At 69.0% G+C, this 55,951-nt stretch carries 52 protein-coding genes (2 of these 52 running past the window's edge); 18 read left to right on the top strand and 34 right to left on the bottom strand.

The genetic code is table 11. From position 1 onward, the window contains the following. The 4 genes from KCI33_RS08415 to KCI33_RS08400 form a co-directional block, all read left to right on the top strand. Window positions 1–426, top strand: the 3' end of a protein-coding gene (locus KCI33_RS08415) for a TRAP transporter substrate-binding protein (protein ID WP_212524335.1). It extends 657 nt beyond the left edge of the window; only the last 426 of its 1,083 coding nucleotides appear in the window; its start codon lies off the left edge, out of view; its stop codon occupies window positions 424–426. Between the two features lie 86 nt (window positions 427–512). Next, window positions 513–1,028, top strand: a complete 516-nt coding sequence (locus KCI33_RS08410; RefSeq protein ID WP_212524334.1) for a TRAP transporter small permease subunit — start codon at window positions 513–515, stop codon at window positions 1,026–1,028. A 3-nt stretch (window positions 1,029–1,031) separates the two neighbouring features. Continuing rightward, entirely contained in the window at window positions 1,032–2,351 is a 1,320-nt protein-coding gene (locus KCI33_RS08405; RefSeq protein WP_212524333.1) for a TRAP transporter large permease subunit, read from the top strand. 4 nt (window positions 2,352–2,355) lie between these two features. Then, the gene (locus KCI33_RS08400) at window positions 2,356–3,177 is read left to right on the top strand and encodes a sulfite exporter TauE/SafE family protein (RefSeq protein WP_212524332.1); all 822 of its coding nucleotides are present in this window, start codon (window positions 2,356–2,358) and stop codon (window positions 3,175–3,177) included. A 3-nt stretch (window positions 3,178–3,180) separates the two neighbouring features. Here KCI33_RS08400 and KCI33_RS08395 read toward each other — a convergent pair whose 3' ends face one another. The 10 genes from KCI33_RS08395 to KCI33_RS08350 form a co-directional block, all read right to left on the bottom strand. Next, window positions 3,181–3,816: a GntR family transcriptional regulator gene (locus KCI33_RS08395; protein ID WP_349252193.1), complete on the bottom strand. Its 636-nt coding sequence runs from the start codon at window positions 3,814–3,816 to the stop codon at window positions 3,181–3,183. Between the two features lie 140 nt (window positions 3,817–3,956). Then, window positions 3,957–4,679, bottom strand: a complete 723-nt coding sequence (locus KCI33_RS08390; RefSeq protein WP_212524331.1) for a DUF1028 domain-containing protein — start codon at window positions 4,677–4,679, stop codon at window positions 3,957–3,959. Window positions 4,680–4,689: 10 nt separating this feature from the next. Then, the gene (locus KCI33_RS08385; RefSeq protein WP_212524330.1) at window positions 4,690–6,480 is read right to left on the bottom strand and encodes a gamma-glutamyltransferase family protein; all 1,791 of its coding nucleotides are present in this window, start codon (window positions 6,478–6,480) and stop codon (window positions 4,690–4,692) included. A 59-nt stretch (window positions 6,481–6,539) separates the two neighbouring features. Next, window positions 6,540–7,409 (bottom strand): ABC transporter permease, encoded by an 870-nt coding sequence (locus tag KCI33_RS08380; RefSeq protein WP_212524329.1) that lies wholly within the window; start codon window positions 7,407–7,409, stop codon window positions 6,540–6,542. Next, a complete protein-coding gene (locus KCI33_RS08375) occupies window positions 7,409–8,353 on the bottom strand; it encodes an ABC transporter permease (RefSeq protein WP_212524328.1) in 945 nt (314 codons plus the stop codon). Before KCI33_RS08375 ends, KCI33_RS08380 begins: the two co-directional genes overlap by 1 nt. 64 nt (window positions 8,354–8,417) lie before the next feature. After that, on the bottom strand, window positions 8,418–9,926 hold the full coding sequence (locus KCI33_RS08370) for an ABC transporter substrate-binding protein (RefSeq protein ID WP_212524327.1): 1,509 nt from the start codon (window positions 9,924–9,926) through the stop codon (window positions 8,418–8,420). A gap of 7 nt (window positions 9,927–9,933) precedes the next feature. After that, entirely contained in the window at window positions 9,934–11,055 is a 1,122-nt protein-coding gene (locus KCI33_RS08365) for an oligopeptide/dipeptide ABC transporter ATP-binding protein (protein ID WP_212524326.1), read from the bottom strand. Continuing rightward, window positions 11,052–12,065 carry an ABC transporter ATP-binding protein gene (locus KCI33_RS08360; RefSeq protein ID WP_249138981.1) on the bottom strand — a complete coding sequence of 338 codons (1,014 nt, stop codon included), beginning with the start codon at window positions 12,063–12,065 and terminating at the stop codon, window positions 11,052–11,054. Before KCI33_RS08360 ends, KCI33_RS08365 begins: the two co-directional genes overlap by 4 nt. Next, on the bottom strand, window positions 12,058–12,780 hold the full coding sequence (locus tag KCI33_RS08355; protein ID WP_212524324.1) for an FCD domain-containing protein: 723 nt from the start codon (window positions 12,778–12,780) through the stop codon (window positions 12,058–12,060). The genes KCI33_RS08360 and KCI33_RS08355 overlap by 8 nt, the downstream gene beginning before the upstream one ends. Before the next feature lie 291 nt (window positions 12,781–13,071). Then, entirely contained in the window at window positions 13,072–15,078 is a 2,007-nt protein-coding gene (locus KCI33_RS08350) for an erythromycin esterase family protein (RefSeq protein ID WP_249138980.1), read from the bottom strand. Window positions 15,079–15,248: 170 nt separating this feature from the next. Here KCI33_RS08350 and ftsH point away from each other — a divergent pair, with 170 nt between their 5' ends. After that, complete coding sequence (ftsH, locus tag KCI33_RS08345; RefSeq protein WP_212524323.1) at window positions 15,249–17,162, top strand: ATP-dependent zinc metalloprotease FtsH; 1,914 nt, start codon at window positions 15,249–15,251, stop codon at window positions 17,160–17,162. A 20-nt stretch (window positions 17,163–17,182) separates the two neighbouring features. Here ftsH and KCI33_RS08340 read toward each other — a convergent pair whose 3' ends face one another. Continuing rightward, window positions 17,183–17,977, bottom strand: a complete 795-nt coding sequence (locus tag KCI33_RS08340) for an Fpg/Nei family DNA glycosylase (RefSeq protein ID WP_212524322.1) — start codon at window positions 17,975–17,977, stop codon at window positions 17,183–17,185. A gap of 146 nt (window positions 17,978–18,123) precedes the next feature. On the opposite strand from KCI33_RS08340, the gene KCI33_RS08335 reads away from it, so the two are divergent. Beyond that, entirely contained in the window at window positions 18,124–18,780 is a 657-nt protein-coding gene (locus tag KCI33_RS08335; RefSeq protein WP_212524321.1) for an alpha/beta family hydrolase, read from the top strand. Between the two features lie 6 nt (window positions 18,781–18,786). Here KCI33_RS08335 and KCI33_RS08330 read toward each other — a convergent pair whose 3' ends face one another. Further along, window positions 18,787–19,920 (bottom strand): CapA family protein, encoded by a 1,134-nt coding sequence (locus KCI33_RS08330; RefSeq protein ID WP_212524320.1) that lies wholly within the window; start codon window positions 19,918–19,920, stop codon window positions 18,787–18,789. A gap of 139 nt (window positions 19,921–20,059) precedes the next feature. Between KCI33_RS08330 and KCI33_RS08325 the strand changes: the two genes are divergently transcribed. Beyond that, entirely contained in the window at window positions 20,060–21,043 is a 984-nt protein-coding gene (locus KCI33_RS08325) for an efflux RND transporter periplasmic adaptor subunit (RefSeq protein ID WP_212524319.1), read from the top strand. After that, window positions 21,036–24,269 (top strand): efflux RND transporter permease subunit, encoded by a 3,234-nt coding sequence (locus tag KCI33_RS08320; protein ID WP_212524318.1) that lies wholly within the window; start codon window positions 21,036–21,038, stop codon window positions 24,267–24,269. Before KCI33_RS08325 ends, KCI33_RS08320 begins: the two co-directional genes overlap by 8 nt. A 110-nt stretch (window positions 24,270–24,379) precedes the next feature. Here the strand turns inward: KCI33_RS08320 and KCI33_RS08315 are convergent, their stop codons facing one another. The 12 genes from KCI33_RS08315 to KCI33_RS08260 form a co-directional block, all read right to left on the bottom strand. After that, on the bottom strand, window positions 24,380–25,057 hold the full coding sequence (locus tag KCI33_RS08315; protein WP_212524317.1) for a hypothetical protein: 678 nt from the start codon (window positions 25,055–25,057) through the stop codon (window positions 24,380–24,382). After that, on the bottom strand, window positions 25,054–27,492 hold the full coding sequence (locus KCI33_RS08310) for an ATP-binding protein (protein WP_212524316.1): 2,439 nt from the start codon (window positions 27,490–27,492) through the stop codon (window positions 25,054–25,056). Before KCI33_RS08310 ends, KCI33_RS08315 begins: the two co-directional genes overlap by 4 nt. 71 nt (window positions 27,493–27,563) lie before the next feature. After that, window positions 27,564–28,451 carry a FoF1 ATP synthase subunit gamma gene (locus tag KCI33_RS08305; protein ID WP_212524315.1) on the bottom strand — a complete coding sequence of 296 codons (888 nt, stop codon included), beginning with the start codon at window positions 28,449–28,451 and terminating at the stop codon, window positions 27,564–27,566. Further along, window positions 28,438–30,006: a F0F1 ATP synthase subunit alpha gene (locus KCI33_RS08300; protein WP_212524314.1), complete on the bottom strand. Its 1,569-nt coding sequence runs from the start codon at window positions 30,004–30,006 to the stop codon at window positions 28,438–28,440. The genes KCI33_RS08305 and KCI33_RS08300 overlap by 14 nt, the downstream gene beginning before the upstream one ends. A gap of 3 nt (window positions 30,007–30,009) precedes the next feature. Further along, on the bottom strand, window positions 30,010–30,798 hold the full coding sequence (locus KCI33_RS08295; RefSeq protein ID WP_212524313.1) for a F0F1 ATP synthase subunit delta: 789 nt from the start codon (window positions 30,796–30,798) through the stop codon (window positions 30,010–30,012). Window positions 30,799–30,801: 3 nt separating this feature from the next. Then, entirely contained in the window at window positions 30,802–31,086 is a 285-nt protein-coding gene (locus tag KCI33_RS08290; protein ID WP_212524312.1) for a F0F1 ATP synthase subunit C, read from the bottom strand. Next, window positions 31,079–31,780, bottom strand: a complete 702-nt coding sequence (locus KCI33_RS08285) for a F0F1 ATP synthase subunit A (protein ID WP_212524311.1) — start codon at window positions 31,778–31,780, stop codon at window positions 31,079–31,081. Before KCI33_RS08285 ends, KCI33_RS08290 begins: the two co-directional genes overlap by 8 nt. Then, entirely contained in the window at window positions 31,764–32,075 is a 312-nt protein-coding gene (locus tag KCI33_RS08280; RefSeq protein WP_212524310.1) for an ATP synthase subunit I, read from the bottom strand. Before KCI33_RS08280 ends, KCI33_RS08285 begins: the two co-directional genes overlap by 17 nt. Continuing rightward, window positions 32,068–32,361 (bottom strand): AtpZ/AtpI family protein, encoded by a 294-nt coding sequence (locus KCI33_RS08275; RefSeq protein WP_212524309.1) that lies wholly within the window; start codon window positions 32,359–32,361, stop codon window positions 32,068–32,070. Before KCI33_RS08275 ends, KCI33_RS08280 begins: the two co-directional genes overlap by 8 nt. After that, window positions 32,358–32,747 (bottom strand): F0F1 ATP synthase subunit epsilon, encoded by a 390-nt coding sequence (locus KCI33_RS08270; RefSeq protein ID WP_212524308.1) that lies wholly within the window; start codon window positions 32,745–32,747, stop codon window positions 32,358–32,360. The genes KCI33_RS08275 and KCI33_RS08270 overlap by 4 nt, the downstream gene beginning before the upstream one ends. Further along, a complete protein-coding gene (atpD, locus tag KCI33_RS08265; protein ID WP_212524307.1) occupies window positions 32,744–34,171 on the bottom strand; it encodes a F0F1 ATP synthase subunit beta in 1,428 nt (475 codons plus the stop codon). Before atpD ends, KCI33_RS08270 begins: the two co-directional genes overlap by 4 nt. Before the next feature lie 65 nt (window positions 34,172–34,236). After that, on the bottom strand, window positions 34,237–35,532 hold the full coding sequence (locus KCI33_RS08260) for a hemolysin family protein (RefSeq protein WP_212524306.1): 1,296 nt from the start codon (window positions 35,530–35,532) through the stop codon (window positions 34,237–34,239). A gap of 374 nt (window positions 35,533–35,906) precedes the next feature. Between KCI33_RS08260 and KCI33_RS08255 the strand changes: the two genes are divergently transcribed. Beyond that, entirely contained in the window at window positions 35,907–36,068 is a 162-nt protein-coding gene (locus tag KCI33_RS08255) for a hemin uptake protein HemP (RefSeq protein WP_249138988.1), read from the top strand. A gap of 54 nt (window positions 36,069–36,122) precedes the next feature. Here the strand turns inward: KCI33_RS08255 and KCI33_RS08250 are convergent, their stop codons facing one another. The 4 genes from KCI33_RS08250 to ectA are packed head-to-tail and all read right to left on the bottom strand — an operon-like array spanning window position 36,123 to window position 39,840. Further along, entirely contained in the window at window positions 36,123–37,559 is a 1,437-nt protein-coding gene (locus KCI33_RS08250) for an aspartate kinase (RefSeq protein WP_212524304.1), read from the bottom strand. A 35-nt stretch (window positions 37,560–37,594) separates the two neighbouring features. Next, window positions 37,595–37,981: an ectoine synthase gene (locus KCI33_RS08245; RefSeq protein ID WP_212524303.1), complete on the bottom strand. Its 387-nt coding sequence runs from the start codon at window positions 37,979–37,981 to the stop codon at window positions 37,595–37,597. 6 nt (window positions 37,982–37,987) lie between these two features. After that, window positions 37,988–39,277, bottom strand: coding sequence for a diaminobutyrate--2-oxoglutarate transaminase (gene ectB / locus KCI33_RS08240; protein WP_212524302.1), 1,290 nt, complete (start codon window positions 39,275–39,277; stop codon window positions 37,988–37,990). Between the two features lie 50 nt (window positions 39,278–39,327). Further along, on the bottom strand, window positions 39,328–39,840 hold the full coding sequence (ectA, locus tag KCI33_RS08235; protein WP_212524301.1) for a diaminobutyrate acetyltransferase: 513 nt from the start codon (window positions 39,838–39,840) through the stop codon (window positions 39,328–39,330). 281 nt (window positions 39,841–40,121) lie between these two features. On the opposite strand from ectA, the gene KCI33_RS08230 reads away from it, so the two are divergent. Continuing rightward, window positions 40,122–40,598: a MarR family transcriptional regulator gene (locus tag KCI33_RS08230; protein ID WP_212524300.1), complete on the top strand. Its 477-nt coding sequence runs from the start codon at window positions 40,122–40,124 to the stop codon at window positions 40,596–40,598. Between the two features lie 4 nt (window positions 40,599–40,602). On the opposite strand, the gene KCI33_RS08225 is transcribed toward KCI33_RS08230, so the two are convergent. The 4 genes from KCI33_RS08225 to KCI33_RS08210 form a co-directional block, all read right to left on the bottom strand. Continuing rightward, window positions 40,603–41,904, bottom strand: a complete 1,302-nt coding sequence (locus KCI33_RS08225; protein ID WP_212524299.1) for an FAD-binding oxidoreductase — start codon at window positions 41,902–41,904, stop codon at window positions 40,603–40,605. 9 nt (window positions 41,905–41,913) lie between these two features. Further along, window positions 41,914–43,311 (bottom strand): aspartate aminotransferase family protein, encoded by a 1,398-nt coding sequence (locus tag KCI33_RS08220; protein WP_212524298.1) that lies wholly within the window; start codon window positions 43,309–43,311, stop codon window positions 41,914–41,916. Between the two features lie 24 nt (window positions 43,312–43,335). Beyond that, window positions 43,336–44,724 carry a glutamine synthetase family protein gene (locus tag KCI33_RS08215; RefSeq protein ID WP_212524297.1) on the bottom strand — a complete coding sequence of 463 codons (1,389 nt, stop codon included), beginning with the start codon at window positions 44,722–44,724 and terminating at the stop codon, window positions 43,336–43,338. Between the two features lie 132 nt (window positions 44,725–44,856). Further along, complete coding sequence (locus tag KCI33_RS08210) at window positions 44,857–45,510, bottom strand: GntR family transcriptional regulator (RefSeq protein WP_212524296.1); 654 nt, start codon at window positions 45,508–45,510, stop codon at window positions 44,857–44,859. 165 nt (window positions 45,511–45,675) lie between these two features. Between KCI33_RS08210 and KCI33_RS08205 the strand changes: the two genes are divergently transcribed. From KCI33_RS08205 to KCI33_RS08180, 6 genes are all read left to right on the top strand, one after another. Further along, entirely contained in the window at window positions 45,676–46,761 is a 1,086-nt protein-coding gene (locus KCI33_RS08205) for a polyamine ABC transporter substrate-binding protein (RefSeq protein WP_212524295.1), read from the top strand. Window positions 46,762–46,826: 65 nt separating this feature from the next. Beyond that, entirely contained in the window at window positions 46,827–47,954 is a 1,128-nt protein-coding gene (locus KCI33_RS08200; RefSeq protein WP_212524294.1) for an ABC transporter ATP-binding protein, read from the top strand. 17 nt (window positions 47,955–47,971) lie between these two features. Then, window positions 47,972–48,862, top strand: a complete 891-nt coding sequence (locus tag KCI33_RS08195; RefSeq protein WP_212524396.1) for an ABC transporter permease subunit — start codon at window positions 47,972–47,974, stop codon at window positions 48,860–48,862. Next, window positions 48,859–49,674 carry an ABC transporter permease subunit gene (locus KCI33_RS08190; RefSeq protein WP_212524293.1) on the top strand — a complete coding sequence of 272 codons (816 nt, stop codon included), beginning with the start codon at window positions 48,859–48,861 and terminating at the stop codon, window positions 49,672–49,674. The genes KCI33_RS08195 and KCI33_RS08190 overlap by 4 nt, the downstream gene beginning before the upstream one ends. Continuing rightward, window positions 49,671–51,011 (top strand): glutamine synthetase family protein, encoded by a 1,341-nt coding sequence (locus tag KCI33_RS08185; protein WP_212524292.1) that lies wholly within the window; start codon window positions 49,671–49,673, stop codon window positions 51,009–51,011. Before KCI33_RS08190 ends, KCI33_RS08185 begins: the two co-directional genes overlap by 4 nt. Before the next feature lies 1 nt (window position 51,012). Continuing rightward, on the top strand, window positions 51,013–52,347 hold the full coding sequence (locus KCI33_RS08180; RefSeq protein ID WP_212524291.1) for an FAD-binding oxidoreductase: 1,335 nt from the start codon (window positions 51,013–51,015) through the stop codon (window positions 52,345–52,347). Between the two features lie 5 nt (window positions 52,348–52,352). On the opposite strand, the gene KCI33_RS08175 is transcribed toward KCI33_RS08180, so the two are convergent. Beyond that, the gene (locus KCI33_RS08175; protein ID WP_212524290.1) at window positions 52,353–53,261 is read right to left on the bottom strand and encodes a family 2 glycosyl transferase; all 909 of its coding nucleotides are present in this window, start codon (window positions 53,259–53,261) and stop codon (window positions 52,353–52,355) included. A gap of 204 nt (window positions 53,262–53,465) precedes the next feature. Between KCI33_RS08175 and KCI33_RS18040 the strand changes: the two genes are divergently transcribed. After that, window positions 53,466–53,591 (top strand): hypothetical protein, encoded by a 126-nt coding sequence (locus tag KCI33_RS18040; protein ID WP_282960723.1) that lies wholly within the window; start codon window positions 53,466–53,468, stop codon window positions 53,589–53,591. A gap of 6 nt (window positions 53,592–53,597) precedes the next feature. Here KCI33_RS18040 and KCI33_RS08170 read toward each other — a convergent pair whose 3' ends face one another. After that, window positions 53,598–54,233 (bottom strand): sugar transferase, encoded by a 636-nt coding sequence (locus tag KCI33_RS08170; protein WP_212524289.1) that lies wholly within the window; start codon window positions 54,231–54,233, stop codon window positions 53,598–53,600. Between the two features lie 717 nt (window positions 54,234–54,950). Between KCI33_RS08170 and KCI33_RS08165 the strand changes: the two genes are divergently transcribed. After that, window positions 54,951–55,951 carry the 5' portion of a polysaccharide biosynthesis/export family protein gene (locus KCI33_RS08165; RefSeq protein ID WP_212524288.1) on the top strand. The gene runs 229 nt beyond the window's last position, so only the first 1,001 of its 1,230 coding nucleotides appear in the window; the start codon lies at window positions 54,951–54,953; its stop codon lies off the right edge, out of view.

Raw genomic sequence — 55,951 nt, 5'->3', positions numbered from 1 at the left:
GCTCAGGACAAGATCCTCGGGCTGAACAAGGCCGCCAAATACTACTACACCACCGGCTGGCACGAGCCGACCACGGTGACCGAACTGGCCATCAACAAGGCCGCCTGGGACGGCCTGCCGGAGGACCTGCAGGGCATCGTCACCAACGCCGCGGCCGCCTGCAACGTGATCTCGCATTCCTGGGCCGAGGCCAACAACGCCGCCGCGCTGAAGGAATTCGCCGCCAACGGCACCGAGCTGCGGACCCTGCCCAAGGACGTGGTCGAGAAGCTGCGCGCCGAGATGGAGCCGGTCTACGCCGAACTCGCCGCCGCCGATCCGCTGTTCAAGAAGGTGATGGAGAACTACTTCGCCTTCAAGGCGGAACACGACATCTGGGCCCAGGCCTCCGAGCAGGTCTGGCACAGCCAGCTGCGCGACGCCTGATCCCCATCGCAAGACAGCAATGAAACGGCAGGCAGCGCGGGTCACGCACTGCCTGCCCGCATTTTCGGAAAAGAAACGAGACAGAAATGAACTTCGCGCTGCGCTTGGCCGATACCATCGACAGGGTGACACGGATCGCGGGCAAAATCGCCTCGATCCTGCTGCTGGCGATGGTGGCACTTGTGTTCTTCAACGTGGCGGGCCGCTACGTCATCGGCACCAGCCCGGTCTGGATGCAGGAGATGGAATGGCACCTGCTGCTGCCCACCGCCCTGCTGGGCATTTCGGTGCTGATGCTGGAGAACGGCCATGTCCGCGTGGACATGCTCTACGACCGACTGCCCCGCCGCACCCGGAGCCTGCTGGACCTGGTGTCTATGTCCCTGGGCGTGGTGATCGCGCTGCTGTTCATCAAATATTCGCTGGGCTTCGTGGACAGCGCCTTCTCGATCCGCGAGGGCTCGCCCGATCCGGGCGGGCTGCCCGCGCGCTGGCTGCTCAAGGCGGTCATCCCCGCAGCCTTCGGCCTGTTCGCGCTGCAATGCCTGTCGAACGCCATCCGCCACGCCGCCGCCCTGCGCGGCCCGGTCCGGGAGGGCTGAGCGATGGAAGAGCTTCTCGCGATCGGCATGATCCTGGGCTTCATGCTGTTCCTCCTGATCGGCATGCCCGTGGGCATCGGCATCGCCGCCGCCGGCTTCCTGTTCGGCTGGATGGGCTTTGGCGATTTCCTGTTCAACCTCAGCCCCGCGCGCATCTACGGGGTGGTGACGAAATACGAATTCCTGGCCATTCCGCTGTTCGTCTACATGGGCGTGATGCTGGAGAAATCCCGCGTGGCCGAAGACATGCTGGAGGTGATCGGGCGACTTTCGGGGCGGCTGAACGGCGGCATGGCCATCGCGCTGATCGTGGTCGGCGTGCTGATGGGCGCCTCGACCGGGATCGTGGGGGCCACGGTGGTGACACTGACCATGCTGACCATGCCGGTGCTTCTGCGGCGCGGCTATGACGGCGGCGTCGCGGCAGGGGCGATCTGCGCCTCGGGCACGCTGGGGCAGATCATCCCGCCCTCGCTGGTGCTGATCCTGCTGGCCGACATCATGGGCGAAAGCGTCGGCACGCTGTTCGCCGCGGCGATGATCCCGGGGCTGATGCTGGCCGGGCTCTACATTGTCTACATCCTGATCCTCGGGAGACTGCGGCCGCATCTGGTGCCCGCCATCCCCGCCGAGGAGCGCGCCGGCCTGACCGGCTGGCCGCTGGCCGCGCGCGCGGTCAAGGCGCTGGCGCCGCCGCTGCTGCTGGTCGGCGGCGTGCTGGGCTCGATCATCGGCGGGCTGGCCGCGCCGACCGAGGCCGCGGGCGTCGGTGCCGCGCTGTCGATCGCCATCGCGGCGCTCTACGGCCGGCTGAGCCGGGGCATGATCTGGGAGGCGGCGCAGGGCGCACTGCGGATCTCGGCCATGATCTTCTTCATCCTGGTCGCGGCGCAGGTCTTTTCCATCGCCTTCCGCGGGCTGCATGGCGAGGACCTGGTCAAGGACATGCTGGCGCTGTTGCCCGGCGGCGAGACCGGCGCGCTGATCTTTTTGATGGTGCTGCTGTTCGTCCTCGGCTTTTTCCTAGAGTGGATCGAGATCAGCTATATCGCGCTGCCGCTTCTGCTGCCTTTCTTCAAGGAGCAGGGGACCGACATGATCTGGCTGGCCGCGCTGATCGCGATGAACCTGCAGACCTCCTTCCTGACGCCGCCCTTCGGCTGGGCGCTGTTCTTCCTCAAGGGGGCGGCACCGAAGGGGGTTACGACCGCGATGATCTATCGCGGGGTCTTGCCCTTCATCGCGATTCAGGCCATGGCTCTCGTGCTACTGTATACAATTCCCGGCATCGCCACTTGGCTGCCAAAGACGATCGGATGGTAACGACATGAGCGAGATTGCTTCCTACCTGCCGCTGGCCCTCGGACTGGGGGTCGCGGCCATCGTGGCCGGGCTGATGGCCGGGTTCCTGGGCGTGGGCGGAGGCATCGTTCTGGTGCCGGTGCTGTTCTGGCTGTTCACTTTCATCGACTTCCCCGACACGCTGTCGATGCACATGGCGGTGGCGACCTCGCTCGCCACCATCGTGTTCACCGCCATCTCGTCGATGCGGGCGCATCACAAGCGCGGGGCGGTGGACATCCCTCTGGTCAAGAAATGGGGCGTGCCGATCGGCCTGGGCGCGCTCGCCGGCGGGCTGGTGGCGCGCTACATCGACCCGGCGGGGCTGAAAATGATCTTCGGCTTCGTCGCGCTGCTGGTGGCGGTCAACCTGGCCACGCCGCGCACGCTGGTGGTCTCCGACGACCTGCCCAAGTCGCCGGTCACCAATGTCGGGATCGCGGGCGCGATCGGGCTGGTGTCCTCGCTGATGGGGATCGGCGGCGGCACGCTGGGCGTGCCCACGCTGGCAGCGTTCTCCTTCCCCATCCACCGGGCGGTGGGCACGGCGGCGGCCTTCGGCCTGATCATCGCGCTGCCGGCGGTGGCGGGCTTCGTGCTGTCGGGGCTGGGCGTGCCGGACCGCCCGCCGCTGTCGGCGGGCTATGTCAGCCTGCCGGCGGTGCTGATCATCATCCCCTTCACCACGGCGCTGGCGCCGGTGGGGGCGAAGCTGGCCCATGATCTCGATGCGAAATGGGTGAAGCGCGGCTTCGCCCTGTTCCTGGGCATCACCGCGGTTCGGATGCTGCTCTCCGCCTTCGGCTGATCGTCACTGGCGCTGCGCCAGCACGGCCTCGGCGGCGCCGTGCAGATGCTGGCGCAGCGCCGCCTCCACCCCCGGCCGGTTGCGTGCGCGCAAGAGCTGCACGATCAGCGCGTGCTCCGCGTTCGAGCGCCGCATGCGGTCGATCTGATAGAGCTGCGACTTGCGGAAAGGCGCCAGTTTAAGCCGCATGTCGAAGGCCATCTGGCTGAGGTCGTCATTGCCCGCGCCCCGGAAGATCAGCGCGTGGAACTCGCTGTTCAGGGCCTCGTATTCCTTCGCCGCCCGGTGCGAGGCCATTTCGGACATCGCGCGATGGGCGGCCTCCAGCCGGTCGAGCGCGGCCTCGTCCATGCGCTCGGCCGCGAAGCCGCCGCACAGCGCCTCGATCTCGGCCATCGCCTCGAACATGGCGAGGATGCGCTCGGGGTTGAAATCGCGCACCACGACACCCTTGAACGGCACCCTCTCGGCCAGCGAGCGCGACACGATGTTCTGCAACACCTCGCGCACCGGGGTCCGAGAGACGTTGAAACGCTGCGCCAGCGCGACCTCGTTCAGCCGGGTCCCCGGAGCGATCTCGCCCGAGACGATCTCGGCCTCGAGCACTTCGAGGATCATGGCACTGTGGACGTTCTTCACGCGTGGTCTTTCCTGCTGGGCATGTGGGGCGCCGGGAGGGGCGCCGCCCAGCCCGGGCGCCGCCCAGCCCGGGCGGCGCGTTCGGCGCCATCTTGGCCCAGTTTCCGGGCGGAGGAAAGCCCGCCGCCCGCAGGCGACAGTCACCCCCCGGCGGCGGCGCGGCGCCGGTCTGCCTCCGCGATGGCGCGGTCGATTTCGGTGCGATCGGTGACGCCCGAGAAATTGTCGCGCGTCGGCATCGCGTCGGCCACGAACAGGTAGCGGTGATGCGCCACCTCGTAGAGGCGGCGCAACTCGGGCAGCGGATCGGGGTGATCGTCGGCGCGCAGGTCGATCCAGGGGTAATCCTCGCCGCGGTGGATGCGCAGCGCGGCCGATTGCTTGCCGCGCTTGTCGCCGCCTGCGGCCTCGCCCGCCTCCATCGCGCACATCAGCCGTTCGGCGAAGGGCAGGTCCATGTTGTCGAGATAGGCGGCCAGCGTGTCGGCGATGACCTGCCCGCCCGCCAGCATGTTGCCGGCGACCGACACGCCCTCGGCCTGCACCTGGCCGGCCCAGTCGATGCATTTCGCGCCGGTGTGGGCGGCGATGTTGCCCGCCGCGTCGATCATGTGGATCTGGCGCTGGTCGCGGCCCTCGTCGCGGGCCAGCAGATCGGCCAGCACATCGGCGGGCAGCGCGCCCGCCGCCAGCCGGTCGGCCGCCTCGATCCCCCAGAGCGGGCTGACGAAGGCCTGGGTCGCCACCGCGCATTTGCCGCCCCGGACATGCGGCACCAGCGAGCCCACCGCGAAGAAGCGGCTGGCCACGGCGACGCCGAACTGGCCGGTCGCGGGGTCGCGGGCAACGATGGAATAGGTCATGGCGCTCTCCTTACCGCCCGATGGCGTAGGCTTGCATCAGGCGCGGGGTGGCGGCGGCGCGCATCCGCCCGTCGGCCTCGCGCAGCGCGGCGGTCAGGCGGCCCACCGACCAGGGCTCGGCCACCTCGACATCGTGGCCGCGGCGCCTCAGTTCCGCGATCGTGGCCTCGCCGAAACTGGGCTCCAGCATCAGGTGTCCGGGCCGCGTGCCGCGCGGGTAGAAGGACGCCTGGCTGTGCCATGTGTGGAACAGCGGCGCGTCGATCGCCTCCTGCAGGTTCGCGGTCTGGTGCGCCAGACGCAGGAAGAAGATGAGCTGCCACTGGTCCTGCTGGTCGCCGCCTGGCGTGCCGAAGGGCATCCACGCCCCGTCGGCTCGCGACGCCATCGAGGGCGACAGCGTGGTGCGCGGGCGCCGGCCCGGCACCAGCGAGGTCGGCAGCCCCTCTTCCAGCCAGAACATCTGCGCCCGGCTGTTGAGCGGCATGCCCAGGCCCGGCACCACCGGCGAGGATTGCAGCCAGCCGCCCGAGGGCGTGGCCGAGACCATGTTGCCCCATTTGTCGATCACGTCGAGATGCACGGTGTCGCCGCGCTTCTCGGTCAGATGCGCCATGGTGGGCTCGCCCGCGCCGGCGCCGGGGCCCGCGACCGGGCGGCGGCCCGCGCGCGCGATGAACGCCTCGGCCCAGGCCTCATAGCCGGGGATGGCGCCGGGGCGCTGCTCCAGCGAGGCGGTCGCGCCGATCAGGGCCCGGCGCTGCGCGGCGTAGTCCTTCGACAGCAGCGTCTCGACCGGAATGTCGCTGAAATCCGGGTCGCCGTAATAGGCCTCGCGGTCGGCGAAGGAGAGCTTCAGCACCTCGGTGATGGTGTGCACGAAATCGGGGCCGTTGGGGTCCATGTCCGCGATGCCCGAACCGTCGAGCACGCGCAGCGATTGCAGCAGGCTCGGCCCCTGCCCCCACACGCCGGTCTTGTAGACCGTCCAGTCGCCGTAATCGACGGACAGAGGCTTTTCATAGCTCGCCTGCCAGTCGGCCATGTCCTGCCCGGTCAGCACGCCCTTGCGACGCCCGCCCGCGGCATCCATCACGCAGGCGTCGCGCATCCAGGCGTCGACCGCCTCGGCCACGAAGCCCTGGGAGAAGGCCCGGCGCGCGGCGTCGATCTGCGCCTCGCGACCGCTCACGGCCTCGGCCTCTTCGACCAGGCGACGCCAGGTCGCGGCGAGGTCGGGGTTGGTGAACAGCGCGCCGGCCTCCGGCGCCTTGCCGCCGGGCAGCCAGACCGGAACCGAGGTCGGCCATTCCTCGTGGAAGAAATCCGCGAGCCCCGCGATGGTGTTCGCCACGCGCGGCAGCATCGGGTGCCCGGCCTCGGCGTAGTGGATCGCGGGCTCCAGCACCTCGCGCAGGCTCATCGAGCCGTGGTCGCGCAGCAGCAGCATCCAGCCGTCGAAGGCGCCCGGCACCACGGTCGCCAGAAGGCCCGAGCCGGGGATCATGTCCAGCCCCTCGGCCTTGTAATGCGCGATCGTCGCGCCCCTGGGCGCCACGCCCTGCGCGCAGACGACGGTCGCGTCCTCGGCGCCGGCGGGGCGGAAGATCAGCGGCAGATCGCCCAGCGGGCCGTTCAGATGCGGCTCGACCACGTTCAGGACGAAGCCCATCGCCACCGCCGCGTCGAAGGCGTTGCCGCCCTTTTCCAGCAGGCTCATGCCCACGGCGCTGGCGATCCAGTGAGTCGAGGTCGCCATGCCGAAGGTGCCGGCGATCTCGGGGCGGGTTGTGAAAGTCATGATATCCCTTCCGTCTTGTCCCGGCGCACCGGGCGTTCTTGTCAGTCGCGGCGCGTGGCTCAGTGGTCGCGCGGGTCGAGCGCGTCGCGCAGCCCGTCGCCCAGCAGGTTGAAACCCAGCACCACGAGGAAAATGGCGATCCCCGGCCACATGGCCATCCAGGGGGCCTGTTCGAGGAAATTCTTGGCGATGTTCAGCATCGACCCCCAGGACGGCGAGGGCGGCTGCTGCCCCAGCCCGAGGAAGGACAGCGACGCCTCGGCGATGATCGCGGTGGCCACCGTCAGCGTCGCCTGCACCAGCAGCGGGGGGAAGATATTGGGCAGGATGTAGCGCCAGATGATCGCCAGGTGGCTGAGCCCGATGGCGCGGGCGCTTTCGACGTAATCCTCCGTCATCACGGTCATGGTCTGTCCGCGCGCCAGCCGGATGAAGACCGGCATGGCCGACAGGCCGATGGCGATCATCGCGTTGGTCAGCGACGGCCCGAGGAAGGCCGCCAGCGCGATCGCCAGGATCAGGAACGGTGCGGCCAGCAGCGCCTCGGTCACGCGGGAGATGACCGCGTCGGTCCAGCCGCGCGCATAGCCTGCGGCGACGCCCAGCGGGATGCCCAGGGCCAGCGCGATCAGCACCGACACGACCCCCGCCAGCAGCGAGGCCTGCGCCCCCCAGACCATCCGCGACAGCACGTCCCGGCCGATCTCGTCGGTGCCGAAGGGATGCGCGGCCGAGGGTGGCTTGCGCACCGCCAGCCAGTCGGTCTCCAGCGGCCCCGGAATGGGCAGCAGCGGCGCCAGAATCGCCACGACGACGAAGAAGATCACCAGCACCGCGCCGAGCAGCGCCGAGGGGTTGGCGCGCAGCTTGGTCCAGACCCGGCTGCGCGGGCGTTGCGGGACTGCGGGGGCGTCGGTCACGGCGGTCATCAGTCGTCCCTCATGCGCGGGTTGAGAATGCGGTAGGCGGCATCGGCCAGGATGTTCATGGCGATGAAGGCCACGGCGGTGCACAGCACGATGCCCTGCACCACGGCGTAGTCGCGGTTGAACACGGCATCGACCACCAGCTTGCCGAAGCCGGGGATGGTGAAGATCTGCTCGGTCAGCACGGCGCCGGCCAGCAGTTCGCCGAACAGCAGCGTGGTCACCGTGACGATCGGCACCAGCGCGTTGCGCAGCGCGTGCTTGACCACCACCACCCGCTCGCCCAGCCCCTTGGCGCGGGCGGTGCGAACGTAGTCGGATTTCAGCACGCCCAGCATGGCCGAGCGCGTGTGCCGCATCAGCGTGGCGGCCAGGCCCGTGCCCAGCACGAAGGCCGGCATGATCATCGTCTGCAGCGATTGCAGCGGGTCCTCGCTGAGCGGCACATAGCCCGAGGCGGGCAGCAGCCCCCATTTCACCGAGACCAGAAGGATCAGCATGATGCCCAGCCAGAAATTCGGGATCGACAGGCCCGACAGCGCCACCACATTGGCCAGCCAATCGACCCATGTGCCCTTGCGATAGGCCGAGATCACGCCCGCGGGCACCCCGATCACCAGCGCGATCGACAGCGCCATCACCGCCAGCTGGATGGTGACCGGCAGCTTTTCCCCGATCAGCGCCAGAACCGGCTGCTGGGTGCGCAGCGAGATGCCCAGATCGCCCTGCAGCGCGCCGCCGATCCAGTAGAAATATTGCATGTGGATCGGATCGTTCAGGCGGTATTTCGCGCGCAGGAATTCCAGAACCTCGGGGTCGCGCTCTTCGCCGGCCATGGCCAGCACCGGATCGCCCGGCAGCAGTTTCTGCAGGGTGAACACGAAGATCGAGATCAGCAGGATCGTGGGGATCGCGATCAGGATGCGGCGGGCGAGAAAGCCGAACATGGGGCGAGCTCCGGAGGTTGAAGGGGTGGCCCGGCGGCGGGTGCCGCCGGGCCGGTTGGTCAGCTCATTCCGCGAACGACACGCCTTCGAGGCGGATCATCCCGTCGGGATAGGGGACGAAGCCTTCGATCTTGTTGTTCAGCGCCCAGATCCACGTCACATGGTAGAGATAGATGATGGGCTGCTGTTCGTTCAGGATCTCGCGCGCGGCGTCATAGGCGGCCTTGCGCTCGGCCGTGTCGGTCGAGATGCGGGCCTTGTCGAGCAGCGCATCCACCTCGGGCATGCAGAACTTGGAGTCGTTGATGCCGCCATTGCAGGTCTGGAACTGATGGATGTTGCCATCGGGGTCCACGCGGCCCGACCAGCCGACCTGGCTGGCGGTGTATTCGCCGGCGGACTGATCCTTGAGCAGGGTGGCGAATTCCTTGGCCACCAGCTTGATGTTGATGCCCGCCTCGGCGGCCATGGCCTGAACGACCTGCATCATCTGCATCTGCACCGGGTTGTTGGCGACCTGCACCTCGATCTCGACGCTGTCCACGCCAGCCTCTTTCAGCAGGGCCTTGGCGGCCTCGACATCGCGCTCGGGGACCGGGAAACGCTTGTCATACCAGGGCGAGGTCGGCGGGAAGGGCTGGTTGCCCGGCGCGAAGGCGCCCTCGAACACGACCTGGTTCAGCACGTTGCGGTCGATCGACAGCGACAGCGCCTTGCGGATCGCGGCGTTCTGGCCCAGCGGATTCTGCGCGCGCTCGCCATTGTTGATGTTGATGGTGATGCCCTGGTAGCCCAGCGACACCGCCTGCTCGACGGTCAGCCCGTCATCGGCCTTGGCCGAGGCGAGGTCGGTCGCGGCCAGGCGCTCCAGCATGTCCAGATCGCCGGCGCGCAGGTTGGCCAGGCGCACGGTGGTGTCCGGGATCGGCAGGAAGGTCACGCTGTCGAAGTGGATCTCGTCGGCGTTCCAGTAGCCGTCGTATCGCTCAAGCACGATACGGTCCTGCTGCACCCGCTCCTTGAACTTGAAGGGGCCGGAGCAGACCGGGTTGAGGCCGAAATCGACGCCCATCTCGGCGGCGGCCTTGGGCGACAGCATCATGCCCGCGCGGTCGGCCAGCTGCGCCAGCAGCGTGGCGTCGGGGGCCTTGAGGTTGAGCTTGATGGTGTAGTCGTCGACCACCTCGGTCGAGGCGATGGACTTCACCTCGGACTTGCGGCGGCTTTCCGGCAGGGTCTGGCTGCGCTCGATGTTGGCGGCCACGGCGGCGGCGTTGAAGGGCTCGCCGTCATGGAAGGTCACGCCCTCGCGCAGGGTCATGGTCAGGGCCATGCCGTCGGCGGACCATTCCCAGCCGGTGGCCAGCTGCGGGATGATCTCGAGATCCGGCGTGATATCGACCAGCTTGTCGCAGAGCGAGGCATAGACGATGCGGCCGACGAAGGTGCGCGACTGGTCCGGGTCGAGGATATCGGCGTCGTCCTGAAGGCCGATGCGTAGGTCGGCGGAGAAGGCGCTTGTCGCCGCCAGCCCGAAGGCCAGCGCAAGCGCCGCGGTCTTGGATCGTGCCATGGTTGTCTTACTCCTTGTTGGATGGGAATGGCGGCGGGGAATTGTCGGAGGGCTTGGCGCCCTCACTTGTTGCGCGCGCAGCGCGATACAGGTTGAACCGCTTTTCGGCGGCCGGAGCGCGCCCCGCGGCACCCTCCACCAACCCGTTCAGGGAAAGCTCCTCGTGGCGGTGGCAGGCGACGGACTCGCCCTCCGCAATCGGCGCCAGCCGCGGCCGCTCCTGCCGGCAGCGCGCCTCGGCATAGGGGCAGCGCGGGTGGAACCGGCAGCCCGGCGGCGGCGCGATCGGGTTGGGCGGATCGCCCTCGACCGCGTGGCCCTTGGCCCGCGCGCCCACCCGCGGCACCGGGATGGCCGCGATCAGCGCCTCGGTGTAGGGATGCCTGGGATTGGCGAAGATCTCGTCCACCGGGCCGACCTCGACCAGTTCGCCGAGATACATCACGCCGACCCGGTCGGCCATGTGCCGGATCACCGCCAGGTCGTGGGCGATGATGATCAGGGTCAGGCCGAATTCCTCTTTCAGGTCCTCCAGCAGGTTCACCACCTGCGCCTGGATCGACACGTCCAGCGCCGAGACCGGCTCATCCCCGATCAGCACCTTGGGCGAGGCGGCGAGCGCGCGGGCGATGCCGATGCGCTGGCGCTGCCCGCCCGAGAATTCATGCGGGTAGCGGTCGGCATGCTGCGGCATCAGCCCCACCCGCGACAGCAGATCGGCGACGCGGACGCGGCGCTCCTCGCGGGTGCCGATGCCGTGGGCACGCAGCGGCTCCTCGATCAGGGCGCCCACGGTCATGCGCGGGTTCAGCGACGAGAACGGGTCCTGGAAGATGAACTGAAGGTCGCTGCGCAGCGCGCGCATCTCCTTCTGGCCGAGCTTCGAGATGTCCTTGTTGTCATAGATCACCGCGCCTTCGCTGGGGTCGATCAGGCGCACCAGCATCCGCGCCAGCGTGGACTTGCCGCAGCCGGATTCGCCCACGATGGCGAAGGTCTCGCCGCGGCGGATGCTCAGGTCGATGCCATCCACCGCGCGCACCTCGATCGGCGCGCCGAACAGCGGCTTGTGGGTGACGAAACGGCGCTTGAGCGCGCGGGTCTCCAGGATGATGTCGGGCCTGCTCATCGCGCGCCCCCCAGCGTCTGCAGCGGCTCGGCCGCCTGTTCCAGCGGCGCGCGCCAGCACGCCACGCGATGCCCGCCGCCGAAATCGCTGAGCGGCGGCGCCTCGGCGCAATCGGGTCCGGCGAAGGGGCAGCGCGAGGCGAAGCGGCAACCCTCCGGCATGGCGTCGGCGGGCGGCACGACGCCGGGGATGGTCACCAGCCGGCCACCGCGCGGCCCGAGATCGGGCATCGAGCTCATCAACCCGATGGTGTAGGGATGCTGGGGATCGTCGAAAATGGCCTTGACCGGCCCGGCCTCGACGATGCGCCCGGCATACATCACCGCCACCTTGTCGGCCATCTCGGCCACCACGCCCAGGTCATGGGTGATCATGATCAGCGCGGCGTTGGATTCGGCCTGAAGGTTGCGCATCAGGTCCAGCACCTGCGCCTGCACGGTCACGTCCAGGGCGGTTGTAGGCTCGTCCGCGATCAGCAGCGCCGGGTCGTTGGCCAGCGCCATCGCGATCATGGCGCGCTGGCGCATGCCCCCCGACATCTGGTGCGGGTATTCGTCCAGCCGCTTTTCCGGCGCCGGGATGCGCACCCGCATCAGCATCTCCAGCGCGCGGGCGCGGGCCTCTTCGTGGCTGGCACCGCGGTGACGGCGCACGGCCTCGGCGATCTGCTCGCCAACCTTGATGGCGGGATTGAGCGAGGTCATCGGCTCCTGAAAGATCATCGCCATGCGGTCGCCGCGGATGTCCTTCAACTCTGCGATGGGCAGGTGCAGCAGATCGCGCCCCTCGAACATCGCGCGGCCCGACATCAGGCGCGCCGGCGGCATCGGCAGCAGGCCCATCAGCGCCAGCGCCGTCAGCGACTTGCCGCAGCCGGATTCGCCGACGATGCACAGGGTCTCGCCCCGCTCCAGCGTCAGGGAGACCCCGTCGACCAGGTTCGTCGGCGCCTTGCCGAAGCGGATCGAAAGGTCGGTGACCTCAAGAAGCGGCGCGGCGTCGTCAGGCATCTTCGACCCTTTCGTCATTCAGGACCTGCACCATCTTGTCGGACAGGGTGTTGAGGTGGGCGCGCATCGCCTCTTCGGCGCCCACGACATCGCCGGCCTCGATGCAGTCGATCAGGTGGGTGTGCTGCTGGTGATAGAGTTCCCTCGTCTCGCCGGTGCGCGCCTTCTGCCGCAGCAGGCGCCATGCCTCGGAGGAGCGGATCTCGTCGAGCAGCGAAAAGGCGGTCAGCAGGACGCGGTTGCCGGCGGTGCGCGCGATCAGCCGGTGCAGCGCCCCGTCCCACAGCTCGGCCCCGTCGGGATCGGCGGTCTCGTCGATGCGCTCGGCCAGCAGGCGCATCCGGCGCACGTCGTCGGGCTTGGCCCGTGCGGCGCAGAGCCCGGCGAGCGCGGGCTCGATATAGAGGCGGGCCTCGGCCACCTCGGAGGCGCGGGTCTGCCCCGCGATCTCGGCCGCCAGAACCCCGGTCGGATCGGGCGGCTGGCCGACGAAGGTGCCCTTGCCCTGCCGGCGCCAGACCAGCCCCTCGGCCTCCAGCGCCTCCAGCGCGCGGCGCACCGCGCGGCGGCCGACGCCCAGCGTCTCGGACAGTTCGCGCTCCGTCGGCAGGCGGCCGTCCGGGCCGGCCTCGCCGCTGCCCACCATGTGCCGCAGGCGGCGCAGCACCAGCGAGGAGTTCTCGCCTGACGTTCTGGGCGACGGGGCGTCGGACATGGGGGTGTATCAATCCCTGATTGGTTCACCGACAGCCTGACCCATCCCCGCAGGGAGTCAATACTTTTCTTTCAAGAATCCTCCGGCCTTCGGATGTTCCCAAAAGAATCGGCAATCTTCGCATAATATTGCGACATTGACGGGCGCAGGCCTGCCCCCCTGCCCAAGTTTTGGGCCGTGATGAATTTCCCAAAGGTTCGCCTGCGTGCATCCCACCTTGCCCGGTCGGCGGACGGCACCCGCCGCAGCCGCCCGGCGTCCCGAGGTCCCCTGTGGCGCCGCGCCCGTGGCTCAGGTGCCGAAGGGGTAGGTGTCCGGCAGGCCCTCCGCCTCGCGCCGCACCGGCAGCGGCGTCACCGCGCTTGTCCGGTCGATCCAGATGTATTCGTCGAACTGCCGGGACAGCTCCGCCTCGAAATAGTGGCTGGCAAGCTCGTTCTCGGGCCGGTAGATCACCCCGATCGCCCGCTCCAGCCGGGGCGTGGCCAGCTCGGTCCCCACGTCCAGCTCGTGGCCGGGCCGCAACGGCAGGATCAGGCCGCGCGCCTCGGTCAGGTGGAACTGCCGCTCGTAGCTTTGGGCATGGGCAGGACGGATTTCCTTGACCTCCATCGGCCCGTCCCAGGCCGAGGCCGCCGCCACCGTGCCGTGATCGGTGCCGAAGCCGATGCGATAGGCATCGGGCCCGAAACCCCGCGCGCAGAGCTCGCCCAGGTTCCTCTCGCCGCGCTTGGACATCTCTGTCGCGCGTGCGTCGCCGATATGCGAGTTATGCGCCCAGACCACCGCCTTGGCCCCGGCGCCGTGATGCGCCATCACCGCCTGCAGCGTGTCGAACATGTGGTCGTCGCGCAGGTTCCACGCGGTGCGCGAGCCATAATACATCGCCCGGTAGTAGCGCTCGGCATTTGTCACCAGCTGCGCGTTGCGGGTGGCGTCGAGGAACCGCGCGCCGTCCCGGCCGATGAGCGCGGCGCGCTTGCGGTGCAGTTGCACGAGGATTTCCGTCACGTCGCCGGCGCAGTCGCGGTAGGCGCCGGTCAGGGCGGCGTGGCCATAGGCGGCGGGATCGGCCTCCCAGGGCGACAGGCAACCGTAGCGCTTCCGCGCCAGCGCGGCGAGGTCCGGGTCCTCCTCGTCGAGATAGTCGAGGATCGCGCGGGCCGAGCCGTAGAGGCTGTAAAGGTCCAGCCCGTAGAACCCCACGCGCGCATCGTCATGCTCGCCCGCGTTGTGGGCACGCAGCCAGTGCAGGAAATCCCGCGTCTCGGCGTTGCGCCACATCCAGGCGGGAAAGCGGGCGAAGGCGGCCCAGTCCTCGGAGGGCGCCCCGCGGTGGCGCACATAGGCGTCGAGTCGCGCCGCATCGGGCCAGTCGGCCTCGGCCGCGACGATGGAGAATCCCTTCTCCTCGATCAGGCGCTGGGTGATGCGCGCGCGCATCCGGTAGAATTCCGAGGTGCCGTGGCTGGCCTCGCCGATCAGCACCACGCGGCGCGCGCCGATCCTCTCGATCAGCGGATCGAGATCGGCTGTCGCGACATCCTCGAAATCCTGCGCCCGGCGCAGGATCAGGGCCGGCAGGCTGTCGGCGGTGACGGGGCGGTGCTGGATCACGCGGGGCGGCCCGGGCTCGCGGCGGCGCATCTCGTCCTCCCAGCCCTGCGGCCCCAGCAGCGGCACGAAGCGCACGTCGGCGAGGTCCTCGCGGTCGAAGCGGCCGCCGTCGCGGCGGGTAATGCGGACGATCTCCTGCGCGTGGAGGTCGTCGCCGACCGCCACCACCAGCCGCCCGCCCCTGGCCAGCTGCGGCTTCAGCGGCTCGGGCACGAAGGGGACCGCGGCGCGCACGAGGATCGCGTCGAAGGGCGCCTCGTCCATCCAGCCGCGGCTGCCCTCGTCATGCAACACATGGACATTCAGGTGCCCTGCATCGGCCAGCGCCGAGGCGGCCTTCTCGGCCTGCGGCCCGTCGGCCTCGATCGCGTAGACATCGCCCGCGATCCGCGCCAGCAGCGCCGCCGCATAGCCCGCGCCGAGCCCGATCAGCAGAACCTTCTCGCCACCCTTCAGCGCCAGCGCCTCGACCAGGTAGGCGGTGACATGGGGCGAGGCCATCCAGTGCCCCTCGGCCACGCGCAGCGGCAGGTCCTCGTAGGCCCGGTCGTGAAGATGCACCGGCAGGTAACGTTCCCGCCGCTCGTGGCGCATCGCCTCGAGCACCTGCGGGTCGCGCACGCCACGGGCTCGGATCTGCTCGGCGACCATGCGTTCGCGTTTCACAAAATCGTCGGACATTGCTCTTCCTCCCTGCTCCCGCAGGGTATCACAGCTTGCGCGCATTGGGTTGATCCCGATCAACCCACGGCCCCGCGCCGCCCACGCGGCCGAGATTGACATCGGTCAACGACGCGTGGCGCGCGACGCGCGACCCTGCCCCCGACGAAACCGACAACGGGCGCCCAATCATGCCAAAGACCGACGACGACCCTCAGAATCGCCCCGACCGGCCGGAATGGCTGGCGTGGGCGCTGCTCGCCGCCTTCCTGCTGTTCACCGCCTTCGGCGGGCTCTGGCTGGAGCCCGCGCCGCAAGGCCAGCCCGTCGCCTATAGCGAGATCAAACGGATGATCCGCGAGGGCGAGATCGCCTCGGTCACCCTGCAGGAGCACGAGATCGTCGCCACGCGCCGCGGCAGCGACCCCGCCGCGCCCGAATATGTGAACGCCGTCACCCCGGCCCAGAACGACCCCGAGTTGCTGCCCCTCCTCGAAGCGCAGGGCGTCGAGATCACCGCCGAGGCCCCCGCCGAGGGATCGCTGCTTGCCTATATGCTGCCCTGGATCGTCCTGCTCGGCTTCTACCTGTGGCTGCAGCGGCGCATGATGGGCAGCCTCATGGGCGGGATGGGCCCGACGCGCGGCGGGCTTCTGTCGGGGCGATTCGCCAAGCCGCAGAAACCGGCGCGGCGGGTGACCTTCGACGACGTCGCGGGCCAGGACCAGGCCAAGCGCGAGGTGTCGGAGCTGATCGATTTCCTGCGCGAGCCCGACCGCTTCCACCGGCTCGGCGCCGAGGTGCCGCACGGCGTGCTGCTGATGGGCCCGCCCGGCACCGGCAAGACGCTGATGGCCAAGGCACTCGCCGGCGAGGCCGACGTGCCCTTCTTCTCGACCTCCGGCTCGGAATTCATCGAAATCTTCGTGGGCGTCGGCGCGGGCCGGGTGCGCGCCATGTTCGAGGCCGCGCGCAAGGCTGCCCCCTCGGTCATATTCATCGACGAACTGGACAGCATCGGGCGCACCCGCGGCACCGGCCTGGGCGGTGGCCATGACGAGCGCGAACAGACCCTGAACCAGATCCTGGCCGAGCTCGACGGCTTCGCCGAGCGCGAGGCCGTGGTGGTGCTGGCCGCCACCAACCGCCCTGACGTGCTGGACCCGGCGCTGCTGCGCCCGGGGCGGTTCGACCGGCATGTCACGCTGAACCTGCCCGACAAGGCGGCGCGGCGCGCCATCCTCGACATCCACGCCCGCAAGCTGCCGCTGGCCGACACCGCCGATCTCGACCTCATGGCGGCGGGCACGCCGGGCTTCTCCGGGGCCGACCTGAAGAACCTGCTGAACGAGGCGGCGATCGCGGCCGCGCGGCGCGGCGCCGCGCTGATCGAGCGCGCCGACCTGAACGAGGCGCGCGACAAGGTGATGATGGGCACCGTGCGGACGCTTGCGATCCGCCCCGACGAACACCGCCGCCTGGCCGTGCACGAGGCCGGGCATACGGTGGCGGCCTATTTCTTGCCCGACGCCGACCCGCTCTACAAGGTCACCATCATCCCGCGCGGGCATACGCTGGGCGGCACCCACATGCTCAGCGAAAGCGAGCGTCATACCGAGGACGAGGCCTATCTGCGCGCCCAGCTGGTGATCCTGCTGGCCGGGCGGGCCGCCGAGCGTCTGCTGATCGGCACCGTCAGCTCGGGCGCCGACGACGACATCAGGCGGGCCACCAGCATGGCCCGTGCCATGGTCGCGCGCTGGGGGATGAGTGATACGCTCGGCCCGATCGACCTGCGCCGCAGCGAGGATCACCCCTTTCTCGGCCAGGCCATCGCCCAGCCCCGCGACCATGCCGACGCCACCGCGGCGCTGGTGGACAAGGAGGTGATGGCGCTGCTCAAGCAGGCGGAGGACGACGCGACGGCGCTGCTCAGCGCGCATCGGGCCGGGATCGAGGCCCTGATCGCCGAATTGGAGGCGCGGGAGACCCTTGATTTCGACGAGATCCGCCGGCTGCTCGATCCCGCAGGCAGCACCGCGCCCCGCCCCGCACCGCCCGAGGATCCCGCCCGGGTGCCGCGCGTGGGTCCGGAGCGACACTGAGCGCGCGGGCCCCTGCCCGTTCACCCTGCGCCGCCCCTCTGGCAGCGCGGACAGGAATAGGCGCTGCGCCCGCCGATCCTCTCGCGCCGCAACGGGCGTCCGCAGCGCGGGCAGGCCGCGCCCGCCTCGCGGTGCCGCGCCAGCCAGTCGGGAGGCAGCTCCGCGCCGGAGGCGAGGATGCCCACCGCCCCTTCCAGCACCGCGCGCAGGGTGCGATGGAGGGCCTCCAGCCCTTCGCGGCTCAGATCACGCCCCTTGCTGCGCGGCGCGAGCCCGGCGCGGAACAGGATCTCGTCGGAATAGACATTGCCGATCCCGGCAATCTTGGACTGGTCCATCAGCGCGGTCTTCAGGCTGCCCCGGCCGGCGCCGATCCGCTCCGCGAAATCGCGTGCCGACAGCGACAGGGCATCCGGCCCGATGCCGCGCTCCCGCAGGTAGGCCAGCCTGTCATCGGTCAGCTCCAGCCAGCCGAGCCTGCGCTGGCTGACGACGGCGCAGAGCGGCCCGCCGGCGAAGGTCAGCCCCAGCAGGGCGCCCTTGGGCGCCGCCTGTCCGGCCGCGCAGAACCGCAGCGCGCCGGTCATGCCGAAATGGATCACCAGCGTCGGCCCCCGCGCCGTCCGGGCGAACAGGATCTTGCCGTGCCGGGCCACCCCGGCGAAGCGATCCCCCTCCAGCGCCGCGCGCAACGCCTCCCCGGTCGCACCGCGCAGGCTGCGCGGTGCAATCAGATGCACCCCCTCGATCATTTTCCCCAGCCCCCGCGCGGCGAATTCGCGGCGGAAGACCTCGACCTCGGGCAGTTCCGGCATGCCCCCTCCCCGCATCCTGCGATCCGTGGCGGCAGCCTGACACGGAACGCCCCGCCGCGTGTTGACCCGCATCAAAGTGCGGCGCCGCAGGATGCGGCATCCTTGACCTGTCCCGGTGCCGGGACCACGCGAAGAAGGAGCAGACAATGTCAGACAAAGCCGAAGAAAAACGGATCGTCTGGATCGGGAACAAGCGGCTCGAAGGGATCCTGCGGCGGCCCGCCGGGCCGATCGGGCTGGCCATCTTCGCCCATGGCGCGGGCAGCAGCCACCTGAGCCCGCGCAACAACCGGGTGGCCGAGGCGCTGGGCCAGCGCGGCATCGCCACGCTGCTGTTCGACCTTCTGACCATCGAAGAGGCCGCCGACCGCGCCAATGTCTTCGACATCCCGCTGCTCAGCGTCCGCCTGCTGGAGGCGCTGGACTGGGCGCAGGACCAGCCGGGTCTGGGGGCGCTTCCGGTCGGGCTTTTCGGCGCCAGCACCGGCGCCGCCGCGGCGCTGGTCGCCGCCGCCCGCGCGCCCGAGCGGATCGACGCCGTCGTCTCGCGCGGGGGACGGGCCGACATGGCCGGCGACGAACTGCCGCGGGTGCGCGCGCCGGTGCTGCTGATCGTGGGCGGGCTCGATCATCCCGTGATCGAGATGAACGAGGCCGCCGCCGGCGAAATGACCTGCGCGCACCGGCTGGAGATCGTCCCCGGCGCCACACACCTGTTCGAGGAGCCCGGCACGCTGGACCGGGTGGTGGAACTGGCCGGCGACTGGTTCACTGAGCACTTCCGCGCCGCCGCAAGGGGCTGAGGCGCGTCACCCCCCGATATCGACGGACAGCGACCCCGACGGCTGCCGGTTGATCGCCGCGTCGCCCGGCAGGCTGTCGCGCCGCAGCATGTGCGCCAGCCAGTCCACGTCCTCGGCCCCGGCGCGGGTCAGCCGGAAGGCGCGGCGGCGATAGGGCAGCATTTCCAGCCCCGCAAGCCGCCCCGTGGCCGGGTCGAGATCGGCGACATAGGCCAGCCCCAAATCGGGGCGATACCCCTCCTGCCCGCCGATCCCCTCGTAATCGTTGATCAGGTCGCCCGCGCCGTAGACGATCAGCTTGCCTCGGTAGAGCTCGATCCCCTTGGGGTGATGCGAGGAATGGCCGAAGACCAGATCCACCCCGGCCCGATCGATCAGCGCCCGCGCCATCTCGCGTTGGCGGAAGGGCACGTCGAAGCCCCAGTTCGCCCCCCAATGCACCGACAGGATAAGCAGGTCGCCGGGCCGTCGCAGCGGCGCCACCCGCGCGCGCAGCAAGGCCGCCGCCGCGTCCGGGTCATCGGGCAGCAGCGCCACCCCCGGCCGGTCGTCCCCGGCCTGCCAGTCGCGGGGCACGCCGCTGGTCCCGCTGCCCAGCGCCGCGACCAGCGCCCGGCCCTTGCCCGCCACCTCCAGCACCAGCGGCGCCTCGGCCTCGGGCGCGGTGCGCCCGGCTCCGGCCTGGCCGATCCCGGCGCGCTCCAGCACCTCCAGCGTCTCCACCAGCCCGGCCTCGCCCCAGTCCAGCACATGGTTGTTGGCCAGCGTGCAGGCATCAAGGTCCGCGGCCCCCAGAACCCCCGCGTTCTCGGGCGACATGCGGTAGTTGATCGCCTTCGGCCAGGGCGCGCCGGCGCGGGTGATCGCGGTCTCGAGATTGACGATCCGCAGGTCGCAGCCGCGCGCGGCGAGATCCGCCAACAGCGCCCCCCAGACATAGGCGAAGGGCGCCCGGCGGGGGATCGGACCGCTGACCCGTTCGGCCAGCCGGACGTAATCCTCGGCCGATGTGACCCAGCCTTCGTAAAGGCGGGGATCCCCCGGATGGGGCAGGATCTGGTCGATCCCGCGCCCCGTCATCACGTCCCCCGCGAGGAAGATCCGCAGCCCCGCGGCCGGGTCCCGACCGTCGCTTTTCATGGCGCCCTCCTGCGATCATCGCGCCGTCTTTGCCCAGTCGGCCAGAAAAATTGACTTCGATCAATGCTGTTTGAGACAGGTGCTGTAGCGGTATACTGAAGCGATTGCCCCATCCGGGAACAGAAAAAGGACCAAGGACATGCGAGCGGCCATCACCGCGATCATCGTCCTGCTCGCCGCCCAGGGCGCGCAGGCCGAGACACTGACCGTCACCGCGCAGCCGATCACCGAATGGAAATCGGTCTATGGCGAGGTCGAGACCCGGGACCGCGTGCCGGCCCGCGCCCGCATCGGGGGCACCATCGTCACGCTGGAGGTGACCGAGGGCGACCGGGTCGCGGCCGGGGCGCGCATCGCCGTGGTCGAGGACGACAAGCTGGCCTTTCAGCTCGATTCCATCGACGCGCGGCTGGAGGCGCTGAAGGCGCAGCTGGAGACCGCGCAGGCCGATCTGGCGCGCGGCCAGCAGCTGATCGAGCGCGGCTTCGTCACCGGCCAGCGGCTGGAGCAGCTCCAGACCCAGGTCGATGTGGTCGAAGGCAACATCCGCAGCCTCGAATCCGAACGGCTGATCGTCGAACAGCAGGTAGCCGAGGGCGAGGTGCTGGCCCCCGAGGCGGGCGTGGTGCTGTCGGTGCCGATCTCGCGCGGCTCGGTCGTGGCGCCGGGCGAGGCGATGGCGGTGATCGGCGGCGGCGGCGTGTTCCTGCGCCTCGCGGTGCCCGAGCGCCATGCCGGCGACCTGGCCGAGGGCGATACGATCCAGATCGCGGCCTTCGCCGACAGCGCCGCGCCGCGCACCGGCCGCCTGGTCAAGCTCTACCCGCAGATCGAGGGCGGGCGCGTCCAGGCCGATGTCGAGGTCGAGGGGCTGGACGGCCGCTTCGTCGGGCGCCGCCTGCCGGTCCGCCTGCCGGTGGGCGAACGCCACGCGATCCTGGTGCCCGAGGCGGCGCTGTCGCGCGCCGGCGGCCTGGACATCGTGGAGGTCGAGACCGACACCGGCGAGGCACTGGGCCGGGCGGTGGTGCCCGGCGGGACCGTGATGGTCGAGGGCGCGCCCTGGCGCGAGATCCTGACCGGGCTGGCGGTCGGCGACCGGGTGGTGCTGGGCCATGAGTGACGACAACCAGACCCCCAACGGCGCGCTGGGCATCGCAGGGCGCCTGACCCGGGCCTTCATCGCCTCGCCGCTGACGCCGCTGCTGCTGATGGCCTCGCTGGCGGTGGGACTGATCGCGCTGATCAGCCTGCCCCGCGAGGAGGAGCCGCAGATCTCGGTCCCGCTGGTGGACATCCACGTCAATGCAGATGGCCTGGCCGCCGAGGACGCGCTGAAACTGATCACCGAGCCGCTGGAGACCATCGTCAAGGGCATCGATCAGGTCGAACATGTCTATTCCGACACCCGCGACGACCGGGTGATGGTCACCGCCCGCTTTGAGGTCGGCGTCTCGGCCGATACCGCCATCCTGCGGGTGCGCGACAAGATCCTGGCCAATCTTGACCGCATCCCGGTGGGCATCCCCCAGCCGCTGGTGGTGGGCCGCGGCATCGACGACGTGGCAATCGTGTCGCTGACATTCGCGCCCGCCCCGGGGCAGGACGCGGTCACCGCCGCCGACCTCACGCGCATCGCCCGCGAGGTCGAGGCGCAGCTCTCGCGCATCCCCGATGTCGGCCTGACCTATGTCGTCGGCGGCACCGAGGACGCGCTGCGGATCGCGCCCGACCCCGAGCGGCTGGCGCTTTACGGCGTGACGCTGCAACAGCTGGCCGCCAAGGTGCAGGGCGCCAACAGCGCCGCCCCCGCGGGCAACGTGCGCGACGGCGGCGAACAGATCGGGCTGGTCATCGGCAAGACCCTCTCCACCGCCGCCGAGATCGGCAATCTGGAGCTGACCGCGCGCGACGGGCGCACCGTCTATGTGCGCGACGTGGCGGACGTGGAATTCGTCTCCGACCTCGATGAGGAACATGTCGCGACCCTGACGCAGGGCGCGGACGGCGCCATCTCGCGCCGCCCGGCGGTGACGCTGGCCCTGGCCAAGCGCGCCGGCGCCAATGCCGTCACCGTGGCCGAGGAGATCCTGCACCGGGTCGAGGCGATGGAGGGCGGGCTGATCCCGCACAGCGTCGCCGTCGAGATCACCCGCGACTATGGCGAGACGGCCAACGAAAAGGCCAACGAGCTGCTGTTCCACCTTGCCCTCGCCACGATCTCCATCGTGGCGCTGGTGCTGCTGACCATCGGCTGGCGCGAGGCGGTGGTGGTCGCCCTCGTCATCCCGGTGACCATCCTGCTGACGCTGTTCGCCGCGCATATCATGGGCTACACGCTGAACCGGGTGTCGCTGTTCGCGCTGATCTTCTCGATCGGGATCCTGGTCGATGACGCCATCGTGGTGATCGAGAACATCGCCCGCCACTGGGGCCTGAAGCGCAAGGGCCAGGGCCCGCAGGAGGCGGCGGTGGCCGCGGTGGCCGAGGTCGGCAACCCCACCATCGTGGCCACGCTGACGGTGGTGGTGGCGCTGTTGCCGATGCTGTTCGTGTCGGGGCTGATGGGCCCCTACATGAGCCCGATCCCGGCCAATGCCTCGGCCGCGATGATCTTCTCCTTCTTCGTGGCGGTGATCATCACGCCCTGGCTGATGGTGAAGATCGCCGGCAGAAAGGACATGTCGGGCCACGGCGACGAGGACGTCTATGGCGGGCACAAGCATTTCAGCCCGATGGGACGGTTCTATGCCGCCATGGCCCGCCCGATTCTGCGCAGCAAGGCGATGTCGGGGCTGTTCCTGCTGGTCGTGGTGGTGCTGTCCTTCGGCTCTCTGGCGGCGCTCTACACCCGCGACGTGACGGTCAAGCTGCTGCCCTTCGACAACAAGTCGGAACTGGCGGTGGTGATCGACCTGCCCGAGGGCGCCTCGGTCGAGGCGACCGATGCCGTGGCGCAGGCGGCCGCGCGGCTGGCGCTGGATCTGCCTGAGGTGATCTCGGCGCAGACCCACGCCGGCACCGCGGCGCCGTTCAACTTCAACGGGCTGGTGCGCCACTACTACCTGCGCCAGAGCCCGGAGATGGGCGAGGTGCAGCTCAACCTCACCCCCAAGGGAGAGCGCGAGCGCACCAGCCACGATATCGCGCTGGAGCTGCGCGAGCGCCTGCGTGAGCTGGACATCCCCAAGGGCACCGTCCTGAAGGTGGTCGAGCCGCCGCCGGGCCCGCCGGTGATCTCGACCCTGCTGGCCGAGATCTACGGCCCCGACGCCGAGACACGGCGGCAGGTCGCGGCCAAGGTCCGCGCCGCGTTCGAGGACGTGCCCTTCGTCGTCGACGTGGACGACAATTACGGCACCCAGCCGCGCCGCCTGCGCGCCGAGCTTTCCGCCAGCGACATGGATTTCTTCCGCGTCCAGGAAAGCGACGCGCTACAGACGCTGCGCCTGCTGAACGGCGCGACCACGGTGGGCTATTCCCACCGCGGCAAGGGCCGCCGGCCGATCCCGATCGTGGTCGCCCGCGAACGCGGCGACCGGGTGATCGACGAACGCGCGCTGTCGACCCCGGTGCCGGCCAACGCCATCCCCGGCGGCCGCGGCATCGTCGAGCTGGGCGATGTCGTGCAGGTCACCGAGGAACGCGCCTCGGCGCCGATTTTCCGCCACAACGGCTATGACGTGATCATGGTCACGGGCGAACTGGCCGGCGAATTCGAGGCGCCGCTCTACGGCATGCTGGCGGTGGCTGACCGGCTGGACGCGATGGAATGGGACGAGGGGCTGAAGCCCCAGGTCAAACTGCACGGCCAGCCCGTCACCACCGAAGAGCCGGTGCTGCTGTGGGACGGCGAATGGGAGGTAACCTGGGTCACCTTCCGCGACATGGGCGCGGCCTTCGGCGTGGCGCTGCTGGGGATCTACATCCTCGTCGTGGCGCAGTTCGGCAGTTTCCGCCTGCCGCTGGTGATCCTGACGCCGGTGCCGCTGACCTTCCTCGGCATCATGGCCGGGCACTGGCTGTTCGACGCGCCGTTCTCGGCGACGTCGATGATCGGCTTCATCGCGCTGGCGGGGATCATCGTGCGGAACTCGATCCTGCTGGTTGATTTCATCCGCCACGCCGACCCCGAGCGCCGGGTGACCGTTGACATCCTGATCGAGGCCGGGGCGACCCGGTTCAAGCCGATCCTGCTGACCGCCATCGCAGCGATGATCGGCGCGGTGGTGATCCTGGCCGACCCGATCTTCCAGGGTCTGGCGATCTCGCTGCTGTTCGGGCTGCTGTCCTCGACGGCGCTGACGGTGCTGGTGATCCCGGCGATCTACCGGCTGTTCAAGACCTGACCCGGGCGGCACCCGGCGCCCCCTCGAAAAATGGAAAGCGCGGCCCTTGCCCGGGCCGCGCTTTTCGTTTCGGGGGCATCGCCGCGCCGCCGCCCTCGGGGGCCGCAGGCTCAGGGCACCCGCAGGATGCAGGTGCAACGCGCTTCCTGGGCGATCTTGGCCAGGCTGCCGGCCTCGGCGAACAGCAGGCTGCGCGGGTCGAGCGCGGCGATCCGCGCACGTAGCGCCGGTTCGTCGGCGAAACGTTCGATGACGGTGGGCGCGAGATCCGGCGGCGGCTCGGCGCCGGGGGGCAGCAGCAGGCGCAGCGGCCGACCGATGCGGGCCGCCTGGGCGGCCGCGAGCCGGGCCAGCGCCATATCGCCATCCGCGCCGAGCACGAGCACGACCTCGCGCAGCGGCGCGCGGCGCGGCGCGCCGCAGGCCACCAGCAACGTGCCCGCCTGCAGCATCTCTTCGAGGATTTCGCCAACTTGCCCGCGCTTGTGCCGGAACGACCAGCGCAGCGCCGCCGCCTCGGCCGCACGGGCCAGCTCGGCCTCGAAGCGGCGGGCATCGCCGCGGAAGGCGGCCGCCATTCCGGCCGGGTCGATCCCGCCCAGCGCGCGGCCGTGCGAGCCGATCAGCCGCGCCGCCGGCAACCTGGTCAGGGTCACCACGGCCTCCTGTTCGATCAGCAGGCCCTGCAGGTCGCCATTCATCTCGGCGGCGATCTCGGTCGCCAGCGCCAGCGCATCGCGCGCCTCGGCGAAGCTGGTCGCGCTGAGGATCACCCGAACCACGGTCATGGCTTGCCCTTCTCCTGCCCGTTCCTCAGGCCGAAGCTCCGGCGGGTCTCGGCGAAGGCTTGCAGACGCGCCTCGACCAGCGCATTGACGCTGCCCTCCGGGAACCGGCCATCGGCCCCCCGCGCGCCCGCATCGCGGCCGGTCAGATGGGCAATCCCCTGGTCGATCGTGGCGATCGGGATGATTCGGAACTGCCCGGACTCGACCGCCTCGACCACGCGCCGGCGCAGCACCAGATGCTTGATGTTGGTCTCCGGGATCAGCACCGCCTGCCGCCCGGTCAGCCCGCGCGCGGCGCAGACATCGAAGAAGCCCTCGATCTTTTCGTTGACCCCGCCGATGGCCTGGATGTCGCCGAACTGGTTGACCGACCCGGTCACCGCGAAGCTCTGGTCGATCGGCAGCTCCGAGAGCGCCGAGAGCAGCGCGAACAGCTCCGCCGCCGAGGCGCTGTCGCCGTCGATGCCGCCATAGCTCTGCTCGAACACCAGACTCGCCCAGAGCGACATCGGCTCTTCGGGCGCGTATTGCCCGGCGAGGTAGCCCGACAGGATCATCACCCCCTTGGAATGCAGCGGGCCGCCCAATTCGGTCTCGCGCTCGATATCCACGACCTTGCCGCTGCCCACGCGCACCCGCGCGCTGACACGCGAGGGGCGGCCGAAACGGCTCTTGCCGATCTCCAGCACCGACAGCGCGTTGATCTGGCCGACATGCGCGCCGTCGGTATCGATCATCAGCGTCCCGCGATGGATCATCTCCTGGCTGAGTTCGCGCAAACGTCCCGCCCGGCGCTCGGCCGCCTCGATGGCGCTGTCGATATGCGGGGCGCCGATGGTCTCGGAACCGGCGCCCCCGGCCCAGTGGTCGGCCTCGCGCAGGATGTCCGAAAGCCGGCCGAGGTTCAGGCTGAACCGCTCCGCGTCGTCCGAGAGGCGGGTGCTCTCCAGCAGCAGCCGACGGACGCCGGGGGCATCCAGCGGGCGCAGGTCCTCGCGCCGGGCGATGGTGCCCGCGAGCCGGGCAAAAAGCTTCGCGCTGTCGACGTCGCGCGGCATGCGGTCGTCGAAATCGGCCTCGATCTTGAACAGCTCGGCGAATTCCGGGTCGAACGCGGTCAGCATGTAGTAGAGCATCCGCTCGCCCACCAGCACCACCCGCAACTTCAGCGGGATCGGGTCGGGCTCCAGCGTCTCGGTCGAGATCAGGCTCAGCCGCTCGCCGGCCGAGAAGATCGAGATCTCGCCGCTGCGCAGGGCGCGTTTCAGCGCGTCCCAGGCGAAGGGCTCGATCAGCACCTGGCGCGCGTCCAGCACCAGGAACCCGCCGTTGGCGCGGTGCAGCGCACCGGCGCGGATCATGGTGAAATTGGTCACCAGCGCGCCTTGCTCGGCGGCGTATTCGATCCGCCCGATCAGGTTGGCCAGCGTCGGCAGGCTCTCTTCGACCACGGGGGCGCCGTGGCCGTTCGTGTGGGGTTGCGAGACCATCACGTTCACGGCGTAGCGCCGGAACTGCGGCTTGGCGTAATGCTTGGTGGTGGCGACGGGGAAGGCCCCGGCGGTCGCGCCGTCCTCCCGGATCAGGAACAGATCGGCATTCTCGATGATGTCGTCGCGCATGGCCTCGAGGAACCGCAGGGCGTTGTCCTCCCCGGCAAATTCGGCCTTCACCTCAGACAGGGCGTCGTCGACGACGTGTTCGGTCATCTCGACATTCAGCGCCTCGACCTCGCGGCGCTGCGCCTTCATGCCCTTGGGCACCTGCCCGAGGATCTCTTCGAGTTCGGCGCTGATCTCGGCCATGGCGGCGTCGATCCGCTCGCGGGTGTCTTCGGGCAGGTCGTGATAGGCTTCGGGTGTGAGGATCTCCTCGCCCTGGCGGGCGGCCACGCCGAAGCCCATCGGCGTGCGCATGATCGCCACGCCGCGGGCGCGGGCTTTTTCGGCCAGTTCGCCCATCGCCTGTTCCTGACGGTCGGAATAGGACTCTTCGATGGCGCGGCGGCGGGCCTGGTAATCCTCGGATTCGAAGACCGCCGGGATCTCGTTGGCGAGATCGTCGATCAGTTTCTCCACCGCCGCCTTGAGCACCATCGCCCGTCCCGGCGGCAGATCCATCGCGCGCGGCCGGCGCGGATCGTCGAAATCGTTGACATAGACCCAATCGCTCGGCCGCGGCAGGCTCTCGGCCGCGCCGGACAGCAGCGCGCGCACCGCGCTGCGCCGCCCGGTGCCGGGATTGCCCAGCACGAACAGGTTGAAATCCGAAAACCGGCTTTCGGCGGCCATCCGCAGCGCGTCGAGCGCGCGTTCCTGGCCGGGCCAGTCCTCAAGCGGTTCGAGATCGCCGGTGGTCTCGAACTCCAGCGCGGCGTCCAGCACCCCGCGGGAAAGTTCGGATGCCTCCAGGGGTTTGCCAGCTTCCGGCGCCATGTTTTCTCCTCCGCTCGACCCTTTGGACCCAGCGAACACGTTTTGTGCCGCGACCGCAAGATTCGGCTGCGCTAGCGCCCCTCCAATGCGGCGGCGCCGGCGACGACATCCAGCATTTCGGTGGTGATCTGCTCCTGCCGGCGGTGGCGATAGGCGGCGTCCATCTCGGCGAGGTGGTCGCGGATGCCGCGCTCGGCCGACTGCATGGCCGTCAGGCGCGAGGCGTGCTCGCTGGTCTGGGCCTCGGCGAGGGCGCGGTAGATGCGCACGAAGACATGCTCGCGGATCAGCCGGGTCAGCATCACCTCGCGGCTCTCGCTGTAGGTAGGCAGGCGGCGCGAGGGCCAGGGGCGGCCCGCCTGGTGGCGGATATAAGCCGGCGAGACCGGCAGAAGCGCCATCGCCACCGGGCGCGCAGGGGCCTCTGCGGTCTGCACCGCATGGGCGATGCGGACCCGCGCGATGCCGCGATCGTGCCGCCAGGCATCGGCCAGCGCCAGCAGCGCGCCGGTGGTCTCGCGGATGCCCGCGACCGAGCCCGGCGTGCCGTAGATCACCCCCGGCGGGTAGCCGGCGCCCTCCAGCAGGTCGGCCGCGCGCATGCCGACCGCGGCCACCTGCGCGGGCGGCCCATGTTCGGCGATATCCGTCAGCGCCGCGCCCACCGCGACATCGTTGAACCGCCCGCACAGCCCGTGATCCGAGCCCAGCACGATCAGCCCCACCGGCCCCTGCGCCGCCGCGGCCTCGGACGCGCGCAGGGCGCGCGCGGCCACCTCCGGGTCGCGCAGCAGGATCTGCAGCCCCAGATCCACCGTCTCGTCATAGGCGCGCACGGCGTGGCTGGCGCGTTCGCAGCGCCGGATGGTCACCGCCGACAGCGTCTTCATCGTCCGCACGATGGATTGCAGGTCGCGGCTGGTGGCGATGCGCCGCTGCAGCGCCTCAAGCGTCTCCATCGCCGCCCTCCGGTGCCAGATGCGCCAGCGCCGCGCGGGCGGCCTGGATCAGCGCCTCGCGGTCGGCCTCGGTGAAGGGTTCGCCATCCTCGATCCGGCGGCAGGCCAGGCCCGCGCGCTGGCGGATGGCGGTGGCGATGGCCTGCTCGGCCTCGCGCATCCGCTCGGGCGGCCAGTCGTCCAGCATGCCGCGCGTCGCGGCCAGCAGCACGGCGATCTGCTCGGGCGGGGCGGGGCGTTCATCCTCGCGCTGACGCAGGGCCGCGCGCACCAGCCGGCCGCGGGCGAGCTTCAGCCGGGTGTCCTCGTCGAGCCGCGTGCCGAACCGCGAGAAGACCTCCAGCTCCTCGAACTGGGCGAAGGACAGGCGCAGGTCGCCCGCCACCGCGCGGTAGGCCGGAAGCTGCGCCTTGGCCCCGACCCGGCTGACCGACTTGCCGATGTCGATGGCGGGCAGCTGCCCCTTCTCGAACAGATCCGGCGAGAGATAGACCTGCCCGTCGGTGATCGAGATCAGGTTGGTCGGGATATAGGCCGAGATGTTCTGCGCCTGGGTCTCGATCACCGGCAGCGCGGTCAGCGAGCCGCCGCCCAGATCGGGGCGCAACCGGGTTGCGCGCTCCAGCAGGCGGGAATGGATGTAGAAAATGTCGCCGGGATAGGCCTCGCGCCCCGGCGGGCGGCGCAGCAGCAGCGACAGCTCGCGATAGGCGCGGGCGTGGCGGGTCAGGTCGTCATGCACGATCAGCACGTCCTCGCCGCGGGCCATGAACCATTCCGCGATCGCGGTCGCGGCATAGGGCGCGATGAATTGCAGGCCCGGCGCGTCCTCGCTGCCCGCCACCACGACCACGGTGCGCGCGAGCGCGCCCTCGCGGCGCAGCGTCTCGATCACCCGCGCCACGCCCGAGGCGCGCTGGCCCACGGCGCAATAGACGCACAGGCCGGGATGGGAGGCGGGACCAAGGCCGCCGGGCCGCCCGGCCTGATGGTTGAGGATGGCGCTGACCGCGATGGCGGTCTTGCCGGTCTGGCGGTCGCCGATGATCAGTTCTCGCTGACCGCGCCCGATGGGAATGGCGGCGTCGATCGCCTTGATCCCGGTCTGCAGCGGCACCTCAACCGGGGCGCGGTCGAGGATGGCGGGCGCCGGGCGTTCCACCGGCCAGCGGGCGGCGGCGCGCACCGGGCCGCGCCCGTCCAGCGGCTGGCCCAGCGCATCGACCACCCGGCCGAGCAGCGCGCGCCCCACCGGCACGTCGATCACCCGGCCCGTGCGCCGCGCCTCGGCGCCGACGTGCAGGGTCTCGGCCGGGCCGAACAGGATCAACCCGGCGCGTTCCTCGGTGATGTCGGTGGCCGCGCCCATCATCCCGCCGGGAAAGGCGATCAGCTCATCCGCGGTGAGTTCCGAGAACCCCTCGACCTCGGCGATGCCGGCGGCGACGCTGGTGACGGTGCCGATCTGTTCGGTCCTGAGCGCGGCGCCATGCGCCGCCAGCCCCGCGTCGAGCCCCGCGATGATCCGCCCCGCAAACCCGTCAAGCACGCCCATGACCTAGCCCGCCCCGTTCATCGCATCGAGCGCGCCTGAGCGCTCCAGCACCTCGGCCATCTCCTCCTCGAGATCGTCGAGATAGGCATCGACGCTCCATTGCAGGGTCTGGCCGCGCACCTTCAGTCGCAGGCCGCAGATCATCTCGGGATCGGTTTCGAACGTCACCGGCAGCCCGGCCGCGATCCGGTCGCGGACCGCCGCCGTCACCCTGTCGCGCAACGCCTCGGGCAGGTCGAAAGCGCTGGAGACCGTCGCCGCCCCGCCCGCGCCCCGCGCCGCGAGGCGCAGGTTTTCCAGCGCCTCCCCCTCCAGCGCGGCCAGACGCGCGAGGAAGATCCCGGCGATGGTCTGCTCCAGATCGGCACCGGCCAGGTCGCGCAGCACCCGGCGCGACAGCCGCGCCACATGGCCCGCCGCCTCGCGCTGCAGATCCGACAGGAAGGCCGCCTGCTCGCGGCTCAGCTGGTCCTCCCAGGCGGCGCGGCGGCCGGCCACCGCCTCGCGGGCCTCGGCCTCCAGCCGCTGGCGCAACTCATGCGCCTCGGCCTCGGCGGCGGCCAGCATCCGGGCGCGCTGCAGCTCCAGCTCCTGCCGGGCCAGGCGCAGGCGCTCAGCCTCCGCCTCGGCCTCGGCCTCGCGGCGCGCGGCCTCGTCGAACTGCGCGCGGATCGCCGCCGCGCGCTGCCCCATCGCCCGCGTCACCGGGCGGTAGAGCAGGCGCTGCAGCAGCCAGACCAGAACCAGGAAGTTCACGATCTGCGCGGCGACGGTGATCCAGTCGATCTGCATGACCTAGCCCCCGGCCGCCCCCGCGGCCAGTGCCGCGTCCCAGAACGGGTTGGCGAAGATCAGGATCATCGCCACCACGAAACAATAGATCGCGGTGGATTCGATCATCGCCAGGCTGACGAACAGGGTGCGGGTGATCACGTTGGCCTCGTCGGGCTGCTGCGCGATCGCGGCCAGCGCCTGCGAGGCGGTGCGCGCCTCGCCCAGCGCCGGGCCGATCGAGCCGATGGCGATGGTCAGCCCCGCGGTCACGATCGAGACCAGCCCGATCAGGGTTGCGTCAATCATGTCGGTTTCCTTTCTCTGCCCCCGCCCCCGCGCGGCCGCGCGTGGCCGAGGCGATGTAGACCATCGCGAGGATGGCGAAGATATAGGCTTGGATTACCCCGGTCAGCAGACCCAGCAACTGCATCAGGACGGGGAAGAAGAACGGCGCGATGGAAATCAGGATGCCCGCGATCACCGTGCCGCTCATCACGTTGCCATAGAGGCGGATGGCCAGCGCGATGGTGCGCGACATCTCTCCGATGACGTTGAAGGGCGCCATCAGCGGCGTCGGCTGGATATAGGAGCGCAGGTAGCCGCCCAGCCCGCGCCGCGCCAACCCGAACAGCGGCACCGCGATCAGCACGCACAGCGCCAGCGCCGTGGTGGTGGACAGCGATCCAGTTGGCGCCGCGTAGCCCGGCACCACGGCCAGGATGTTCGAGACCGCGATGAACACGAACAGCGTGCCCACGAAGGGCAGGTAGGGGCCGGGCTCCTGTCCGCTGACCTCGCGGATCTGGGCGCGCATGGTGTCGATCACCGCCTCCCACAGGTTCTGCCAGCGGGTCAGCTCGCCCGAGGACGACAGCCGCAGCCGCACCAGCAGCGCCGACAGCACCAGCAGCGCCATGACCCCCCAGGTGAAGACGATGGTGGCGCTGACCGGCACCGGGCCGATGTGGAAGACGATCCAGGCGTCAGGGCTGATGTCCATGGACCTCCCCCCGCCGTTTCACCCGGCGAACCAGGACGTGGCGCATCAGCGTGAAACCAAGCGCCGCGGCCAGCAGGTGACCCGCCCCGGCCCCGGCCATCAGCGCCAACGCGAGAGCGGCCAGCGCCAGCCCCATCCGCAGCGCGAAGGACAGCGCCAGTTTGGCCGGGCTGGCCTCGCCCGCCGCCAGCCGCCGCGTGCCGCGCCAGAGCATCCGAAGATAGAGCGCGCCAAAGGCCGCGCCCGCGATCAGCGCCAGCGCCAGCCCGGCGAAAAGGGTCAGATTGTCAGTCATCGCGGCTCTCCCTGTTGATCCACCACCAGGCATTCAGGCAGCCCAGCGCCACGCCGGCCAGCAGCAGCGCCAGCGTCCATGAAAACCTACCCGGCACCACCCGGTCCAGCCAGACCCCCAGCGCGATGCCCAGCAGCGTCGGCACCGCAACCGCCCAGCCCACCAGCCCGAACATGCCGAAGCCGAACCAGACACCGCGCCCGGTGCCACGCTTTTCGGCGGCCTCCTTGCGTTCGGCCTTGCGCGCGATGGCGTCGGCCTTGTCGGTGCGGTCGCTCTCGTTCATTCGCCCCGCTCCAGCTCCAGCATCCGGCGCACGACGCCCGCCTCCAGTCGCGCCAGCGCGCTGCGCGCGACCCGCTCGTGCTCGTCCACGGCCAGGAACTCGGCCCGCACGCGGCGGCGCAGCTCGTCCAGGTGGCGGCCCCGCACCGCGCGGCGCACGGCGACCGAGACCGTGCCGCCGCATTTTACCAGCAGCCCCTCGTCCACGCCGAAATAGCCGGTCTCGCCCGCCGCGTCGGTATAGACCAGCACGCCAGGCACCAGCGGCGCGGTCATGTCGATATGCCGCTCCAGCAGGCCGAAGGCGCCGTTGGTCGCCTCCGCCACCACCTTGGAGACCGGCCCGTCGAACAGGTGTTCGTCGGGCGTGAGCACAATCAGCCTCATGCCGCCGCCTCCGCCGCGCGGGCCTCAACCTCGGCGATGGTGCCTGCCATGTAGAATGCGCTTTCAGGCAGGTGCGACAGCGCCCCCGACAGGATGCGCGCGCAGCCCTCCAGCGTGTCCTCCAGCGGCACGAGGCGGCCGGGCAGGCCGGTGAACTGCTCGGTGGTGAAGAAGGGCTGGGTGAGGAACCGTTCCAGCCGGCGGGCGCGGGCAACAGTGGCGCGGTCGGCCTCGGACAGTTCCTCCAGCCCTAGCATGGCGATGATGTCGGACAGCGCCTCGTATTCCGCGAGTTCCCGCCGCACGGCGCGGGCCACGTCGTAATGGCGGTCGGAGACGGTGCCGGGCGTCAGCATCTTGGAGGCCGATTTCAGCGGGTCGATGGCGGGATAGAGCCCCTCGCTCGCTCGCTTGCGCGACAGCGCGACCGAGGCCGACAGATGCGAGAACACATGCGTCGCCGCGGGGTCGGTGAAATCGTCGGCCGGCACATAAACTGCCTGGATCGAGGTGATCGCGCCGGCGTCAGTGTTGCAGATCCGCTCCTCCAGCGCGCCCAGCTCCGAGCCCAGCGTCGGCTGGTAGCCCACCCGCGAGGGGATGTTGCCCAGAAGGCCGGACACCTCCGCCCCCGCCTGCACGAAGCGGAAGATATTGTCGATCAGCACCAGCACGTCGCGGTGCTGGGCGTCTCGGAAATGCTCGGCGATGGTCAGGGCGGTGTGCCCCACGCGGAACCGCGCGCCGGGGGATTCGTTCATCTGGCCAAAGACCAGCACCGCGCCGTCCAGCACGCCGCTGGCGCGCATCTCGCGATAGAGCTCCTCGGCTTCGCGGCAGCGTTCGCCGATGCCGCAGAACAGGCTGACCCCCTCGTATTCGGCGACCATGTTGTGGATGATCTCGGTGATCAGGACGGTCTTTCCCACGCCCGCGCCGCCGAACAGCCCTGCCTTGCCGCCCCTCTCGATCGGCGACAGCAGGTCGATCGCCTTGATCCCGGTCTGGAAGATCTCGCCGCCCGGGCGGCGCCGGGTCAGAGGCACCGGAGGGCGGTGGATGGGGGCGTATTGCACGTTCTCCAGCGGCCCCTTGCCGTCGAGCGGATGGCCGAACACGTCGATCATCCGGCCCAGCACACCCTCGCCCACCGGCGCCTGAAGCGGCCCGCCGGTGTCGGTCACGGCCATGCCCAGCGCGACGCGCTCGGCCGGGTTCAGCACCAGCCCGCGCACGGTGTGCCGGTCGATCAGGGTCGCCACCTCGATCACGCAGGCGCCGCGGGGGCCGGCCAGCAGGCGGGTGTTGATCGCCGGGGCAGGGCCTGAGAAACGCACCTCGACCACCGCGCCGCGGATCGCGGTGATGCGGCCGGTCGGCGCCTCTGCGGCCGGGGGCGCTGCTGCCGTTTCGGTCTCGGTCATGGGCTGCGCTTTCGATCTGCCGGCCCCATCATCGCGCCTGCCCGTCAAGCCCGCAAGGGGCGATCTCAGTCCGCATTTTCGCGCGGCGCGCGCAGAAACAGCTTGTCGATGCGCCGCCCGTCCATATCCAGCACCTCGAACCGCCAGCCGGCGATGGAGACCTCGTCGCCCTCGGCGGGCAGATGCCCCAGCCGGTCCATCACCAGGCCGGCGGCCGACTGGATGTCGGCGCTGACCTCGGGCGCGATCCCCAGCCGGGTGCGGAGCTCATCGACCGGCGTGCGCCCATCAACGAGATAGCCGCCCGAATGGGGGCGGATCAGCGGCTCGGCCGGTTCGCGGTCCTCGGCCAGCGCGCCGGCGATCGCCTCGAGGATGTCGGTGGGGGTCACGATGCCCTGCAGCCCGCCGTGCTCGTCGATCACCAGCGCGATATGGGTGGGCGTCTGCCGGAAGGCCGCCAGCGCGGCGACGATGCTGGCGGTGTCGGGCAGGATGGCGACGGGGCGGACAAGCGCGCTGAGCGCGGGGACAGGCCCGTCGATCAGGGCACGGGCCAGATCGCGCACCCGGATCGCGCCCTCGGCCCGGTCGATGCTGCCGCGCGCGGCGACCACGCGGGCATGGGGCGCGGTCGCGATCTGGCGCGCGGCCTCCTCCGCGGGCGCGTCGAGATCGGCCCAGACCACCTCGATCCGCGGGGTCATGATGGTCTGCACCGACCGGTCGGCGAGGCGGATCACGCGTTGCACCATCGCCTCTTCCTCGGGGTCGATGGAGTGCGCGCGGGTGGCCTCGGCCAGCAGGTGGCGCAGGTCCTCCTCGGTGGCACGGTCGCGGGTGCCCTCGGGGATGCGCATCAGGCGCAGGAGCGCCTCGCTGCTGCCGTTGAGCAGCCACGCCGCGGGCCGCAACAGCGCCGAGAGCAGCGCCAGCGGCGGCGCGACGAGCACGGCGATGGCCTCGGGATCGGACAGCGCGATGCGCTTGGGCACCAGCTCGCCCAGCACCACCGAGGCGAAGGTGATCGCGGCCACCACGCCCACGAAGGCCACGGTCTCGCCATGCGGGGCGATCCACGCGACGGCATCCAGCCGCGACCCGAAACGCGCCGCGATGGTTGCCCCGGAAAAGGCCGAGGCGAGGACCCCGACCAGCGTGATCCCGGTCTGCACCGACGACAGGAACCGCCCCGGCTGCTGCATCAGCCGCAGCGCCTGGACCGCCCCGCGCGAGCCCCGGCGCGCGCGCTCGGCCAGGCGGGTCTCGGTCGCGGCCACGATCGCCATCTCGGCCATGGCGAAGAACCCGTTGAGCAGGATCAGCGCGAGGACGATGGCGAGCAGCAGGGCGATCGGCATGGCGGCTCCGGCCTGAGAGGCGTGCAGGAGCGATGAAGGCCCGGCAGGGGCGCGAAGTCAAGGTCGCGCGCCCGGCGCAGCGCCGCGCGGGCGCACCGCCAGGGAACGGATTGACAAATCCGATTAAATCACTCAGCCTTTGCTCATTCCAGCCACCCTGCGCCGCCGCAGGGAAGCCCGAAACAGAAAATCGAGGCTTTCACGATGCGGATACGGGACAACGAGCGGAGCGGCGAAACATCCACTGACGCGGACCGCAGGTCGGACCGGACAGACCTGTTGCACGAACTGGGGCTGGGTCCGCTGCCACCGGCGCTTGATCTCGAATGGTTTCTCGACCGTTTCGAGGAAAAAGGGAGAACGTGACGATGACGATGCATATCACCGCTCCGCTCGCGGCGGGCGACGCGGAGCCTTTCCCGCATTACGATGCCCGGGATCTGACGCGGGGACAGGGACAGGCCCGCATCGTGCTGGACGACAAGATCTATACGCTACGCATCACGCGGGCGGGCAAGCTGATCCTCACCAAATAGGGGCCGCGCCGCCGCCCCCGCGCCCCATCCGTCATGGGGCGGGGGCGGCCGCGGTCAGGCCGCGCGCTTCTGCGGCGCGCTTTCGGCCGCCGGCAGCAGTTCGTTGTGCAGCGCGTGGATCGCGGGTTTCAGCTGATCGCGCTCGACCATGAACTGGACGTCCACATTGCGCGAGGTCTGTTGCGCCGCGATCACCTCGATCCCGCTGTCGGCCAGCGCCACAAGCCCGCGGGTGAGCACCGACAGCCCCGACAGGTCGCGCCCGATCGCCGAGGCGATGGAGAGCGCCCGCACGGTCAGCGTGGCCGAGGGGAACTGGCGCTCCAGCTCGCGCGCCACGCGGCGCACGGCCTTGAGCGAGGCCTCTACATAATGGGTGATGGTGTTGGCGTTCGAGGTCTTGGACACGATCCGCAGGTCGTGGCGGCGCAGCGCCTCGAGGAAGGCCGCGTCGTAGCCCTTCACGCCCACCATGTCCTGCTCGAACAGCTCCAGCGCCATCACGTCGAGGCCCGTCACGATCTCCACCGCCGGCGCATCGGCCGGCTTGTCGTCGATCAGCGTGCCCGGATCGCCCGGGTCGAAGGCATTGGTCACCCGCAGCGGCACGTCGGCCTGGCGCAGGGTCTTGGCCGCCTTGGGGTGGATCGCCTCCATCCCCATGTTCGACAGCTGGTCGGCCACGTCGTAATTGGTGTGGCCCAGCTTGCGCACGGCGCCCTCGCCGACCAGCTTCGGATCGGCCGAGGAGAGGTGGAATTCCTTGTGGATGATCGCCTCGCGGGCGCCGGTCAGCGCCGCCAGCCGCGAGAAGGTCACCTCGGAATAGCCGCGGTCGAACTCGCGCATCAGCCCCTCGCTGCATTGCGCGTAACCGGTGACAATTGGCAGCTCGGCGCTCAGATCCACGCCCTCGAAGGCCGTGCGGATGCGCGCGTCGAGGTCGTATTCCCCCTCGTCGCGCCAGCCGCTCAGGTCGATGAAACGCGCGTTCACCCCCGCGCGCTGCAGCAGGGCTGCGGTGACGAAGGCCGAATGCGCCTCGCCCAGGCCCGACAGCAGCTCGCGGATCACCAGCATGTGGTCGGACAGGCGGAAATGGCCGTAGGAGCACAGGCGCTGAAGGTCGAACAGGCAGCTGCGCGCGCCTTCGATCCGCTCGCGGACGAACTCGCCCGCCGCCGACAGGTCGGCCGGGTGGTCGAGCACCTTTTCATGCGCCGCGACCATGGCCTCGGCCACCCGGGTCAGCGCATCGAGCCAGCCGTGGTCGTTGTCGGCGTTGGCGAACAACGCATAGACGCCCGGCGCGCCGGTCTTCTTGTGCTCCAGCAGCAGGTTTGTGATGCCGCCGAAGGCCGACACCACGAAGATTCGGTGGTAGAGGTCGGCCCCCTCGCGCGAGCCGATGAAGAGCGTGTCCCTGAGGTCGCGGACACGGCTCATGGATGTGCCGCCGATCTTCTCGACGGAATGTTCGGGGAAGGTCATGTGATCTGCCCGGCACGGCGGCCGGACCCTTTTCTTCAACTGTCGACGAGGGCGTAGGAGCCGTCGGCCTGGTGCACCTCTTTGCCGGTGACGGGCGGGTTGAACACGCAGGCCATCACCAGCTCCTCCTCGGCGCGCAGGATGTGGCGGTCATGCTCGTTCAGCGCATACATGACGCCGGGCTTGATCTGGTGGGTCTTGCCGGTCTTCAGATCGGTGATCGAGCCCTTGCCCTGCATGCAGAAGACGCTCTCGAAATGGTTCTTGTATTCGAACTCGTGTTCGGAGCCGGCCTCAAGATAAGTGATGTGGAAGCTGAACCCCATCCCATCATCGGCCAGCAGCATCCGGACCGAGGTCCACTGTGCATCCGAAACGGCGCGGTCGGTGTTTTTCAGTTCGTTGAGGTCACGCACGATCATCTGGTCTTACTCCGCTGCGATCTTGGCCTGGGTCGTCACGTCGCGGGCCACATCCAGCAGGATGTTGAGCCCCTTGCGGAAGGTCTCGTCCGGCGTGGTCAGCGGGGCAAGCACCTTGACCACCTGATCCTCGGGGCCCGAGGTCTCGATGATCAGGCCCTTTTCGAAGGCGCGCGCGCAGATCTCCGCCGCCAGCTCGCCCGAGCCGACATCGACGCCCTGCATCAGGCCACGGCCCTTGAGAACGGCGCCGGGGACCATCTGCGCCAGTTCGCCCAGCGCGGTGGTCAGGACCAGCGCCTTGGCGGCGAGGCGATCCTGGAAGGCGCGGTCGGACCAGAACTTCTCGATCGCCACGCGGGCGGTAACGAAGGCATGGGTATTGCCGCGGAAGGTGCCGTTATGCTCGGCCGGGCCGAACACGTCATGCTCGGGGCGCACCAGCATCAAGGCCATCGGCAGGCCGAAGCCGGAAACCGATTTTGCCATGGTCACGATATCCGGCGTCACGCCCATCTCCTCGAAGGAAAAGAAGCTGCCGGTGCGGCCGCAGCCGGCCTGGATGTCGTCGATGATCAGCAGCGCACCGTGGTCGCGGGCGAGCTTGGCCACGCGGCGGACCCATTCGGGGCGCGCGGCGTTCAGCCCGCCCTCGCCCTGCACGGTCTCGAACATGATCGCCGCCGGGGCGTCCATGCCGCTGGAGCGGTCGCCCAGCATCTTCTCCAGCAGGTCGGCGGTATCGACGCCGTCGCCCATGTAGCCGTCAAAGGGCATCCGGGTGACGCCGTTCAGCGTCATCCCCGCGCCGCCGCGGTGATAGCTGTTGCCGGTCGCGGCCAGCGCGCCCAGGGTCACGCCGTGAAAGCCGTTGGTGAAGGCCACGATGTTGGTCCGCCCCGTCACCTTGCGCGCGAGTTTCATCGCGGCCTCGACGGCGTTGGCGCCGGTGGGGCCGGTGAACATCACCTTGTGGGCCATGCCACGCGGCTTGAGGATATGGGTCTCGAACGCCTCAAGGAAAGCGGCCTTGGTCTCGGTATGCAGGTCGAGGCCATGGGCGATGCCATCGCTGCCGATATGGTCGATCAGAGCGGATTTCATGTCCGGGTCGTTATGGCCGTAGTTCAGCGAGGAACAGCCGGCGAGGAAATCGATATAGCGGCGCCCCCTGGCATCGGTCATTTCCGAGCCCTGGGCAGAGGTGAACACCGTGTCAAATCCACGGCAATAGCTGCGCGCCTCGGATTCGCGGCGCTTGAAAATGGTAGTTTCGGCTGACGTGTCAGTCGACATGGAGACTCCTTTGGGGAGAGGGATTGAAAGAATGGGCGGGCGCGGCAGGCTCATGCCGCCTTACGCATCCGCTCGGCCATCGTGATGGTGACCATGTGCTCGGTCGCGTGCTGGCCGTCGAAATGGGTGTCGCGGGTGAAATGCGCCTCCGACTCCAGCGCGCCGCCCATGCGCTCGGCGAATCGCCGGAACAGCGCCCACGAGGCATCGTTGTCGGCGGTGATGGTGGTCTGCAGCCGGCGCACGCCCTCGGACGCGTCGCGCCCCAGCAGCTCCCGCAGCATCCGCGAACCCAGCCCGGTGCCGCGCGCCTCCTCGGCGACGGCGACCTGCCAGACGAACAGCGTCTCGGGATCATGGGGCAGGACATGGCCCGACACCCAGCCCGCGATCGCGCCGTCCACCTCCGCCACCACGCAGGTGTCGCGGAAATGGTCGCACTGGATCAGGTTGCAATACATAGAGTTCTCGTCCAGCGGCTTGCAGCGCCGGATCAACGACCAGATCGCCGCGCCGTCCTCGGCCCGCGGTTTGCGCAGGCTGGCTCGGGCGGGTCGGGACATATCCGTAATTTGACGCAATGGATCAAACCTCTCTTTTTCATTTGATTGTCTAAATATATGATCCGGATTTAAATTTCAACTGTCTAAGCATTATTTCCCTGCAAATAGGCATTTTTGCGCTATAGACGCGCATATTTTTGAAGTTTTGCTAATGATTTTCGCTTTGAAATGCAAATTCCACGCCACCACCGCATGATACCGCCGCATGATATTGAACGCGGCGCAAAGCTCTGCGAAGGTCTCAGCATCGCCTACCGAGACGTCCCCACATGGAGCGCCAGATGGACCGCACGGACACCAGCCTCATCGCCCTGCGCCGCATCCTGCGCGCGACCGAGCTGTACGGCCGCGACCTCGCCAAGGCCGCGGGGCTGACGGCCGCGCAGTTCCGCGTGCTTCAGGTGGTGGCCGAAAGCGGCTTCTGCACCGCCAAGGACATCTCGCGCCGGATGAGCGTGTCGCAGGCCACGGTGACCTCGCTGGTGGACAAGCTGGTGGCGCAGCGCATGGTCACGCGGCAGCGCAGCGAGACCGACCGCCGCCAGACCCATATCGTGGTCACCGACCTGGGCCGGGAGACCATCGAAAAGGCGCCGGATGCGTTGCAGCAGCGCTACGTCCGCAAGTTCGAGGCGCTGGATGACTGGGAACAGGCGATGCTGATCTCGGCGCTGGAGCGGGTGGCCGCGATGCTGGACGCCGAGGATATCGATGCCGCGCCGGTCCTGCACATGGGCGAGATCGGCAAGGCGACCTGAACCCTCACAGCCGGTCGCGCAGCGAAAACCAGACCATCGCCAGCACCAGCAGCGGCGCGCGCAGCGCCGCGCCGCCAGGGAAGCGCGGACTGGGCACCCGCGCCATCAGGTCGAAGCGTTCGGCCTGCCCGGCGACGGCCTCGGACGCAATCCGCCCCGCCAGCGTCGCCATCGCCAGCCCGTGGCCGGAATAGCCCGACAGGCTGAGGATGTTGCCGGCGAGCCGCGCGAAATGCGGCATCCGGTTCATGGTGATCGCCAGCGTGCCGCCCCAGGCGTAGTCGATGCGCGTCTCGCGGAGCTGCGGGAATATCTCCAGCATCGGCTTGCGCACCTTGGCCGCGATGTCGCGCGGAAAGCGGTAGCCGTAGGATTCCGAGCCGCCAAACAGCAGCCGGCGATCCTCGGAAAAGCGGAAGTAATTCACCACGAACTTGCTGTCGGCGACGGCGTGGTGGTTGCGGATCAGGCTTTCCTGCCGGTCCGCGTCCATCGGCTCGGTGGCGAGGATGAAATTGTTGATGGGCATGACGCGGGCGGCCACCCGCGGCTCCAGCCCGCCGAGATAGCCGTTGCAGGCCAGCACGACATGCCCGGCGCGGATCTGCGCCCGATCGGTGGTCACGACGGCCGGGCTGCCCTCGGCGAGCTGCGTGACCTTGGAGTCCTCGAAAATCCGCACACCCGCCGCCTGCGCCAGCCGCGCCAGCCCCAGCGCGAAGCGCAGCGGGTCGAGATGCCCGCCGCCCATGTCGATCGCGCCGCCGTAATAGGCGGGCGAGCCGACGAGGTGGCGCATCTCCTCCTGCTCCAGCCCGCGGATCAGGCCATAGCCGTAGTCGTCCTGCAATTTCTTGGCGTAGTCGAGCGAATGCCGGACGTAGCGGCGGCGGTGGTCGGCATGGATGATGCCGTCGTGAAAGGGACAATCGACCAGCGGATCGCGCGCCAGTTCCCGCACCAGCGCCACCGCGTCGCGGCCCATGTCCCACAGGGCGCGGGCATCCTCGCGTCCCAGCATCCGCTCCAACGCGTCCTGTCCGACGCGCTGCCCCGTGCCCGCCTGCCCGCCGTTGCGCCCCGAGGCGCCGAAGCCCACGCGCTGCGCCTCCAGAAGCACCACGTCATAGCCGCGCCGCGCCAGATGCAGCGCGGCGGAAAGCCCGGTGAAGCCCCCGCCGACCACGCAGACATCCGCCGTCAGCGCGCCCCGCGCGGAGGCGCAGGGCGGCAGCGGCTCGGCCACGGCGGCATAGTAGGACGGCGGGTATTCGCCGGAGCGGTCATTGGCGGTCAGCAGGTCCATGCAGCCCCCTCAGGCGGGGACCAGAAGGCCCTCGGCCCGGGCCTTGTCGTGGGTCTGGTCCAGCGACCGGATCGCACGTTCGATCAGCGTGTCGATATCCGACGGCTGGAGCACCAGCGGCGGCGCGATGATCATCCGGTCGCCGACATGGCGCATGACCAGGTTGTTGCCGAAGCAATGGTCGCGGCAGATCAGGCCTATCTGGCCGGGGCCGTTCTTGAACGCGGCGCGGCTGGCCTTGTCCGGGGTCAGCGCGATCGAACCCATCATGCCGCAGATCTTCGCCTCGCCCACCAGCGGGTGATCGGCCAGCGCCTCCCATTTCGCCTTGAGGTAGGGGGCGGCCACGTCGCGGGCATGTTCGACGATCTTCTCCTCTTCGAGGATACGCAGGTTCTCCAGCGCCACCGCCGCCGAGACCGGGTGCCCCGAATAGGTGTAGCCGTGGTTGAACTCGCCGGCCTCGGCCACGACTGTGGCCACCTCGTCGCAGACGACCGAGCCGCCGATCGGCGCGTAGCCGGAGCTGAGACCCTTGGCGATGGTCATGATATCCGGGCGGATGTCGAAGGTCTGCGAGCCGAACCAGTTGCCGGTGCGGCCGAAACCGCAGATCACCTCGTCGGCGATCAGCAGGATCTCATGCGCGTCGCAGATGCGCTGGATCTCGGGCCAGTAGGTCTCGGGCGGGATGATCACGCCGCCCGCGCCCTGGATCGGCTCGGCTATGAAGGCGGCGACGCGGTCCTCGCCCAGCTCGGCGATCTTCTGCTCCAGCTGGCGGGCGCGGGCCAGGCCGAATTCCTCGGGCGTCATGTCGCCGCCCTCGGCATACCAGTGCGGCTGGTCGATATGCACGATATCGGGGATCGGCAGACCGCCCTGCGCGTGCATGCCCGACATGCCCCCCAGCGAGGCCCCGGCCATGGTCGAGCCGTGATAGGCGTTCTTTCGGCTGATGATGACCTTTTTCTCGGGCTTGCCCTTGGCCGCCCAGTAATGGCGCACCAGGCGCACGTTGGTGTCGTTGGCGTCCGAGCCGCCCGAGGCGAAGAAGACATGGTTCAGATCGCCCGGCGCCAGTTCGGCCAGCTTCGCGGCGAGCGCGATGGCGGGCACATGGGTGGTCTGGAAGAAGGTGTTGTAATAGGGCAGCTGGCGCATCTGGCGGGCGGCGGCCTCGGCCAGATCGTCACGGCCATAGCCGATATTCACGCACCACAACCCCGCCATGGCGTCGAGGATCTGGTTGCCCTCGCTGTCGGTCAGGGTGACGCCGCTGGCCGCGGTGATCACCCGCGCGCCCTTGGCCGCAAGCGCCGCCCCGGCGGTGAAGGGATGCATGTGATGCGCGGCGTCCAGCGCCTGAAGCTCGGCTGTGGGCAGGTGGTTGGTGATGTCTTTCATCTCTTCGGTCCTCGATAGATCGGTTCAGGCGTTCAGCAGCAGATGCTGACGCTCCCAGGGCGAGATCTCGCGCTGGTATTCCTCGTATTCGGCGCGTTTGATGTCGCCGTAGAGCTGGCAGAACTCCTCGCCCAGAACGGCGCGCAGCTCAGCGCCCTCCTCGAACAGGTCCAGGGCGTCGCCCAGGACCACGGGCAGGCTGACCTCGCTTTCCCAGACCTCGTGCTGGGCGGGCGGGCGCGGCGCGGTGCGGTTCACCATGCCCAGATAGCCGCAGGCCAGACTGGCGGCGATCGCCAGATAGGGGTTGCAGTCGATCCCGATCACGCGGTTCTCCACCCGCCGCGCCTGCGCGTCCGAGGTCGGGATCCGCAGGCCGGTGGTGCGGTTGTCGCTGGCCCATTCCAGGTTCGACGGCGCGCTCATGCCCTCGGCGGTGAAGCGGCGATAGGAATTGACGTAGGGCGCCAGCAGCGGCACCGCCGACAGCAGGTAATCCTGCGACCCTCCGATGAAATGGCGGAAGGCGTCGGTCTCGCCGCCATCCGCGGCGGAGAAGATGTTCCGCCCGGACGCAAGGTCGATCACGCTTTGGTGGATATGCATGGCGCTGCCGGGCTCGTCGCGCATCGGCTTGGCCATGAAGGTGGCGAAGACGCCGTTCTTCAGCGCCGCCTCGCGGATCGTTCGCTTGAAATAGAACACCTGGTCGGCCAGCGACAGCGGGTCGCCGTGGCGCAGGTTGATCTCGATCTGGCCGGCGCCGCCCTCCTGGATCACGGTGTCGATCTGCAGACCCTGGGCCTCGGCGAAATCGTAGATCGTGTCGATCACCTCGCCATATTCATCGACCGCCACCATCGAATAGGCCTGTCGGCTGGCGCCCTTGCGCCCGGTGCGGCCGAGCGGCGGCTCGATCGGTTCGTTGGGGTCGATATTGGGCTTGGTGAGGTAGAACTCCAGCTCGGGCGCGACCACCGGCTGCCAGCCGCGTTCGGCATAGAGGCCGAGGACGCGCTTGAGCACGTTGCGCGGCGCGATCGGCAGCGGCGCGCCCTCGCGGGTCTCCAGGTCGCAGATCACCTGCAGCGTCGCATCCTCGGCCCAGGGCACGGCCGTGGCGGTGGCCATGTCGGGGCGCAGCACCACGTCGCGCTCCAGCCACTGACCCTCGATCTCCATGTCCACATATTCGCCCGAGATGGTCTGGTAGAACAGCGAGATCGGCAGGAAGAAGGTCTCCTCCGGGGTGAATTTGTAGGACGGCATCGCCTTGCCCCGCGACATGCCCGCGATGTCGGGGATGATGCACTCCACCTCTTCCAGGCGACGGGTGCCGAGATAGTCGAGAAAGGCCGGCGGCAGCGCGTCGATCCATGCGCCGCGGGCTTTGGATGTCTGCGCGTGATCCATCTGCCGGGTCCCCGTTCGAAAGCCGATTTCCGCGCCGGATCGGCGAATCGGGCTGCGCCCGCACCCGCCCCGGCCGCGGCTCGACTTCACAATGCGCCCAGATTTCAGGCGCTGTCAATAAATTTGATCAAACTAGGAGCGCGCGAGGGTCGCACGCACCTGATCGAGACCCTGGCGGATGTCCTCGGAGATGGCCTGAGCGGCGCCGGCGGCATCGCCCGCGGCCAACGCGGCCATGGCCTCGTCATGCTTGTCGGGCAGGTTCGAGGTGCCGTAGCGCCCACAGACGATTCGCAGCGACGGCCCGGCCTGGAGCCACAGCGAAAGCGCGATCTTCTGAAGGATGCTCGCCCGCGCCTCGGCATAGAGGCGGAAATGGAACCTGTAGTTCTGCTCGAGATATTGCTCGACGCTGCCCACCTCGATGGCGGCATCGACCTGGGCATCGAGGGCGCGCAGGTCGGAAACCAGGCCGGGGCCCTGTTTTTGAGCGGCGATTTCGGCCAGACGGGGCTCGATCGACAGCCGCGCGAATTCGATCTGGTCCAGTTTTTCCAAGGTCATCACGGGCACGATGACGCGGCGGTTGCCCTGCGCCTCCAGCGCGCCCTCGGCCGTCAGGCGCCGGATCGCCTCGCGCACCGGGGTCATGCCCGCGCCCAGTTTCTCGGTCAGCCCCAGGATGGTCACGCCCTGCCCCGGCGCAACCTCGCCGAACAGGATCATGTCCCGGATGCGCTGATAGATCGCTTCGTGTTCGGGTCTCTTGGCGTCGGTCGCGGTCACGGCTCTGGCTTCCCTGGCTTCCGTCTGTTCACGGAGGTTGGACTGTAAGGCGCGGGCTTGCCTTTGTCAGCAATTTGCGCGTTCCTAATCTCATCTTGCGCCGAATCGACGCATTTGATCAAATGCATCCCAAAGGGCGCATGAGAAACAACAGGGAGTTACCTAATGAAACCGACGATTGCCACGCTGGCGCTGACCTTGTCGGTGGGCGCCACCGCCGCGGCTGCCGAACAGGTCCGCGTCTACAACTGGTCGGACTACATCGACGAGGAACTGCTTACCAAGTTCGAGGAAGAGACCGGACTGGAGCTGATCTACGACGTGTTCGACAGCAACGAGGTGCTGGAAACCAAGATGCTCGCCGGGGGCTCGGGCTACGACGTCGTGGTCCCCTCGGGCACGTTCCTGCAGCGCCAGATCGAGGCCGGCGCCTTCCAGAAGCTCGACAAGTCGAAGCTGCCCAACATCGCGAACATGTGGGACGTGGTCGAGAAGCGCACCGCGCAATACGACCCCGGCAACGAATACTCGATCAACTACATGTGGGGCACCACCGGCATCGGCGTGAACGTCGGCAAGGTGAAAGAGGCCCTGGGCGAGGACGCGCCGATCAACTCGCTGGCGCTGGTCTTCGACCCGGCCAACATGGAAAAGCTGGCCGGATGCGGCGTGTATTTCCTGGATGCGCCGGCCGAGATGATCCCGGCCGCGCTGAAATACATCGGCGAGGATCCCGACAGCCACGACCCGGACGTCATCGCCAAGGCCGAGGCCGTGTTCATGGCCGTGCGCCCCTACATCCAGAAGTTCCACAGCTCGGAATACATCAACGCGCTGGCCAACGGCGATATCTGCGTGGCGGTGGGCTGGTCGGGCGACGTGCTGCAGGCGCGCGACCGCGCCGTGGAGGCAGACAACGGCGTCGAGATCGCCTATAACGCCCCGGTCGAGGGGGCGCAGATGTGGTTCGACCAGATGGCGATCCCGACCGACGCGCCGAACCCCGATGGCGCGCATGTGTTCCTGAACTTCATCATGGACGCGCAGAACATGGCGGCGGCGTCGAACTACGTCTACTACGCCAATGGCAACAAGGCCTCGCAGGAGTTCCTGCTCGAGGACGTCATCGGCGACCCGGCGATCTACCCCGACGCGGCGACGCTGGAGAACCTGTTCACCACGCGGCCCTACCCGGCCAAGGTGCAGCGCGTCGTGACGCGGCTGTGGACCAAGATCAAATCGGGCACCTGACCCCACTCACGGCCCATCCGGCCCGCGCCGCATCGGCGCGGGCCGTTTCTTGCCAAGGGACCATCATGGCACAATCCGTTTTCGCCCCCTGGGCGGACCCCAATGAAAAACCGCTGATCCAGTTCCGAAACGTCACCAAGCGTTTCGGGGATTTTACCGCCATCGACGATCTGACGCTGGACATCTTCCGGCGCGAGTTCTTCGCGCTGCTGGGTCCGTCGGGCTGCGGCAAGACCACCTTGATGCGGATGCTGGCGGGCTTCGAGGCGCCGACCGAGGGCACCATTACCCTGGACGGCAAGGACATCTCGCCGGTGCCGCCGCACAAGCGCGAGGTGAACATGATGTTCCAGTCCTACGCGCTGTTCCCGCATCTGACGGTCTATGACAACATCGCCTTCGGGCTGAAACGCTCGGACATGTCCCGAGACGAGATCGCCGCGCGCGTCGAACAGATGCTGAAGATGGTCCAGCTCCAGAAATTCGCGCGCCGCAAGCCGCACCAGATCTCGGGTGGGCAGCGCCAGCGCGTGGCGCTGGCGCGCAGCCTGGCCAAGGCGCCGAAACTGCTTCTGCTCGACGAGCCGCTGGGCGCACTCGACCGCAAGCTGCGCGAGGAAACCCAGTTCGAGCTGATGGACATCCAGGAAAAGACCGGCACCACCTTCGTGATCGTGACCCACGACCAGGAGGAGGCGATGACCGTGGCCAGCCGCGTCGCGGTGATGGACCACGGCAAGGTCATCCAGGTGGACACGCCCGACCGCATCTACGAAACCCCCAATTGCGTCTATGTGGCCGATTTCATCGGCGACGTGAACCTGATCGAGGGCAACGCCTATCCCGCCGGGGACGACCGGGTTTCCATCGAATGGGCCGAGGGCCAGCCCGGCATCATCGCCACCCCCGCCGGCGCGGTGGAGGCGGGCGCGCGGATAACCTTCGCCATCCGCCCCGAAAAGGTGGCGATCTGCAGGGACCGCCCCGAGGATCTGCCCAACGCGGTGCGCGGCCGGATCCTCGACATCGCCTATCTCGGCAACATCTCGACCTATCATGTCGCGCTGCCCTCGGGCCATGTGATCAAGGCGCAGACCGCCAACGACCGGCGCATCGCGCGGCGCAGCTTCACCTGGGAGGACGAGGTCTGGCTCGGCTGGACCGCCACCGCCGGCGTGGTGCTGACGCAATGACCGGCTGGGGAGACAGACTGCGCGGGCGGATCGTCGTCGCCGTGCCCTACCTGTGGCTGATGCTGCTGTTCATGGTGCCCTTCGGCATCGTGCTCAAGATCTCGCTGAGCGACTACGCGGTGTCGATACCGCCCTACACGCCCACTCTGGACCCCTCTGCGGGCTGGAGCGGATTCCAGGATTTCCTCGGAGAGCTCGATTTCGAGAATTTCGTCTGGCTGACGCAGGACGCCCTCTACTGGAAGGCCTACCTGTCCAGCCTCAAGATCGCGGTGATCTCCACGGCGCTGACGCTGCTGGTGGGCTATCCCATCGCCTATGGCATGGCCAACGCGCCGGATGAGTGGCGCCCGACGCTGATGATGCTGGTGATCCTGCCGTTCTGGACCAGTTTCCTGATCCGGGTCTATGCCTGGATGGGCATCCTCAGCCAGGAGGGGTTCCTCAATCAGTTCCTGATGTGGACCGGCCTGACCGCGGAGCCGCTGACCATCCTGAACACCAACACCGCCGTCTATATCGGCATCGTCTACACCTACCTGCCCTTCATGATCCTGCCGATCTACGCCACGCTGGAAAAGCTCGACGCGTCGCTGCTGGAGGCCGCGGCCGATCTGGGCTGCACCCGCGTGCAGGCGTTCTGGCTGGTCACCGCGCCGCTGTCGAAATCGGGGGTGATCGCGGGCTGTTTCCTGGTGTTCATCCCGGCGATCGGGGAATTCGTGATCCCCTCGCTTCTGGGCGGGTCGCGCACGCTGATGATCGGCAAGGTGCTGTGGGAGGAGTTCTTCTCCAACCGCGACTGGCCGGTGGCCTCGGCCGTGGCCGTGATCCTGCTCATGATCCTGGTGATCCCGATCATCCTGTTCCAGCGCAACGAGCAGAAGCAGCGGGAGGCCGAGCAATGAGACGCCTGACCTGGTTCAACGCCACCTCGCTTACGCTGGGCTTCGCCTTCCTCTACCTGCCGATGCTGATCCTGATCGTCTTCAGCTTCAACGCCTCGAAGCTGGTCACGGTCTGGGCCGGTTTTTCGACCCAATGGTATGGCGAGTTGCTGCGCAACGAGGCCTTCCTCGACGCCGCCTGGGTGACGCTGAAGGTGGGGCTGGCGTCCTCGACGCTGGCCACGGTTCTGGGCACGATGGCGGCCTATGTCATGGTGCGCGGCGGGCGGTTCTTCGGCCGCACGCTGTTCTCCGGCATGATCTACGCGCCGCTGGTGATGCCCGAGGTGATCACCGGCCTGTCGCTGCTGCTGCTGTTCATCTCGATCGGGCTCGACCGCGGCGTGTTCACCATCGTTCTGGCCCATACCACCTTTTCCATGTGCTACGTCTCGGTGGTGGTCAGCTCGCGGCTGGTCAGCTTCGACCGCTCCATCGAGGAGGCCGCCCTCGACCTCGGCTGCACCCCCTTCGACGCGTTTCGAAGCGTCACCCTGCCCATCATCGCCCCCGCCGTCATTTCCGGCTGGCTGCTGGCCTTCACCCTGTCGCTCGACGACCTGGTGATCGCCTCCTTCACGGCCGGCCCCTCCGCCACCACCCTGCCGATCAAGATCTTCAGCTCGGTCCGACTGGGCGTCAGCCCCGAGATCAACGCGCTGTCCACCATCATGATCGGCATCGTGGCGGTGGGCGTCATCACCGCCTCGCTGGTCTCCAAGCGCATGATCGCGCGCCAGGCCCGCGACGAACAACAGGCTGTTCATTCATGAGCCTCTTCCAAACCGAATTCGACGAATTCTGCGCCGCACACGGCACCCCCGACCGGCTGGAGCTGATGCTCTGCGACCTCAACGCCATCCTGCGTGGCAAGTGGCTGCCGGCGGATTCCATCGACAAGTTCGAAACCGGCGCGGTGCGCCTGCCGATGTCCACCTACGCGCCCAACATCCTCGGCTACGAGGTCGAGGCGACGGGGCTGGGCATCGCGGTGGGCGATCCCGACGGGCGGCTGGTGCCGGTGCCCGGCACGCTGAAGCCCGTGCCCTGGGCCGAGAACCAGGTCGCGCAGGTGCTGGTCGAGATGACCGACCACGACGGGCTGATCAGCTCGGTCTCGCCCCGGCAGGTGCTGAAGACCGTTCTCAAGGGCTTCTCCGCCCGCGGCCTGCGCCCCGTGGTCTCGACCGAGCTGGAATTCTACCTGCTGGAGCCGCGCGACGAGCCTTCGGACGCGCCGGCGCCGCCCTGGGGCTCGCCCGACGCGCAGAACTACGACCTCGAGGTGCTGTCCCGGCAGGAAACCGTGCTCAACGACATCCTGTCCGCGGCCGAGGAACAGGGCCTGCCCACCGACACGCTGATCGCGGAATACGGCGCCGGCCAGTTCGAGGTGAATTTCCACCACACCGACGACGTGCTGGCCGCGGCCGAAACCGGCATCCTGTTCCGCCGGCTGGTGCGCGGCGTGGCCGCGAAACATGAGCTCGAGGCCACCTTCATGGCCAAGCCCTATGCCGACATGCCGGGCAACGGGCTGCATGTGCATGCCTCGGTTCTGGACCGCAACGGCAACAACATCTTCGCCGCCGAAGAGGGCGTCGGCGAGACCCTGCAGCACGCGGTGGCCGGCGTTCTGACCACGATGCGCGACCTGCAGGCGATCTTCGCGCCGCACATGAATTCCTACCGGCGGTTCCAGCCGGGCAGCTTCGCCCCCTCGGCCCCCGACTGGGGGCTGGACAACCGCGCGGCCGCGATCCGCCTGCCCGAGACCAGCGGCCCCGGCGCACGGCTGGAGCACCGCATCTCCGGCGCCGACGCCAACCCCTATCTGGTGCTGGCCGCGGTGCTGGGCGGCATGATGCACGGGCTGGAGACGAAACCGCCCCTGCCCCTGCCGCTGGATGATCCCGACAGCACGCCCGCCACGCCGCTGGCCGCGGACTGGACGACGGCGGTCGAACGCTTCGCCGCCTCAGATATCGCCGCCCGCATCTTCGGCGAGGAATATCGCGACATCTACGCCGCCGTGCGCCGCGACGAGATCGCCCAGCTGACCACGATCATTTCGCCGATGGAATACCGCTATTACCTGAGCCGCCTGTAGGATGCGCCGGATCTACGAACCCACCGCCTATGGCCCGCTGCCCGATGCGGGCAACTATTGGCGCGAGACCGCCAGCGCGCCGCCCCGCCCGCACTTGCAGGGCATGGCGCGCGCCGAATTCGCAGTCGTCGGCGGCGGCTTCACCGGGCTGATGGCCGCGCTGCGGCTGGCCGAGGCCGGGGCCGACGTGGCGCTGCTGGAGGCCGGACAGCCCGGCTGGGGCGCCTCGGGGCGCAACGGCGGGTTCTGCTGCCTGGGCGGCGCGGCGCGGACGGGCGACGACCTGATCCGCCGCCACGGCGCCGAGGACGCGCAGCGCTATTTCGACGCCGAACGCGGCGCCGTCGATCTGGTCGCCGAGACGCTGGAGCGGCTGGCCATCGACGCCGACACCCATTCCCGCGGCGAGACCCTTCTCGCCCACCGTCCGCGCGACTGGGCGGCGCTGCGCGCGCGCGCCGGCACGGTCGCGCAGCGCTACGGCGTCACGCCCGAACTGATCGCGCCCGAGGCGCTGGCCGATCGCGGCATGGCGAGCCCCGCCTTCCACGGCGGGCTGACCGTGCCCGTCGGCTTTGCGCTCAACCCGTTGAAATACACGCTGGGTCTGGCCCACGCCGCGCAGGAGGCCGGCGCGCGGCTGCATGGAGATAGCCCGGTGACCGCGATCACGCCCGAGGGCGGCGGCTACCGCCTGGAGACGCCGCAGGGCACGCTGGCCGCGCGCAGGTTGCTGATCGCCACCAACGGCTATTCCAGCGACGACCTGCCGCCCGCGCTGGCCGGCCGCTACCTGCCGGTGCAGTCCAACATCCTGGTCACCCGCCCGCTGAGCGACGACGAGATCGCCGCGCAGGGCTGGAGCACCGGCCAGATGTGCTACGACTCGCGCCATCTGCTGCATTATTTCCGCCTGATGCCCGACCGCCGCTTCCTGTTCGGCATGCGCGGCAGCCTGCGGACCACGCCCGCAAGCCTGACCGAGGCCGAGGGCATCGCCCGCACCGATTTCGAGGCGATGTTCCCGGAATGGATGCATGTGGAGACGCCGCATTTCTGGTCGGGGCTGGTGTGCCTGAGCCGCCGGCTGACACCCTTTGCCGGGCCGCTGCCGGGGATGGAGAGTGCCTTCGCCGCGATGGCCTATCACGGCAACGGCGTGGCGATGGCGTGCTTCGCCGGAACGCTGCTGGCCGATCTGGCGCTGGGACGCAGGCCCAGCCGCCCCGTGCCGCAACTGATGCAGGCGCCGCTGAAACGGTTCCCGCTGGGGCGCTGGCGGCGGGCGATCCTGCCCCTGGCCTATCGCTGGTACGGCTGGCAGGACCGGGGCTGAGGCCGCTATTTCAGGCGCAGCACCCGGTTCGGGGCGAGCCGCCCCCGCAGAAGGTCCGCAAGCGCCAGCAGATTGCCCCGCAGCCGCCCGCGCCGGTCGACCCAGGGCTCGGGGCGCGGGGACCGCAGCAAATTGGCGGCCAGGTTGCGCAGGATCATCCGCAGCGCGCGATGCGCCTGCATCGTGCCCTTGGACATCAGGTAGACCGGGTTGGCGATCTGCGAATAGCCCAGCGTCAGCCCGCGCGACCGGGCGGTCTTGGTCCCGAGATGGACGCCGGTCAGGGCCCCGGCCCGGGCGATCCGTCCGAATGCCGCCAGCCGGCGCGAGAAATCCACGTCCTCCAGCCAGCTGTAAAGCGGCAGCGCCTCGTCGAAGCGGATGCCGTGCTCCAGCGCCGGGCCCGCGCGGAAAGCCATGTTGCAGCCGTAGCCGTTGTAGACCTGCGTCAGCCGGTCCGGGCGCGGCCGGGCGCCCAGCGCCCGAAGCTGGCGCTCGCCCTCGGCATGGTCGAAGCCGGGCCCGCCGATGCCATCGGCCAGAACCGTGCCGGTCAGCACCACATGATCGGGATGCGTCGCGAACAAGCGACGCAGGTTCCCCATGTAATCGGGCGACAGCAGGAAATCGTCGTCGAGCAGCAGCATGATGTCCTCGGGACGCAGCCTTTCGATCATCCTGTTGCGCTGGAAGGTGAGCCCGGCCTCGCCGATGATGACCTCGCAGGCGAAGGGCAGATCCGCCAGTCGCGACGCGTCGAGATCGCCGGGCCCGGTCGCGGAGAGGATCACGAGATCGGGCAGGCACCGCTGCCGGGCCAGCGCCCGAACCGTGTCGATCACGATGCCGGGGCGGTTCATCGTGGCGATGCCCACCACCAGCCGCCCCTGGAACGCCGGCGTGGCCCCTGTCATCTCCCGGCCCGATATCTCCTCGCGCCGAGAGACAAACTTTTGCCACGATTTGCTCATGATCCTGCCCCGATTGGGCGTTGAACTGAGCTTGGAGAGTTGCGCCGGTCAAAAACGATCCGGTCAAAAACGGCCCGATCCAACGCGGGCCGGACCGGACACGGGCCAAACCGAAACGAGGCCAACGGAACAGGTTTGCAGGCTACCATGGAAAAATCACGAACAGAGTGCCCCCCTTGGCTTCTGGCCCTCGATGCGGCCACGCTGCGCCGTGCGGTTGTGATCGGCTGCGCGCTGGCCTGGGTTTCGGTGATCGGCCTGATCGTCGCCTGAGCGCCGCTAGCAGGCGCCCTTCTGCGTCAGGATCACGCTAACGGTTTTCAGAACGATCCGCATATCCCCCCAGAAGCTGCGGTTGCGGACATAATCGACATCCATCGAGACCCGCTCGTCATAGGTGGTGTTGCTGCGGCCGCTGACCTGCCAGGCGCCGGTGACGCCCGGCAGCACCGATATGTAATCGGCGAAATGGCCTTTGTAGAAGGTCGCCTCCTCGATCACCACGGGCCGGGGGCCAACGACCGACATCTCGCCGCGCAGCACGTTCCAGAACTGCGGCAGCTCGTCGAGGCTGGTCTTGCGCAGAAAGGCCCCCAGGCAGTTGACCCTGGGGTCGCGGCTCAGCTTGCGCGTGGCCTGCCACTCGGCCCGGGCGGCAGGGTCGTCGCGCAGGTGCTTCTGCAGCAGGATGTCGGAATTCCGCGCCATGGTGCGAAACTTCAGGCACTGGAAACTGCGGCCGTCCAGCCCGACGCGGCGGTGCCCGTAGAAAACGGGCCGTCCATCGGCGATCAGGATGGCCGCCGCCACCAGCAGGATGAACGGCGCGAAAAAGACCAGCGCGGCGACAGCGAAGACCTTGTCGAACACCCTCTTGGACAGCGGCACCGTCGTTGCCGCGCCGTGGACGGCCACAAGGACCGCAGCCTCGCCCCGCCCGTTCAAGTGAATTGATTGCGCCTGAAATCCCATCCGTCACGCAGCCGTCAGCGTGGCTGTCCCAAGTTACTGGTTACGAATCTCTCCGAGAAACCTACCGCCTGGGGCACGCTGGCGGTGAAGGGAATCTGCGCAACTCTCTGTTTCCCTATCCCAGACAGTGCCGCCGACCCGACGGAGACGAGAGATTAACAAATTATTATCCAAGGACTATTTCGACCTCCGCCAGCGCCGGGCCGCCGAGACAGACGTCGCGCCGTTCGCCATGAAGCCCCCAAATTGCCACCTTTTCGCCCTTTTTGGAGAGGGCACCCCCACCTGAAAGGAACGGCCAGGACCGCGCCACGGCCATCTTCGAAGAGGGGCGCCCGCCGCGTGGCTCCGCGCTGCGGGCGCCCAACCGGCGGCTCTCGTTTATCGCTGTCCTTTCAGGGCCCTGCCGGATGTCCCGCCCGCCCGCCAAGGCCGCATCTCACAGGCGCCATGGCGCCCCTTCGGCCACCGATCCACGCGCAGCTTCAGTCTGCTCGTGCCCCCGCGTGAGGCACCCCGTTTCGCCACGGCGCCGCTAAAAGCCACAAGAAACAGCGGGAATCCGTTATCATTGAAAGGTTAATTTATCGTCTTGCGATTCGTTTTTTTGGTGCCGAGGTGTTTTTCGCAGTGTTCATCAGGGGGCGGAACATTGTGCGTATGGCGGCGGAAGCCGCGTTTCTCCTGTTGGCAATGGGGGGGGCATGCCATGCTGCGACCGCGACCCCGGACAGCTACTCCATCAACATCGGCGACGAGCTCGAGATGGATATTCTCGACGACAGCGACCCGCCGCAACGCTACTCGGTCGGCAGCGACGGGCAGGTGCAGCTGCCCCTGATCGGTGGCGTGAGCGTCGAGAACATCACCCTCGGCCAGGCCCGCGACCTGATCCGCAGAACCTATGTCGAGCGCGAGATATTCGTCGCGCCGACGGTGGAACTCTCGGTGGCGAATTTCCGGCCGATCTTCGTGCTCGGCGACGTGCGCAACCCGGGCAACTACGATTTCCAACCCTTCCTGACCGCCGAGCAGGCCGTCGGCCTGGCCGGCGGGCCCGCCATCTCCACCCGCAACGAAGAGGCGCGGGTGCTGGAGCGGCGGAATCTGCAAGGCGCGCTGAACGGGCTCGATTCCGACCTTGCCCGGCTGGTCAGCCAATATGCCCGGCTCCAGGCCCAGGTCAGCGGCCGCACCGAGGTGCGCTGGGCCGACGTGCCCGCGGAGGTCCGCCCGGACATCGACCGCGAGCTTTTCGACGCGCTGAAGCCCAAGGAGGACCAGATCATCACGCTGGAAGAGCGCAACCGCGCCACCCGGCGGCGCCTGATCGAGGAGGCAGTGACGGAGGCCTCGAACCGCATCGCCCTGATCGACCAGCGCGAGACGGTCCAGTCGCAGGCGCTGGAGCGCATACGCAGCGAATTGGACCGCAACCGCGTTCTGGTCACCCGCGGGCTCAAGACGCAATCGGCGGTCACCCAATACGATCAGGCCGTGTCGCGCCAGGAGGGGGAGCTGCTGCAACTGCGCGAACAGCGCTCGGCCGCGCTGGTGCAGCTGGGCGAGTTGCAGAGCGAGCTATCCCAGATCGACACCGAGTGGGAAAAGCAGCTCCTGTCCCAGTCGCAGGCCCACTGGAGCGAAATCAACAAGCTCAG

This window comes from Actibacterium sp. MT2.3-13A (assembly GCF_018139985.1).
GTDB lineage: Bacteria > Pseudomonadota > Alphaproteobacteria > Rhodobacterales > Rhodobacteraceae > JAGSOU01.
The sequence above is the reverse complement of the archived record's forward strand: the minus strand, read 5'-3'. Positions and strand labels throughout refer to the sequence as shown.

Coding starts and splice junctions, on each gene's coding strand:
- KCI33_RS08205 (WP_212524295.1), top strand. CDS start 45,676: ATGAAACCGACGATTGCCACGCTGGCGCTGACCTTGTCGGTGGGCGCC.
- KCI33_RS08330 (WP_212524320.1), bottom strand. CDS start 19,920: ATGAAAAGCGACGGTCGGGACCCGGCCGCGGGGCTGCGGATCTTCCTC.
- KCI33_RS08320 (WP_212524318.1), top strand. CDS start 21,036: ATGAGTGACGACAACCAGACCCCCAACGGCGCGCTGGGCATCGCAGGG.
- KCI33_RS08185 (WP_212524292.1), top strand. CDS start 49,671: ATGAGCCTCTTCCAAACCGAATTCGACGAATTCTGCGCCGCACACGGC.
- KCI33_RS08230 (WP_212524300.1), top strand. CDS start 40,122: ATGGACCGCACGGACACCAGCCTCATCGCCCTGCGCCGCATCCTGCGC.
- KCI33_RS08225 (WP_212524299.1), bottom strand. CDS start 41,904: ATGGACCTGCTGACCGCCAATGACCGCTCCGGCGAATACCCGCCGTCC.
- KCI33_RS08270 (WP_212524308.1), bottom strand. CDS start 32,747: ATGAGGCTGATTGTGCTCACGCCCGACGAACACCTGTTCGACGGGCCG.
- KCI33_RS08370 (WP_212524327.1), bottom strand. CDS start 9,926: ATGGCACGATCCAAGACCGCGGCGCTTGCGCTGGCCTTCGGGCTGGCG.
- KCI33_RS08190 (WP_212524293.1), top strand. CDS start 48,859: ATGAGACGCCTGACCTGGTTCAACGCCACCTCGCTTACGCTGGGCTTC.
- ftsH (WP_212524323.1), top strand. CDS start 15,249: ATGCCAAAGACCGACGACGACCCTCAGAATCGCCCCGACCGGCCGGAA.
- KCI33_RS08175 (WP_212524290.1), bottom strand. CDS start 53,261: ATGACAGGGGCCACGCCGGCGTTCCAGGGGCGGCTGGTGGTGGGCATC.
- KCI33_RS08335 (WP_212524321.1), top strand. CDS start 18,124: ATGTCAGACAAAGCCGAAGAAAAACGGATCGTCTGGATCGGGAACAAG.
- KCI33_RS08285 (WP_212524311.1), bottom strand. CDS start 31,780: ATGGACATCAGCCCTGACGCCTGGATCGTCTTCCACATCGGCCCGGTG.
- KCI33_RS08250 (WP_212524304.1), bottom strand. CDS start 37,559: ATGACCTTCCCCGAACATTCCGTCGAGAAGATCGGCGGCACATCCATG.
- KCI33_RS08310 (WP_212524316.1), bottom strand. CDS start 27,492: ATGGCGCCGGAAGCTGGCAAACCCCTGGAGGCATCCGAACTTTCCCGC.
- KCI33_RS08315 (WP_212524317.1), bottom strand. CDS start 25,057: ATGACCGTGGTTCGGGTGATCCTCAGCGCGACCAGCTTCGCCGAGGCG.
- KCI33_RS08400 (WP_212524332.1), top strand. CDS start 2,356: ATGAGCGAGATTGCTTCCTACCTGCCGCTGGCCCTCGGACTGGGGGTC.
- KCI33_RS08215 (WP_212524297.1), bottom strand. CDS start 44,724: ATGGATCACGCGCAGACATCCAAAGCCCGCGGCGCATGGATCGACGCG.
- KCI33_RS08300 (WP_212524314.1), bottom strand. CDS start 30,006: ATGGGCGTGCTTGACGGGTTTGCGGGGCGGATCATCGCGGGGCTCGAC.
- KCI33_RS08275 (WP_212524309.1), bottom strand. CDS start 32,361: ATGAACGAGAGCGACCGCACCGACAAGGCCGACGCCATCGCGCGCAAG.
- KCI33_RS08410 (WP_212524334.1), top strand. CDS start 513: ATGAACTTCGCGCTGCGCTTGGCCGATACCATCGACAGGGTGACACGG.
- ectA (WP_212524301.1), bottom strand. CDS start 39,840: ATGTCCCGACCCGCCCGAGCCAGCCTGCGCAAACCGCGGGCCGAGGAC.
- KCI33_RS08340 (WP_212524322.1), bottom strand. CDS start 17,977: ATGCCGGAACTGCCCGAGGTCGAGGTCTTCCGCCGCGAATTCGCCGCG.
- KCI33_RS08295 (WP_212524313.1), bottom strand. CDS start 30,798: ATGCAGATCGACTGGATCACCGTCGCCGCGCAGATCGTGAACTTCCTG.
- KCI33_RS08350 (WP_249138980.1), bottom strand. CDS start 15,078: ATGTCCGACGATTTTGTGAAACGCGAACGCATGGTCGCCGAGCAGATC.
- KCI33_RS08290 (WP_212524312.1), bottom strand. CDS start 31,086: ATGATTGACGCAACCCTGATCGGGCTGGTCTCGATCGTGACCGCGGGG.
- KCI33_RS08365 (WP_212524326.1), bottom strand. CDS start 11,055: ATGAGCAGGCCCGACATCATCCTGGAGACCCGCGCGCTCAAGCGCCGT.
- KCI33_RS08255 (WP_249138988.1), top strand. CDS start 35,907: ATGCATATCACCGCTCCGCTCGCGGCGGGCGACGCGGAGCCTTTCCCG.
- KCI33_RS08380 (WP_212524329.1), bottom strand. CDS start 7,409: ATGACCGCCGTGACCGACGCCCCCGCAGTCCCGCAACGCCCGCGCAGC.
- KCI33_RS08405 (WP_212524333.1), top strand. CDS start 1,032: ATGGAAGAGCTTCTCGCGATCGGCATGATCCTGGGCTTCATGCTGTTC.
- KCI33_RS08385 (WP_212524330.1), bottom strand. CDS start 6,480: ATGACTTTCACAACCCGCCCCGAGATCGCCGGCACCTTCGGCATGGCG.
- KCI33_RS18040 (WP_282960723.1), top strand. CDS start 53,466: ATGGAAAAATCACGAACAGAGTGCCCCCCTTGGCTTCTGGCCCTCGAT.
- KCI33_RS08390 (WP_212524331.1), bottom strand. CDS start 4,679: ATGACCTATTCCATCGTTGCCCGCGACCCCGCGACCGGCCAGTTCGGC.
- KCI33_RS08360 (WP_249138981.1), bottom strand. CDS start 12,065: ATGCCTGACGACGCCGCGCCGCTTCTTGAGGTCACCGACCTTTCGATC.
- KCI33_RS08220 (WP_212524298.1), bottom strand. CDS start 43,311: ATGAAAGACATCACCAACCACCTGCCCACAGCCGAGCTTCAGGCGCTG.
- atpD (WP_212524307.1), bottom strand. CDS start 34,171: ATGACCGAGACCGAAACGGCAGCAGCGCCCCCGGCCGCAGAGGCGCCG.
- KCI33_RS08200 (WP_212524294.1), top strand. CDS start 46,827: ATGGCACAATCCGTTTTCGCCCCCTGGGCGGACCCCAATGAAAAACCG.
- KCI33_RS08260 (WP_212524306.1), bottom strand. CDS start 35,532: ATGCCGATCGCCCTGCTGCTCGCCATCGTCCTCGCGCTGATCCTGCTC.
- KCI33_RS08375 (WP_212524328.1), bottom strand. CDS start 8,353: ATGTTCGGCTTTCTCGCCCGCCGCATCCTGATCGCGATCCCCACGATC.
- KCI33_RS08355 (WP_212524324.1), bottom strand. CDS start 12,780: ATGTCCGACGCCCCGTCGCCCAGAACGTCAGGCGAGAACTCCTCGCTG.
- KCI33_RS08245 (WP_212524303.1), bottom strand. CDS start 37,981: ATGATCGTGCGTGACCTCAACGAACTGAAAAACACCGACCGCGCCGTT.
- KCI33_RS08305 (WP_212524315.1), bottom strand. CDS start 28,451: ATGGAGACGCTTGAGGCGCTGCAGCGGCGCATCGCCACCAGCCGCGAC.
- KCI33_RS08325 (WP_212524319.1), top strand. CDS start 20,060: ATGCGAGCGGCCATCACCGCGATCATCGTCCTGCTCGCCGCCCAGGGC.
- KCI33_RS08280 (WP_212524310.1), bottom strand. CDS start 32,075: ATGACTGACAATCTGACCCTTTTCGCCGGGCTGGCGCTGGCGCTGATC.
- KCI33_RS08180 (WP_212524291.1), top strand. CDS start 51,013: ATGCGCCGGATCTACGAACCCACCGCCTATGGCCCGCTGCCCGATGCG.
- ectB (WP_212524302.1), bottom strand. CDS start 39,277: ATGTCGACTGACACGTCAGCCGAAACTACCATTTTCAAGCGCCGCGAA.